Genomic DNA, 57671 nt, shown 5'->3' on the forward strand with positions numbered 1-57671 from the left:
TAGGTCATCAACCTTCGGTTGGTGACAGGAAACTGGAGGCACACTGAAGTGTGCGTAGGTCATCAACCTTCGGTTGGTGACAGGAAAAAGGAGAGAGAATGATGAACATTTTAGTATGTGTGAAGCAGGTCCCGGACACGACAGAAATTAAAATAGATCCGGTGACCAATACACTGATACGGGCGGGCGTCCCTTCCATCGTCAATCCATTTGATGGGTATGCGCTGGAGGCCGCGGCACGGGTGAAGGACAAAGATCCCGATACGCGTATTGTGGCCGTATCCATGGGACCTGAACAGGCTAAAGCGGCTTTAAAGGAATGCCTTTCCATTGCTGCGGATAAAGCTTATCTAGTTTCGGGGCGCAGGTTCGGCGGATCGGATACGCTGGCCACAAGCTATATATTGAGCCGGGCCGTTAGAAAGATAGAGGAGTTGGAAGGAATCCAGTTTGATGCTATTTTCTGCGGAAAGCAAGCGATTGACGGGGATACGGCTCAAGTGGGACCTGAGATGGCAGAACATCTCGGCTATCCGCAGGTTACCTGTGGCCTCGAATGCCGGGTCACAAACGAAGGACTGGAGGTCATTCGGGAAGGTGAAAACTATAATACGAGAGTGGCTGTCAGCCTGCCATGTGTGGTGACCTTTACAAAACCTTCCTGGGATCCCCGCTATCCGTCCATCAAGCGCAGGATGGCTGCTAACCGGGCGGATATTCCGGTGCTTTGCGAGAATGATTTTCCTGATATGGATGACGGCCGCATCGGCTTAAAGGGGTCCCCCACACATGTTAAGAGAACCTTTGTGCCGCAGAGGAAGACCGGCGGCATAAAACTGGAAGGGGAACCGGGCGCTGACCTGGCAAAGAAACTGTATAAAGCGCTGAATAACGCTGCAGTCATTTAAAGAGGGAGAACGATAATGGAAGCAAAGACAAAAGACTTATGGGTATATATGGAGACGGAGGAAAACGGGACCGCGAAAAATGTGGGGATTGAACTCCTGACGCCTGCAAAGGATATGGCCGCAAAACAGGGCGGCACGCTGACCGCAGTTGTGATCGGCAGCCATGTGGATGCCGCAGTTAAAACTGCTGAAGCATATGGAGCAGAGAGGGTCATTGTGGTAGAGGGAGATGAGTATGCACAGTATTCCACCGACGCATACTGCCACGCAATGTGCACTCTGATTGAAAAATATGGGCCGTCCAGCCTGTTGATCGGCGCGACGAATGACGGGCGTGACCTGGCACCCCGCATCGCCTGCAGGCTTAAGACCGGGCTGACCGCCGACTGTACCGCGCTGGATATCGATGAGGAGAGCGGAAACGTCGCGTGGACACGCCCGGCCTTCGGAGGAAATCTGATGGCGACAATCCTTTGCCCGGATCACCGGCCTCAGATTGGAACCATCCGTCCGGGTGTCTTTAAAAAGGGAGATCCCGCCGATGGCAGGGCAAAGGTCATCCGTGAAGAGATACATATGGATAAAAAAGATATTCGAACCCGCATCGTGGAACTGATCAGAGAGATGGAAAGCGATAAGGTCGATCTGGAAGGCGCGGAGATTATCGTATCCGGAGGAAGAGGTGTTGGAGGACCGAATGGCTTTGGTCCGGTTAAGGAGCTGGCAAAAGCTCTTGGAGCGTCCGTGGGAGCATCCAGAGCCGCAGTGGATGCAGGATGGATCTCGCACAGCCATCAGGTTGGACAGACCGGAAAGACGGTTGCTCCCAGGCTGTATATCGCCTGCGGTATATCCGGTGCCATCCAGCATCTGGCAGGCATGAGCGGTTCCGGTGTGATAGTTGCAATTAACAAAGATCCCGATGCGCCGATTTTTGGGGCGGCCGATTACGGAGTGGTTGGAGATCTGTTTGAAGTGCTGCCGGTTTTGACACAGGAGGTTATGAAGGCGCGCTCATGAGTTTGAACGGCGGTGATTAAGTATGAAGCGCTCGATAAAAAATCTGGGAAAACAATACCGTTTTATGCTTGTGACCTACATCATTCTGATGTCGGTCACAATTCTGCTGTCCACGTTTGGATATGTTTACGCATATTTTGCAATCAGGAACGGACTGGATAACAATTTTCAGGCGTTGCTGCGTGAACAGCAGCTTTCATACGATAAAGAATGGCTGCGGGCGCAGGCCAGCGCAAGATATATAGGCTCCAATACGAAAGCCAGAGAGCTCATGACTCTAAAGCACTGGCAGGCGGCGGACCGGATTGGGGCGGTTTCCCTGATATCCGAAATCGCCTCCCTTCAGTATGGATACGAGTGGTTTGAGACTGCTGGCATGTATATGCATGCCAGTAATTCACTGGTAACGGATAAATCGAGGTATGAAGCGCCAATCGTCGATCTCTTCTGCCGGAATTACGGCATAACTGTGGATGATTTTACGGCATGTGCATCCAATGTGGACGGTTATTTTTTTACTGAGGCAAATGACAGGGAGTATATTTTCTTTTACTACAACGTTTACAGCAAGGATTATAAGACCGTGCTGGGAACGGCATTCTGTGTGCTCTCATGGAATCGGATTACACAGGATGGCAATGTGTTTCTTAAGCAGGAAAACGGAGGCGTGATCGGAGGCGCCGACATCCCTGCGTTTGAGGAGGCTTTTTATGAACTGCCTTCCGGAGGCAGCAAGGAGCTTAAAATCGACGGTACGCGGTATATCGTCTCCTGCTTAAAGTCGGATTATCTGGACGCTGCATACTGCCTGTACGCGCCTAAGAGCAGATACTTCTATGAGATCAATCTGCTGCGATACCTGATTATCGCCGAGATCATCGGCAGCATGATCATTGGAGTTCTGCTGGCGCATGTGTTTTCCAAAAAAACAGCTCTTCCCATTGAAAAAATGCGTAGTCTGCTTAAAATACAGCAGGATGGACTGCAGGATAAATCGCTGGGCAGGCTGTATAAGAATCTGGAGAATTCATTGCAGACGCTTACAGACAATCATGAAATGCTTCAGAGGGAACTGCGCAGTAAGAGCCTGGCTCTGGAGAAGTTCGCATTGTCCTCCATTCTGCGCGGCTCATCCCAAAATGGCTGGGTTGAGGATTATATTCCGGAGCTGATGCTAAGGCTGCCGGTTCAGAGTTACTTTGTGGTTCTGTTCTCATTTCATGGGACAGGCACCCTGTTTGCCGGCCAGGAAGGCGAAGAATGGGAACTGTTTCTCTTTGCGGTAAAAAATATACTCAATGAAGTGATGCTAGGCTGCACATATGAAGCAGACCCAGACCACGGAGAATCCCATGGCCTCATAATTGAACTGCCGGATACTGTGGCCTGTGTAGTGGACAGCGGTTATATTGAGGACGGAGGTCCTTCACTTTCGGACCGAACTTCCCAATGTACTTCTTTTTTTGAGCAGGCGTTAAAGATCCGGACCTATGCTGCAATAAGCGGTATCCATCACCGGCCGGACGAATTGCATGCGGCCTATGAAGAGGCTATGGCTGCGCTCACCTGCAGTTCCTTTTGGGGCAACAGTTTAGGCAGTGTGCTGATCTATGACGATGATCAGGAAGAGGACGCGGGGCTTTCGGGAAAAACAAAACTGCTGTTTGATAAGGCACAGTTTTTGTCAAAACAGCTGATTGCGCATCAGTATGAGCTGGCGAGCCGGACTCTGGATGAGATACTGGACCAGTGCTTTTACCCCCATATAAAATTCATGGTGCTCAACCGATATCAGGGAGCAACCCTCATTTGCCTGCTCGTGAGCAAGATGCTCGAGAGCGGTGTGCCGCTGGAGGAGGTCCTGCCGTATATCGGGGCGGACGGCGGAGATCCTTTGGGACATATCAATTCCATGGAAGAAATCAGCCGGAAACTCCACGATATAATAAAAAGCATGGCAGGATCCTATGAAAGCCGACAGGAGAGTTACGAGATACCCGAATGGTTTCTGCGGGCGGAAAAATATATTGACGATCATTATTGTGACCCCTTGCTGAATGTGGCTGCCATAGGTGATTTTCTGAACGTGACACCGGCATATATTGGGAAATGCTTTAAAAACTTCAGAGGATTAAGCATATTGGATCATATCCACCGGCTTAGAATTGAAAAAAGCAAGGAACTGATGCTGCAGGGGGTTACCGTCAGCGAAAGCGCGCGGCTGACCGGATATCCGGACTCTAAGAGCTTTATCCGGGCGTTTCGGCGCTATGAAGGAATTACGCCGGGCCAGTTTAAGGGGACAGCGGCCGCGTATCCGGAGGATTTTCCTAAAATCGCCCCCAAAATTTAAGTTTTGAGAATTTATTTCTGCGTATTCGGCGGTTATACTTGAGCTTACCAACAGAAAAATTCAGGGAACAGGAGGAAAGAAAGGGATATGAAAAACAGGATATTAAGGAAAATGTTGTGCCTGGTGTTAACAGCAGCGATGATGGTTTCTGTCATGGCCGGCTGCGGACAGAAAGAGAGCGGGGAAAGCACAGGTAAAACATCAGGGAGCGGGGAAACGGCTAAAACACAGGAGAGTTCTTCTGGCGCCGATGAAACTGGTAAGCTCACGTTTCCGCTTGAAAAGAAGGTTACGCTTACTCTCTGGGCGGGCAGTTTAAGCCAGTATCTGACAAACCTGGTAACCGACTACAATGACACAGATTTTTTTCAAGAGCTTGAGAGACGCACGAATGTCCATATTGAGTTTGACACGATTTCTTCCGCAACGACCGCTTCGGAGGCGTTTAATCTGATGATTTCATCCGGAGATCTGCCGGATATGATCATGGGAGCGGGGCTCTATACGGCTGGTATGGATGCTGCGGTGGAGGACGGTTACTATCTGGATCTCACACCGTATCTCGATACATATTTGTCTAATTTTAATTCGCTGCGCACTGCGGATGAGGATGTTCTTCTTGACAGCATCACGGATGTGGGGAGAGTTGTAAGAGTGCAGAATATTTCACAGACCCAGCAGCCTCTGTTTATGGGCCTGATGATCAGAAAAGACTGGCTGGATAAGGACGGACTGGATATTCCCAAAACGTTGGAAGACTGGGAGGCGGTACTGACAGCATTTAAGGAAAACCATGGAGCATATGCGCCTTTTGCTCTGACACCTTATTATGACATGTTCCTCTATGGTTTTAATGCGACTACCGGTTTTATGGTCAGAGACGGGAAAGTGATCTACAGCCCCACTTCGGAGAATATGAAGGAAGCGCTGACCGTGTATTCCGACTGGTATAAAAAGGGATTGATCGATCCTGACTTTATGGCCAGGGAGACAGGATATGCGGGGGACACTTCCATGATTGTTACGGGCCAGAGCGGTGTGTTTAACTCTTATTATACACTTATGGATTACTATTATCAGTCGTCCACGGATCCGGATATGGAGCTGGTGGCTGTCAATCCGCCTGTCTGCGCGAGCGGAGAGGAATCCAGACTGGCGACGCCGATTCCGAAGCTTGCCGGCGACGGTGTGGCAATTTCGACACAGTGTGAAAATCCGGATATTGCGATGATGTGGCTGGACTATCTCTTCAGCGAGGAAGGAGCTCTGCTGGCTAACTACGGCATAGAAGGAGATACCTTCGAGTATGTGGACGGAAAACCGCAGTTTACTGAAAAGATCACAAATAATCCGGATGGCCTGTCCATGAATCAGGCAATGTCCATGTATACCTGTCCGCCCGCAGTGCTTGCAAAATCCTACAGCTCAGAGCGGGAGCTGGCAGGAGTTTCCGAGGAGTCACTCGCTATGTGTGATGTCTGGAGCTTAGTTCCTTCCGATTATTTTTATCCTTTTACTGCGATTATGACAAGCGATGAGAATAATGAGTTTGCTGCGATGTATTCAGATATCAGCACCTATGTTACCTCAGAAATTGCTTCCTTTATTTCCGGAGAGAAGGATATCAGCACAGAATGGGATGAGTATGTATCCACCATTGAAGGCCTCGGAATTGAGCGCTGTGTGGAATTGAAGCAGAACGCCTATGACAGATACCTGTCACGCGGGACAGAGTAAAAACAGGCTGTGTGATCCGCCGGCAGGCGGATCACACATTTTTAAAACTTTTGGAGGTGTCTATGAGCAGCGGCGCTTTGAGGGCAAAACGAAAGAAAAAATATACGGCCGAGGCGATTGTGAAGGATTTTAAAAAACATAAAGTCGCTTACGCCATGGCGGTACCGGGTCTGATTATGGTGCTGCTGTTTAATTATATGCCGATTTTCGGACTGGGATTGGCGTTTGTGAATTATAAGCCCAACCTGGGAATCTTCGGCAGCAAATTTGTAGGGCTGAAGTATTTTAAGGAATTTTTCTCATCCATGTATTTTGTGAGAACCGTGGGAAATACGCTGATTTTAAGCCTGCTTCAGATCGTATTTGTATTCTTTGGGACCATCCTGTTTGCGCTTTTGGTGAATGAACTTAAGAATCAGAAGTTTAAGAGGATGGTGCAGACGGTTACCTATCTCCCCAATTTCATCTCTATGGTGGTGGTGGCAGGTATTATTGTCAATTTCTGCACCAGCAAAGGGGTGCTGGCACAGCTGGTCAGCATATTTACGGGGGAGAGTAAGAATCTGTTAAGCGTCTCCTCTTACTGGAGACCGCTGTATATAGCGTCAGATCTGTGGCAGGGGCTTGGCACCGGCGCCATCGTATATCTGGCGGCGCTGGCGGGAATTGACCAGACATTATATGAAGCAGCGGTGATTGACGGCGCGGGCAGATGGAAACAGACGCTGCATGTGACACTTCCGGGAATCCTTCCTACGATTATCATCATGCTGATCTTAAAAATCGGTTCCATCATGTCCGTGGGTTATGAGAAGACCATCCTTCTGTACAATCCGCAGATATATGAGACGGCGGACATCATCTCCAGCTTTGTTTACCGCAAAGGTCTGGTAGAGGCCAATTATGGATTCAGTACAGCAGTCAGCCTGTTCAATTCTGTCATTAACACTGTATTGCTGATTACTGCAAATGCGATCAGCAGAAAGGCGACAGACAACAGTCTGTTCTAAAAGAGGGATGGGAGGTATTTGAAATGGTAGAAAGCGGTAAAAAACCGGCCCGTATGGTTTTCCGAATCGTCAATACGCTGTTTATGATTGCGATCATGGTGATCTGCCTGCTTCCGGTGTGGCATGTGCTGTGCGCTTCTTTCAGCGACGGAAGCTATGTGATGCAGCAGAGCGGACTGATCTGGAGGGTCCACGGATTTAACCTGGAGGGGTACAAGCTGGTGCTTCAGAACAAATCCATCGTAACAGGATATCTGAATACCCTGTTCTATGTGGCGGTTTCCGTAGGCTTCGGGCTTCTGATCACATTGATGACGGCCTATACGGTTTCGCGGAAGAATGCGCTCTGGAGAAATGTGATCATGGTTATCCTTACGGTCACCATGCTGATCAACGGAGGCCTTATCTCCAGCTATCTGGTCAACACGCAGCTTTTAGGACTGTTTAACAGCAGACTGGCAATCATCCTGCCGGGATGTTTCTCAGCATTTAATGTCATACTTCTGCGCACGGCAATGTTGGGAGTCCCGGATAGTCTGGAGGAATCCGCGATGATTGACGGTGCGGGTAGCATGACGATTTTATTTAAAATAATACTGCCGCTCATCTCACCGACGATTGCCACGGTCGTGCTGTTTAGTGTTGTGGCGAACTGGAATTCATGGTTTCCCGCATCGATTTATCTGCGGGACCGGGCCCTGTTCCCTCTGCAGCTGGTATTAAAGGAGATCCTGATGTCAGATAATGTGACGTCCGGAACTGTTCTTGATTCCGCGAATGTGGACAGCTCCCTGCTGATCTATAAGGAACTGATTAAGTACTGTGTCATCATTGTTTCATCCCTGCCGATATGGGTGATGTATCCGTTTCTGCAGAAATATTTCGAAAAGGGAATGATGGTTGGCGCCATCAAGGGGTAAAGCGTGCGTAGGTCATCAACCTGCGGTTGGTGACAAAAGAGGAAGCACGCTGAAGCGTGCGCAGGTCATCAACCTGTGGTTGGTGACATAAAAGGGAGGCGGTAAAATGTCCATTGGAATCGTTGAGACGAAATACGGAAAGCTTAGAGGAGAAGAGGCCCGGGAGAAAAGATATGAGGGGATTACATATTTCAAAGGTGTTCCATACGCAGCGCCGCCCGTGGGAAATCTGCGCTGGAGACCGCCAGAGGATCCGGTCTGCTGGGAGGGGGTGAGAGAGTGCACCCAATATGCGCGGCGCTGCCCTCAGCCTATCTTATCCGCCATTAATTTTGAGCCGTTTCAGTCTGATTTCTACTATCAGAGCAGACCGGAAATGAGTGAGGACTGTCTGTATCTGAATATAGCCACAGGAGCGGCCAGCGCACAGGAGAGGCGCCCTGTCTTTATGTGGTTTCACGGAGGCGGACTCTCCTTTGGCGAATCCGGAGAGGTGGAGTTTGATCCTGGCGAGCTGGCGCGTAAAGGCGTGGTAGTGGTGTCCGTGGGGCAGCGGTTGAATATATTTGGCTTTTTAACATTGCCCTGTCTGTGGGAAGAACAGGGAGAGAATGGCTGTAACTTCGGGCTGATGGATGAGGTGAAGGCACTGGACTGGGTTTATGAGAATATCGCAGCCTTTGGCGGGGACCCAGAAAACATCACGATCGGCGGTCAGTCCGGCGGAACTATAAAAACAGGCGCGCTTGCCGCTTCTCCAGCCCAGAAAGGGCGCGTAAAGAGGGTGATTCAACAGAGCATGCTCTGCTGGATCACCAGCTTTCCTACCAGGGAGGAGGAAGCGGAGAAGGCACAGAAGTATCTGGAATCTATCGGCATTGACCCCGGTTTGCCGGTGGAAAAACTGCGTAAACTGCCTTACAGCGCCTTGCTTAGAAAAAGCCAGGTGGTGGGCAGCGATAACGGACCGCGTCTGCCGGGCAGTATTGTGTATGATAAGGCCCTGGTGCCGTTTGCAGATATGAGAGAGAGCGTGGAAAAATACGCTTCACAGTGCGATTATCTGACCGGAATCAATTATGGGGAATGCCGTATGTGGGGGTTTGAACCCGGGGGTGGCGGTCCAATTCTCACAAGCGCCAAAGAGGTATATCAGACGGCGAAACAGCTGCTTGGCGGACTTTATGACAAGTATGATTTTGAACATCTGATTCAGGTAACAGATGAGAATGCGGATCATATATCCCGCCGTCTGGCTGCAGAAGGGCTGACCTCGAAGATGGGTTTTCGCGGTGTTATGCTGGACCGCTGTTTTGGCATGCTGCGGGCGGAGAAGCAGAATAAGGGCAGGAACTTCTGCTACCTGTTTTCACATATCACACCTGATCGTCCGGAGGATAAGGGAACCCCCCGGGATGCCAAACGCCTGCTTTCATGGCACTCCAGCGAGCTGTGGTATACCTTCGCTTCTCTAAGGCCTGGGGTTCCGCCCTGCAGGCCCTGGACGGAAGCTGATTTTGTACTGGCGGATCAGATATCCTCTTACTGGGCTAATTTTATTAAAACAGGAGACCCCAATGGGGAGGGCCTTCCTGTGTGGCCTTCCAGCGGTGACGATTTTGGCTGGATGGAGCTGGCGGATACACCTAAGGGACACCGGGGAATCCGCACAAAGCGGGAAGCGATGCTTTATGATCACGTCGTGAAGCTTTTTGACCTTCCAATGCCATATCCGATGACAGAGATCGAGAGTGGGACAATCAGGGGCTGCTACAATGAGGATAAGAGTGTCAGCATTTTTAAAGGCATTCCCTATGCGACCAGTCCGACGGGAAAGCTGCGATTTACAGCCCCGCAGCCGGCAGAACACTGGGACGGAATCCTGCCCTGCGAGAAATGGGGATACAGCGCCGTCCAGAATGAACAGCGGCCTTTTTTTTGCTGGTCGGAAGAATTTATGATCGAGGATTCGGAGAGGAATGAAGACTGTCTGAACCTTAATGTATGGACAGGAAACGACGGCGGTGATAATAAGAAGGTGCTTGTTTATATCCACGGCGGGGGATTTACCAGCGGCGGCGCATCCTGTGAGGTGTATGACGGGGAATATTTGGCACAGCAGGGTATCGTGTATGTAAGCCTCAATTACCGCCTGGGGGCATTGGGATTTCTGGCGCACCCGGCTCTGAGTGCGGAGGCGGATAGCAAAACATCCGGCAATTATGGCATTCTGGATCAAATTGCAGCCTTGAAATGGGTGCGGCGCAATATTAAACAGTTCGGAGGCGATCCGGAGTGCGTGACCATTATGGGGCAGTCCGCGGGCGCAGCGTCGGTGGATGCGCTGATCGGGTCGCCGCTTGCAGCGGGTCTGTTTCACCGTGCGGTATCCTTAAGCCTCACCTCGGTCATCTATGCTTTTCCGAGCGGGGAAACGGCTGAAAGAATTGGAATCAAAGAATTTGGCGATAGGACAGCAGAACAGCTTAGGGAAATTCCGGCAGAGGAGCTGATCGGCAGACCGGTTCCCAACCTGACGGTGGACGGTTATGTGATAAAGGACGGCTATGCGGATGCGATCAGAAAAAAAGAGGCGAATCCTGTGGATTTGATGGTCGGTCTGACACTGGGGGACGGCGCACTGTTTAATCTGATGCAGATGAATGCGCGCATTGGTGAAGAGTATGAAGAATTTGTCCGGCAGACATTTGGACCGCTGGCGGATGAATGCCTTGCGTTATATCCGCCGGGAGAGAGTCCAAATGCCGCAGGGATGCAGCTGCAGAAAGATTTTCTGATGGCAGTTTTAAATCAGGTAGCGGTTCTGCGGCAAAACAGCGGATACGGCCGCACGTATACCTGTCTGTTTACGCATTCGATGCCTGGAAAGGCCGATTATGGAGCCTTCCACACAGCGGATGTGCCGTATTTTACACACAGGTTATCCGCCAGGAGAGAGGGGTACTGGAAAGAAGAGGATGTACGCTTGGCAGACCGTATGGCGGGATACCTGGTTAACTTTGTGAAAACAGGCGATCCCAACGGCAGTAATCTGACGGAATGGAAAGCTAACCGGGGAGATTTTGAGGTGATGGAGCTGGAGGAGAACGGAGGTATGATCACGGTTAGCCGGGAAAAACAGCAGCTGTTTAGAGAATATCTGGATACGCTTCAGATCAATCCGGCAGTGAATCTTGAGGCGTGACTGAAAGGCGGACTGCGATGAGGTATATACAAAAATATGCAGGCAGCGTTTTGATCTGCTTAAGTGTAATGCTGATCTCCTTCTCGAATACCCTCTCCTCCCCTCTTTTGACAGAAATTGCGGCGGACATGGGGACGGATGTGGCGCTGGCAGGTTATTTGCCTACAATTACCACACTATTTATGGGCATCTCCGTAATGGCTTCCACCGTCGTCATGGAAAAGATGGGGCTGCGGTATGCAATGACTATCGCCATGCTGCTTGTAACTGCCGGCAACGGTTTTGGTTTTTGCGCCAACAGTTTCCTGGGGCTGCTGGCTGGCCGTGCATTGGTGGGGATCGGCATGGGAATCGCAGGAACCGGTTTTTCCACGGTTGCATGTGATGTATTCCGAGGAAAGGCCCAGTCCGCTTTTGTGACGATTTATACGCTGGGAAACACGCTGGCCACATATGTTTGCTTTGCGGCGGCCATTCCGCTATACAAACTGATGGCGCGGTCCTGGCGTGCCTGCTATCTGCTTGCGGCAATCGCGGCGGCTGTGCTTACATTGGCCTGGTTTATAATTGTCAGGAACAGTGAGGGAGGATGTCCGCCTGCCGAATTACAAAAGAAGCAGAGGGGATTAAGAAAGGCTATGGGCGACAGGGATGTGTGGGTGCTGACGGTATATCACAGCCTTGCGATTCTGTGCACAAATATAATAACCAATTATCTGCCGTCCTATCTTCAGATTGTCCGCGGCTTTGAAGCAGGCGAGGCATCGTCCTGGTCAGGCATTATTTCCCTGGCGGGCATGATAGGAACCGCTGTGGGAGGCGCAGCTTCAACGGCGCTTGGACGTAGAAAACCGGTGATTATTGTGAGTACCCTGCTTTCTTTGATCTCTATGGTCGGCCTGCTTTTGTGGAGACAGCCGGCTGCCATTGTAATGGGGATCGCAGTCTTTGGATTTTGTACCAGATGCAGAATTCCGGCAACAACTTCAGTGTCTACGGAGCTGCGCAAGTTTGATACAGCATTTGCGTCTGGGGCTTATGCGCTGATGTATGGCGTGGGGAGTGTTATCGGCATAGCGGCACCGCCGGCACTTTCTGCTGCCACCAGGGCTGTGGGTATGGAAACGGCCATGCTGTGCTTTGCCGGATTTCTGGCAGCTGCCGCAGTAATATCGATATTTGTAAAGGAAACCGGCCCATGTACTTCATCACTGTAAATAGATCATCAAATAATATGAGGAAGCACACTGAAGTGTGCGCAGGTCATCAACCTTTGGTTGGTGACATAGGAGGAATACAGTTATGGCAATAAAAACACCGCTTATCTGTGAGATTGCGCCGGATACGTACGCGATCAATGAATTTGGAACTGCGGCCATGTATCTGCTGGTAGGAAAGGAACGCGCTCTGCTGATCGATACAGGCTGCGGCATCTGTGATCTGAAAGCTGTTGTGGATTCATTGACGGATAAACCGCTTACAGTGGCTGCCACTCATGGACATATGGATCATGTAGGCGGAATGGGATGCTTTAAAGAGATGTACATCAATGAAAAAGATTGGGAGATGACAAAATCCGTGGCGGGAAAAGCGGACGAGATAAAAAGCTATGCGGACAGCTTTGGAAAATCAGGCGGATATGAAATTTATGATTATTCCCCCGATCGGATTTCGGAAAACATCGCTGTGCCGAAGCTTCTTCCCTTAAGGGAAGGACAGCGCTTTGAGCTGGGTGAGCGTGCTGTGGAGGTCTTTGAAATCCCCGGCCATACTCCTGGCGGATGTTCGTTTCTGGACGAGAAAAACCGGATTATTTTCAGCGGTGACTGCTGCAATATAAATCTGCTGGCGCCGGAGTGCAGCGTGACAGCCACACTGAAAGCCATTGAAAAATTTAAATCTCTGTCCGGTCGGTTTGACCAGAACTTTAACGGCCATGCAGGGTTTGGCGCTTGTCCTAATTGCTTAAGCCAGCCCAAATCGGTGCCGGATGATTTGATCCATATCTGCCATGATATTCTGGAGCATAAAGGAACTCCTTTCCAATTCGAATTCCTCGGTTATCCGCTGACCCAGATGAAATATGGCAATGCAAAGCTTTCCTATGATCCTGACAGGCTGGGAGACTGATCCCAGCGTTTGCTTGACAGGATGTATATTTTAGGATAAAATAAAATATACTTTATATTATCCTAAATGAAAAGAAGGAATAACCATGCAATATGTAGATCGCACATTGGAACGTAAATTTCTGCACATGAGCGGCTTTTTCAAAGCCGTGCTTGTAACAGGTGCCCGGCAGGTCGGTAAGACGACCATGCTTAAACATCTGGCCGAAGGCCAGGCGCGAACCTATGTGAGCCTTGACGACTCAATGGTGAGAACGTTGGCGCAGACGGATCCGGTGTTGTTTTTTCAAACCTACCAGCCGCCGATCATCATTGACGAGGTGCAGAAGGCGCCACAGCTCTTTGAGCAAATCAAAATCATGTGCGATGCCAGCGAGGAAACGGGACGTTTCTGGCTGACAGGCTCCCAGCAGTATAGCATGATGAAAAACATCCGCGAAACCTTGGCGGGCAGGATCGGTATTTTGGAGCTGTACGGCCTGTCAAAGAATGAGATCGAGGGTATTACCTTTCCAAACGAGCTTGATTTTTCTCTGCCCTGCTTGATAGAGCGGCAAAAGCTGGCTGCCAGAAATAATATTGTGGATGTGTTTGAACACATCTGGCGCGGCGGTATGCCGCAGGTGCTATCGGCGGACGCAGAGCTTAGGCAGGAATACTACAATTCCTATGTGGACACCTACCTTATGCGGGATGTGGCCGACGTTGGCGGTATCACCGATACTGTGCGTTTCCGAAAATTCCTGAACGCCTGCGCCGCACTGGTGGCCGAGCAAGTAAACTACAAAACGCTGGCGGATGCCGCGGATATTGCCCAGCCCACGGCAAAAGAGTGGGTGCGGGTGCTGCAGGGGCTGGGCATTATCTATTTGTTACAGCCCTTTGCGAACAACGAGCTGAAGCGCCTGACCAAAACGCCCAAATTGTATTTCTGCGATACTGGCCTGTGCGCCCATCTCTCCATGTGGCTGACGCGTGATACCTTGATGAACGGCGCGGCCAGCGGGCATTACTTTGAAAATTATGTGGTGCTGGAACTGCTTAAAAACTATGCCTACGCAAAGGCCAAAGCCAATTTGACATACTACCGGGACTCGAACGCAAAGGAAATCGATATTTTTGTGGAGGAAAACAATCTAATCCACCCTCTGGAGGTCAAGAAATCCGCAAATCCGGACCGGCGCGAAGTGAAGAAATACGAGCTGCTTGATAAAGCGTCCCTGGCAAGGGGAAGCGGCGGTATTGTCTGTATGTGCGAGGAAGTCATTCCAATTGACAGTAAAAACAGCTTCATCCCCTGCAATCTGATCTGACGGGGGAGATTCAAACCAAACCAGAAAAGCGCCGGCTGCCGGCGCTTTTTTCTATATAACAAAAGGCGGTCATCCGGCTCCTCTGCCTCCGCTATAGGCGCTCTCAAATTACAGCAAAACTGCACTTGAAAAAAAGCAAGATTGTCCTGTAATGATCTGCTTATTCTGATATAAAGAATAGTAAGCGCTATAAGTTATTCATCATAAAAAAATTTGGAGGTAAGTGAAATGACAAAGTTTAAATTTTCAGTTGGACCGTGGAACGTACATTCAGGAGCTGATTCATATGGGCCCGCCACAAGAGAGGAAATTCCGTCTGAGGAGAAGTACAAACGCTTTGCCCAAATGGGATTTTCTGCCGTGCAGTTTCATGACGATGACGCAGTTCCGAATATCAATGATTACACCGAAGAAGAAATCAAAGCAAAGGCCCGTGAGCTGAAAAAAACGCTGGATAAATACGGACTGAAGGCGGAGTTTGTGGCGCCCAGACTCTGGATGGATCCGCACACGGCAGACGGCGGCTTTATGAGCACATCCGCAGAGGACAGAGAATATGCGATGTGGAGAGCGTACCGCTCCATTGATATTGCCAATGAGCTGGGGTGTGACATGATTGTCCTTTGGCTGGCGAGAGAGGGCACGCTGTGTGCGGAAAGCAAATCCCCGGTATGGGCAACAAAGATGCTGATTGAGGCGATCAATAAGATGCTGGCCTATGATCCGAAGATCCGTGTATGCATCGAGCCTAAGCCCAATGAACCCATAGACAGAAGCATATGCGGCACCATGGGACATGTGATGGCGATCTCTGCAGCAACGGCCGATCCTTCCCGTGTCGGCGGAAATCTGGAAAGCGCCCACGCGATTCTTGCAGGGCTGGATCCCGCCCACGAGATCGGTTTTGCGATGGCCATGGGCAAATTGATGACCGTACATCTCAATGACCAGAACGGAATCAAATATGACCAGGATAAATCCTTCGGCGTTGAAAACCTACGGGCAGCCTTCAACCAGGTAAAGGTGCTCAAGGAAAACGGGTACGGCGATCACGGCGAATATGTGGGACTCGATGTAAAGGCCATGAGGACTACCAAGGACGAAGACGGATATAAGCATCTGGAAAACAGCCTGAAGATATTTAAAGCTCTGGAAGAAAAGGTGGATAAGTTCGACTATGAATATCAGAAGAAATGCGTAGAGAACAGAGACTTTGAAGCTTTGGAAATGTATGTGATGAATCTTCTTATGGGAGTTGAGTAATGTGAGCAAAAAAATAATTGCGGCCGGTCATATCTGCCTGGATATAACGCCGGTCTTTCCTGAAAACCGGACGGATGCGGTCGGAGATCTGCTAAGGCCTGGCAAGCTGATTCAGACAGAGGGCGCAGATGTGCATACAGGCGGTTCTGTGGCTAACACAGGTTTGGCGATGAAGCTTCTCGGAGCGGATGTCACGCTGATGGGGAAAATAGGAAATGATGAGTTTGGCGGCATGGTACTCAATATCTTATCACGGTACGGCGCACAGGACGGCATGCTTGTTACAGAGGGTGAGTCAACCTCTTATTCCGTTATACTGGCGATCCCCGGAAACGACCGCATCTTCCTGCATAATCCGGGCGCGAATAACACCTTCTGTTCCGGAGATATCCCGCTGCAGGCGCTTGAGGAAGCGGCGCTGTTCCATTTTGGATATCCTCCGTTAATGAGAAATATGTATGAGCATGAAGGCAAAGAACTGTTTCGCATCTTAAAGCGCGCCAAAGAAGCGGGCGCCGCCACTTCACTGGATATGGCGGCTGTGGACCCGGCCACACCGGCAGGAATGGCGGACTGGGAAGAGATACTGGAAATGATTATGCCTTATGTGGATTTCTTTGCGCCCAGTGCGGAAGAACTCTGCTTCATGCTGGATAAAGAGAGATTCGAAGACTGGCAGAAGAGAGCCGGGGACAGGGATATCACAGAGATACTGGATATTGAGAAGGATATCCGCCCGTTGGCTGAACAGTGTATGAATTTTGGCGCTAAGGTACTGCTGATCAAATGCGGCGCTAAGGGAATGTATTACCGCACGGCGGACAGGATAGCCCTGCTGGATGTGGGAAAGAAAGCGGAACTGGATATCCTGGGCTGGTCCGGCAAAGAAGGCTTTGAGAAAAGCTACGTGCCGGAAAGGGTGCTGTCCGGAACAGGCGCGGGAGATACCAGCATCGCAGCATTTCTAACTGCGATGCTGGAAGGGTATACGCTGGAGGAATCCATGCACCTTGCCGCTGCGACCGGCGCTTCCTGTGTGGCCGCCTACGATGCGCTAAGCGGCCTTAAGAGTTTTGAGGTGCTGCAGAAAAAGATTGGCGCGGGATGGGCCAAACGAGATGAAACAGGAGTATAAATTATGCTTGTAAATATGAATGAAGTGCTGCTTCCGGCACGTAAAAACAAATATGCAGTCGGCCTTTTTAATGCGGTCAATCTGGAACTGGCCAGGGGAATTATAAATGCGGCGGAGAGCACCCAGTCTCCGGTTATTATGGGCACCGCGGAGGTGCTGCTGCCCTACGGTCCGCTGGAAGAGGTGTCCTACTATCTGATACCGATGGCAAAAAAAGCAAATGTGCCGGTGGTGGTACATCTGGACCACGGACTAAAGAAAGAGACCTGTTTAAAGGCGCTGGAGCTGGGATTCTCCTCAATCATGTATGACTGCTCCACGGACTCATATGACGAGAATGTCAGGAAAGTGAAGGAGATGGCGGACCTCGCCCATTCATACGGAGCCACCATTGAAGGAGAACTTGGCCATGTGGGAGACAACGAAGGTTCGGCGGAGGGAGATTCCAGATTGGCAGACCCTTCCCAATATTACACAGACCCGAAGATGGCGAAGGACTTCGTGGATAAAACAGGGGTGGACGCGCTGGCCATCGCTGTAGGCACGGCGCACGGAGCCTATAAGCTGCCTCCCAAGCTGGATTTTGAAAGAATCCGTACGATCGCAAAAACCGTGGATGTCCCACTGGTGCTTCACGGCGGCTCCGGGCTTACGGATACGGATTTCAAGCGGGCGATTAACGAGGGAATCAGCAAGGTAAATATTTTTATCGATATTAACATTGCGGCCGTAGAAGCCGAATTCAGAAAGTTCAGCGATATGAACAAAGGCATCATCGACCTGATACCGGCGGCAGTGGAAGCCGTCAAACAGGAGACCGTAAAAAAGATGAAATTATTTTCCAGCGATGGGAAAGCGGCAGATGCAATGCGGATCCGCAATGCTGCGGGCGGTATCGATGTGGAACAGCTGGTTAAACTCGTCGCGCTGGAAGTGCAGAAGCTGACCGGGAGAGATTAGTACAGTGCTGACACGCTTACTATCTCAGCTTTAATAAAAGTTCCGGATTAAGTCCGGCAGGCTATAGGAGCATATCCCAGGGAATATGCGTGAAGGTAACTCCAGCCTGCCGGATATAAACATCCAGCAGATTTTTACTGGCTGATTGCGAAAGAAAGGTCTGTGTGCTTAACAGGGAGCGCTGCATATCGGGGAGCGTCTTTTGTGCGATGCCCAATCGGTAGTCCTTAGCCGTACAGCCATAGTGTTTAAGGAATGCCTGATTCATGTATTTGACATCCGAAAAGCCGCTTTCCAGACTGACCGACAGCAGGTTATGATCCGTCACAAGCAACAGCTGTCTTGCTTTTTCACAGCGCACGGCCGACAGATATGCCTGGAATGTCTGTCCGAAATTATCATGAAAAAAGTGGGACAGGTAAGGGATGGACAGGCTCTCCTCTTCGGCAATGTCCGACAGAAGCAGCTTTTCCGTATAATGCTGATCTATAAAAGCAGTAATTCGCGCGACGCGCCGGCTCTTTTGATATTGAGCGGCGCGTTTTTCATCTGAGACATGCTCATATGGAAAATGAAGCAGGAGCTGGTACAGGAATAAATTTAAAAGCCCCATACAGCACAGTTCAAAGCCTTCCCCTCCAGAGAAATAGTGCTGTGCCATAGTGACTGCAAGTGAAAAGCAGAGCGCCTGCTTATCCTCTGTAAAGTACTGATTGCCGGAATGAAACAAAAAATCCATGTCTTTCATCTGCGGAAAATAGGAAAGACAAAATTTGGGACTCAGCTGTATGGCCAGAATCAGGGCGGAATCTCTGGAGTAAAGCTCATGTACAGCATAGGAATTGATGATATAAAAATCCCCCGTGGCTACGGTGAGGGTCTGCCTTTGCGAGGTGACGCTGATCTCTCCGTCCAGGACATAGCAGATCTCCAGATCGCTGTGGATATGAGGGCTGCGGTAAACGAGGCTCACCAGAAATATCTTCAGATTTCCTATATTTGAATGCTGTATGTGTTCGAATTCGTTGTTCATGCTGTTCTCCTGTTTTCTGTTTCAGCTATCCGCCGGCGGAAGTAACGCGGCGATTATCTCCTGATAACAGTATGACAAAAAGTCGGAAAAAAAGCAACCGCTGTTGTTCACAGTTACCGTAAAGTTCCCGCGCAAGACAGGGTGGGGGATATTCCTCATTGGGACCCGCTCTCGCTCCGTGGAGTCTTGCGCTGCTTTATTGGCAGCCGTGAATAGTAGTAAGCTTTCATGCATGTATGATTATATTTGTTGATTTTATACATATGAAATGCTATATTTATAGTAAATATAAAGACAGTAATCATATTGATATGACAATAAGCAATTAGGGTGAAAATTGAGAGTACTGATTTGATGCAGGAGAAGCATGCGGATGTGCGCACGGTTCATCGGCTGACGGTATGGAAAGGGGGAACATGTATGTATAAAAAGCGATTGCTGGTATTATTGCTGCTTGTATTTGCTCTTATTGGCTGCAAAGAGCAGAAAAACGTATCCGGGGAGCCGGCCTTAGACAGCTATGACAGAAGCTGGAAAAATGTTTATATGAACGGCGCTTTTATCATTGGATCCGATGTTGTGTATACCGGTTCTTTAACAGATCACCGCATTTATTATCTGGAAAAAGATATGAATCAATGGAGGCCGCTCTGTGCAAAGCCGGAATGCAGTCATAATACGGAAGACTGCAATGCATATCTGACTACCGCGGGCATCTATTGGGATGAGGGATATATTTATTATTATATGGGTGATGCTTTATGGAGAATGAAGCCGGACGGATCCGAGCATGAGAAAATAAAGCGGATCAGCCTGCCGGACGGAGTGAGTTCGACGTATCTTATTTATCGGGGATATATCTACTTCCAGCTGCGTGAAACTACAGACGGAGGAAAGAGCTGGAAGCAGGAGATTAAGCGTGTCCCGCTGGAAGGTAATGACACTGAGCTTACAGATGTATTCGGCAATCCGGGAGAGGATCAGGTGCAGTACACAGATCTGCGGTGCTGGGATGACCGGATAACAGCGATCGGCATTCATGGGGAGCAGCAGTCGCTGTATATGCAGGATCTGACCACCGGTAAACAGCGGATGATTGCAGAGAACTGGCCCCCGGATAAAATCGCCGGATACACAATCGACGGAGATCTGCTGCGGTATTTCGATCTGGAGGAGGGATTCTGTACCGTCGGTCTAAGTACCGGAAAGCGTGAGGTGCTTCGCAGTCCGGTTGAGAGAAAAGAAGCGGGCAGCGTTTACTATGATGAAGATTTTATCTATTTGTGCAATACAAATCCCATATTGGATAAGATGGATTTGGTGGATGAAGCCTGCCGGGGTATTTTATTCTATGACCTTGACGGAAATGAAGTGGATTTCCTCAGTATGGACGGTCTGGATATGTGGCTGCTGTATGCGTTCAGCACACCGGAAAGGGTCTACTTGTCTGATTACAGCAAGATGATGGAACTCAATACCTTTTATTATATTGATAAGGCGGAAATCGGCACAGGAAACATGCAGCTAAAGAGCCTGGATCATTGATGCAGCGCCGGAGTCTGCTGCCGTATAGCGGCAGCCTGCAGATAAAAGGAGGTTATCCGTGCGGCTGGAAGTGAAAGAACTGACAAAAATGTATGGACCAAAGGCAGGGCTTGATTCCTTCAGCGCCGTTTTTGACGAAGGAATCTATGGGATCCTGGGTCCGAACGGTGCGGGGAAGAGCACATTTATGTCACTGCTGACCGATAATATCAGGCGGGATTCCGGCTGTATACTGGTGGATGGCGTGGAATGCCTTAAGATGGGAAAGGAGTACCGCCGCCTGCTTGGGTACATGCCGCAGCAGCAGGGGCTGTATGACAGGATGACCGGCCGCATGTTCCTGCGCTATATGGCGGAGCTTAAGGGGCTGCCCCGAAAGGAGTCCCTGCCTGTGGAGGAAGAGCTGCTGGAGCGGCTCAATCTGGCGGATGCGGCGGATAAGAAGCTGGGCGGATATTCCGGAGGAATGAAGCAGCGCATCCTGCTGGCACAGGCAATGCTGGGCAATCCGAAGATACTGATACTGGATGAGCCCACATCCGGCTTAGATCCCATGGAGCGTGTGCGGCTGCGGGAACTGCTTGGCTCACTGAGAAGGGAAAAGATTATCCTATACTCCACGCATGTGATCAGTGATATAGAAGAAATCGCGGAAAAGGTGGTTCTTTTGTACAAGGGGAAAAAGATATTGGAAAGCGGCGTACAGGCGCTCCTGGAGGAAAATGACGGCATGACGCTGGAACATATCTGCGTTACATATTTTGAACAGAGCTTATGATGCCGGGCGCAAATATCTGCTGCCGGACGGCGGAAACGAAAAGAGGATTGCGCAAAGCAATTGCTTCGGGGGGATAACATTTGAATGAGATAAAAAGAGTCCTGTTTAACCGGGCACTCATTCTGTCATTCCTTCTGCTGGCAGCGGTCAATCTGTCAGTCTATGTGAAGGAGCAGAAGAGCAGCATGCCTGCCGGTTTTAAGCAGTACCGTCAGGAACAGGAAAGGCTTATGGCGCAGCTGGATCACTGTGATTTGGATACGGCGCTTCGTTATGCGGAAGAATGGCAGCAGGAACAGCAGAGCTTGTCCGCAGCGCTGTTTATCAGGGAATGGGCGGTTGAAAATGAGACTGTTTATGAAAGAACGCTGGAGGATCTGAAAAACCAGTACCCGAAACTTGAGGAGCAGATGGGTGAGCTGGAAGCTGTGGAGGAGTCCGGCGGGGATTATCCAAGCATGGCAGCAGGCATTCGGCTGCGCAGCCTGCTGTTAACGGATCTGTATGAGCAGCTGAAATATATCGGATCATATGGGGATTTCCTGGAGCAGATATCGGCAAATGCCGGAGAGCTGTCCGCATCCCGCCTGTTTTCAGACCCGGACAGCTTTGCATATAAGAATATTATCCGCACGGAGCAGGACTTTTCCGCGATGCGGGGACGGGAGCTGATGCCGGGCAATAACCGGGCGTTTCTTTCTGTAATGGCGGATCAGTGGACCCTGATTCTGCAGATCCTGTTCATGCTTGCGGCGGCAATTGCCATGACAGAAGACAGAAAGGACGGCCTGTGGCAGATCATACACGCTTCACCGAAAGGACGGTGGAATCTGGCCGCGAAGCGGGCGCTGCTGATGTTCGTTCTGGCGGGCGCGGGCACTGCGGCCCTGTATGGCGGTAAACTGCTCCTCGCATTTTATCTGTACGGCGTCGGTGACATCGGCAGACTGATACAGTCGATACCGGAATTTCAGTATTTTCCGGTACCCATGACAATCCTTCAGTTTATCGGCTGGTCGGTGCTGCTGCAGATACTGTGCGCCTTTTTATCCGGCATGTTGTTTCTGACCGTGCTCTCCGCTGTCCGGACAGTACAGATCGCGGCGGCCCTCATAGGCATTGGACTGTCTGCGGAATATATCTTATATACACAGATATCCGCGAATAATATTCTGGTATGGCTTAAGACATTGAATGTTTTTTCATTGCTGGACTGGCGGGCGGGATGCCTGAAGTATTTGAATTTCAACTGTTTTGGCCATGTCTGCTCTTTGAGAAAGACGGTCTATGTTCTTCTGACAGTATGTACTCTCATCACTCTGGCAGCCTGCTGGTGGGTATATGAGAAGCATAAAATCCGCAGAAACAAAGAGAGGTTTCACAGTCTTCGCCAGGCCCTGCGCAGAATCCCCCATCTGCCTTTCTGCGGATCGCTGTACGGCATTGAATGGTATAAAGCGCTGGTTATGAACCGGGGAATTTGGGTGTTCCTGCTGTTTGGCGCGGCCCTGTGGATGTTTTTTCCTCTGCAGAGACAGTGGCAGGACGGCAGATCCTATCGGATTTCGCAGCTGTATAAAGAATGGGAAGGGCCTTTAAGCGAAGAGAAATATGTGCGTATGCTATCCTCTTATGAAGATGCGCAGGAAAATCTGGCAGGAGAGAATGAGGGAATTGGGATGCCGGATTTTTTAAAACAGCAGGCCGACGCGGATGAGCGGCAGGCCTGGAATACCGTTCTGCTTCGCGCCGGGCAGCTCTTGTCTGAAGCGCAGGAAAGAGGAGAAGAGCTGTGTCTGATCAACCCATTTGCCTATGAACGGCTTTACGGAGCAAATCAAAAGTCTTACCGCGAAGCCAAATCGCTGCTGCAGTGCATCGCTTTGATACTGATCCTTCCTTCGCTCTTTACGGCGGACAGCCATATGAAAGCGCTGATAACCGCGGCAGCCAGAGGGCGCGGCTGCCTGCGCCGGCATAAGGCTGTGATCGCTGCAATCATCGCGGCGCTTGTATGGGCGGCAGCCAACGGGCTGGAGCTGTGGCAGGTTATGTACGGTTACGGAGGCCTGCCGCAAACCGGCGCTCCTGCCGCAAGCCTCGCGCTGTTTGCCGGATATCCGAAGGGCTGGACGGTCCGTGCAGCTCTGTGTTTGATCTATGCCGGCCGGCTGGCGGCGCTGGAGATAACGGCGGCCATTATATTGTGCATATCCGCCGCTTCCCGTCAAACGGTCCGCGCCGTGCTGGTATCGGCGCTGCTTTTGCTGCTGCCCGCTGCGCTTTATCTGCTAGGCGCGCAGGAATTCGGCAGGATCAGCCCGGTGGTCTGGGCTGCGGAAATTGGATTATAGATTGATCAGCTGATCCTTTTGAAATCCGAGCTGTAAGAGCAGCTCTCTGGTAAACTCCAATACGGTAAAAAGCAACTCTGAGAGCAGTCGGGCAAAACTCACGGCATCCATACGGTGAAGGCTTTCCAGCATCCTTTCGGCATAGGACAGATAAGCGTCAAAGCTGCCGGGCTTTTGAAAGATGAGGTGCAGCACATGTCCCCATAAAAGAAGCTGATACAGCTGCTGATATACCTCACGGACAAAGGCGGAGGCACTGTTATCGCCTATAAAGCGGAAGCATGCCTTTCCCAGCAGATACACTCTTCCGTTTTCCATAAGCTCCTTTACCTGACCGGAGAGCTTATGGAAACCGCTCTCGCCCATCGCCGTAAGCGTATGTTTGGCTGTGCTTTCAGCGGTCAGAGCGGCGATCTGAAGGGCCTGTAAGAATACAATCAGGCTCTTGCGCAGCTGGGGATGTGAGAAATCGGGAGTGGCAGTATGATCGGAAGACACTTTTGTGCCTATCCCGTTTAAGGTTTCCGTAACATGCATGCTGCTTAACAGTTCAAGAGTACGGCGCATTGTGATGGATGAGACCCCGTATTCCAGCGCCAGGGCCTGACAGGAAGGCAGAAATTCGTCCGGTCTATAGATCTGCCTGTCGATTCTGCCCATAATCTCCGCTGCCAGTGTATAGCAGACCTGCGGATGTTCCCGATAGATCTGCCATTGAAACGGGATTTGTTCCGGCAGCGGGACATTTCCATAGGCATCCTGCAGACGAAGGAAAAACTGCTGCATGACCTCTGTGCTAAACGCCTGCATTTCCGTTACGGCCTTTTCTGATTCTCCGCCTTCCGTTAGCTTTAACATGCGTTTGATATGATTGCCTGCCTGTTCATCCGTGCATTCAAAGCTGGCGGACTGATCCAGAAAGGGTATGTGCAGGTACCGGGCGACCTCCCAGAACAGATTTAACACCAGTGCATTATTGAGCGTCTGCATCGCTTCTGAATACAGGCATATAATCTGCCTGGCGGCATGTCCCTGCACCTTTTTCAGCCGTGACCGGATGCGCCGGATGGAATCTGCGTTCTGCCTGCTAAAATAAAACCGTGCGATGGGATTGAAGATAAGGCCGGAGGTTTGCCAGATATCATCCAGCCCTTTTTTACGGGAAAGATAATTATATACGGACAGCTGCACTGTCTGGCTGTCGTGCTCATAGATGACCACGGAGGCTTTTCGCTCCGTGGTTTCTATATATCCGTTTTCCCGTATCTTTTGAAGAACCGCCCGTGCGGTAAGCGCGCTGACCTGAAACTGCGTGCAGATACAGCCGACCGAAGGGAGCCGGTCGCCGTATCTGTAATATCCGGTCAGAATCCGGGAGACAAAATAATCATATATAATATCCGTCATCCTGTTATTTTGCATATCGGTTCCCCCCTCTCTTGGTATCGCAGCATCCGCGGTAATTCACAGACGAAAGTATGATAAGAGAATAGCAGAATAAATGCGAAAGGTCAATGGAAGCGTTTTTACGTTATTCTCATTTATAAATGGAAGACAATAAACGTCCGGAAATGATAGTGAACTTTGTCTAAAATGACAACAATACCGGTCTCCTGCATGTTATCTTATTGTTAGATCGATGTATTGCTGCAATTGCTGCAGCATGACATTTAGTGTGGGAGGAGGTTATATGGTTAAATTTAAAACAGTGAAACTGACGGACGTAGTAACGAGAATCATCGGCATAAACGGAGAGCAGATGTATCTGGTTGAAGGCAGAGAAAAGGCAGCGCTGATTGATACGGGGAGCGGCGCCGGTGATCTGAAAGCCTGTGTGGAAGCTCTGACGTCACATCCGATTTTGGTTTTGATCACCCACGGTCATGTTGACCACGCGATGGGAGCGCCGCAGTTTGAGGAAGTCTATATGAGCGTGCTAGACCGCGATATATACTGCGACAGCTCCGGACTGGAGGTAAGGAAAAATTATTTGTCCGAGTCGCTGCAGTTTGCCGATGTGGAAGAAAGCGACTACATACCTGTTACTGCACCGGATGGCTTTCATGATCTGATAGACGGAGACCTTTTTGATCTGGGTGGCATTACGGTCGAGGCCATAGCCTGTGCCGGCCATTCCCCCGGTTCCATGATGTTTCTGATTCAGGAAGAGCGTGCGCTGGTTACTGGGGATGCATGTGCGTACTTTACAATGCTCCAGGGAGATTCCTGCCTGGGCCTCTCCTCCTATGAAAGCAGCCTTATAGCGGCGGACGAGCGGACAAAAGGCCGGTATGACCGCGTGTATATGTCACATGGAAGGTTTGATGCGCCGGTCACTCTGATTGATGAGGTGATTGAAGTCTGTGAGCTGGTTAAGAGCGGGAAAGATGATAAAGTCGCATTCTGTTTTCACGGAACAAACGGCCTTGTTGCGAAAGCCTACGGCGATAACGGGGTGTCCGCTTATGCCAGGCTGGACGGTAAGACCGGTAATGTGATTTATAATCCTGATAAGATCTGGGAGTAGAGCTTTGTGTTTAAAAATAATTGAAAGAAGGGAAAGTTAGAGATGAAAAAGATGATCGCGTTTTTACTGACAGCTATACTGCTGATCGGCACACTGGCAGGCTGCAGCACAAAAGCCCCTGCCGCCGGAAAGGAAGAAGGTTCTCCCGAAGAATCCGGATCCGAAAATACGGGTGATGGAACGGAACATGGCTATAAAACCGTAAAGGTTGGCATCAGCGGAGTGGTAGAGACCTTGAATCCGTTAACGATATTTACCACCGGTACCTGGGCCACTCTGCCGGCTTATTATGAGCGCCTGGCGGCGTTGGATGAAGATATGAAGACATTTTCCGGACAGCTGGCCAAAGAATGGACGCGGGTGGACGATCTGACCTATGATGTCGAGATTTATGACTATATCCATGACTGGAACGGCAATCCCATTACCGCGGATGACATCATATTCTGCTACGAAAAAGCGATCGAATTAAGCTTGAGCGGCTATCTGACCAGCATTGATTCGATTGAGAAGATTGACGATTACAATATCAGATTCAACCTAAAAACCAATTATATCATGACAATTGAAAATATACTTAATGCTATTGATATTGTTTCGCAGAAGGAGTATGAAGCAAGCGCGGACCAGATGGCACACGAGTGTGTAGGAACCGGCAGATACAAAGTTGTGGAATTTGCGCCCAGCTCATCCCTGAAGCTAAAGAAAAATGAGAATTACTGGCAGACGGAAGAACTGACCCATTACCGCAGCACCGGTGAAGCGGATGAAATTGAGATCATAACAATTCTGGAAGATGCTCAAATGGCGGTGGCTCTGGAGACCGGCACGATTGATGTTGCCAAGATACCTGTGGCATCCGCAAAACGTTTTGTTGACAACCCGGATTACGATTCCTTCACAGCATCAAGCACTGCCTATTACTATCTGTCATTTAATGTCTCGCCGGACAGCATGTTCTACCAGAACAAGGCGCTCCGCCAAGCGGTCTGCTACGCGATTGATGTGGATGAGATCATAGCCGGAGCCTATGACGGCGCTGCCGGACCGATGAAATCCATCGCGCTGCCGACTCTGCCCGGCTATGTGGATAAATGGCAGGAAGAGGATTATTATAGCGCAGATGTGGAAAAAGCACAGGAACTGCTGGCTGATGCCGGTTATAAGCCCGGTGATCTGACTATCCGGCTGCTGATTCTTCAGAATGATGTTAACAAAGCATGGGCCACGATTATCCAGGCACAGCTGGCCAAGATCGGTATCAATGTTGAGATTGATGCTAAGGACAGCGCACTGTGGTTTTCACAGGGACAGAGCGGCGATTATGACATTGTAGGCTGGAATATTACATTGCCGCATATGGCTCTGAATTTTGCCTATGGCGTAGGCAGCACAAATTTCTATACTCCGGAGACTCAGCCTGCATACACGGAAGTGCTGGAAGACAACGAGCTTCAGAAGCTTCTTGACGCCTGTCTCGATCCGGCGCTCTGCAGCGATGAAACAATGGATGGCGCGCATCAGCGCATTAAGGAGCAGGCATACGTCTATGCGCTGGCTTACCCGCAGCAATACTCCTTTGCCCGAAAGGAACTTCATCTGGAGGAACCCGGTTATGCCACAAACTATATACTGGTTCCCAATACATTTAAGTATGCGGATTAAGAACTGACAGACAATGAGCAGGCGCAGGGACCGTCGTGGTTTCGGCCGTCCCTGTCCTGCTTCTTCAAACAATAAACGGAGCAGGTGATTAAGTGTTAAGATATACGATTAAACGACTTTTGTGGATGATTCCCATTGTGTTGGGTGTCAGTCTGATAGTTTTTACCATTCTGTATTTTATGCCGGGTGATCCGGTTACTATGATTGCCGGAGCCTCTGCCACAGATACGGAGAGAGAGGCTCTGCGGGCATCCCTCGGGCTGGATAAATCATATTTGGGCCAGCTGGGTACTTTTTTGGGAGATACATTCCTGCATTTTGATCTGGGAAATTCATACATAACAAAGCTGGATGTCGCAGCCGAACTGATCTACAGGCTTCCCAGAACGCTGCTGCTTACGGTGATGTGCACCGTTTTATCCCTGGTAATCGGTGTGCCCATCGGTATTACTGCAGCCACGCATCAGAATGGATTTGTAGATCATTTGGTGATGTTCGGTGCGCTTCTGGGTGTTTCAATCCCAAGCTTCTGGCTGTCACTGCTGCTTGTGCTGCTGTTTTCGGTGAAGCTGGACTGGCTGCCGGCCATGGGAATCGGAAGTATACGGCACTATATACTTCCGGCCATTGCCGGATCACTGGGCGGCATCGCGATGCAGGCAAGACAGACGCGTTCCAGTATGCTTGAGATCATCCGGTCTGATTTTATCACCACGGCGAGGGCCAAAGGTGTCAAGGAAAATATGGTTATTTATAAACATGCTCTGCGTAACGCGTTGATTCCGATTGTAACTCTTACCGGCACGCAGTTTGGTGTCATGCTGGGCGGCACAATGATACTGGAAACCATTTTCGGCATTCCGGGTGTCGGAACTTATATCATCACCAACGGGATCGGCGGACGGGATCTTCCGATTATCCGTGGCGGCGCGGTATTTCTGGCGATCGCCTTCAGCTTCTGCATGCTGTTAGTGGATCTGGTCTATGCTGCAGTGGACCCCAGAATAAAGGCGCAGTTTGTCACCAGGAGGGCGAAGAAATGAGCGTTAAAAAGAGTGTTAAAAGAAAAGACGGCTCATTCAGGCGCGTGATGCGCCAGCTGTTGAAAAATAAAGCCGCTACGGCCGGCATCATCATATTTATTGCGGAAATCATTTTGGCGGTTCTGGCGCCGCTGGTAGCCCCTTACGATCCCAATGAGATGGATATCATTCATAAGCTGCAGGGACCGTCAATACAGCATTTGATGGGCACGGATGACCTGGGCCGCGATCTTTTCTCGCGCGTGCTTTACGGAGCGCGTTATTCCCTGGGTATGGGAATCTGCGCCACAGCCCTCGGCTCTCTGGCCGGCATGATTATCGGTTCGGTCTGTGGATATTTTGGAGGAAAGGTCGACTATCTGGTTATGCGTTTCCTGGATATCGTCCAGGCGATTCCCGGCACGCTGCTCGTCATCGTGGTAGCGGCGGTACTGGGCACCGGATTTATTGAAACCGTCGTAGCGCTTTCTATCAGCGGCATCGCCGGCGCGGCCAGACTGCTTAGGGCGTCTATGCTGAATGTGCGCCAGCTGGAATACATAGAGGCTTCCCATTCCATCAATTGCAGCAAGATGAGAATTATACTGCACCATTTGCTGCCCAATTCATTCTCCCCAATGATTGTTTCCATGACCATGGGCATTGCCAGCACGATCGTTGCCGCGGCGGCATTAAGCTTTGTGGGACTTGGTGTTCAGCCTCCCACGCCTGAGTGGGGATCGATCTTAAACACAGGCAGAAACTTCATGCGTGAGCATGCTTACTATATGCTGGCGCCCGGCCTCGCCATCATGGTAACGGTGCTGTCGCTGAATATGTTCGGTGACGGTTTGCGGGATGCGCTCGATCCCAAGCTCAAAAACTGACGGAGGATGATTGTATGGAAAACCCAAAAAGCTTTTTCGAAATAAACGATCTGGTGGTAGAATATTATGCGGATGGTGAAGTTGTTCATGCGGTCAACGGGGTGTCCTTAAGACTGCGGCCCGGTCAGAGCCTCGGCCTTGTCGGTGAGACCGGAGCCGGTAAAACAACGATTGCAAAATCTGTACTGCGTATTCTGCCGGATCGCGGTGCACGGATCTGCAGCGGCGGTATTAAGCTGAACGGTACGGATCTGCTGTCTCTTAGTGAACATGATATGAGAAAGATCCGCGGCAATGATATTGCAATGATCTTTCAGGACCCTATGACGGCGTTGAATCCTGTCCAGCGGGTGGGCGACCAGATCGCCGAGGTGGTGAAGATCCATTCCGAATGCAGCAGTTTAGAGGCTGAGGAGAAGGCGAAGGAAATGCTGGAGATGGTCGGAATTCCGGCGGACAGATACAAAGAGTATCCGCATCAGTTTTCGGGAGGCATGAAACAGCGGGTAGTGATCGCGATTGCGCTGGCCTGCAATCCACATCTGCTGCTGGCGGATGAACCTACGACTGCTCTGGATGTGACCATTCAGGCGCAGGTGCTGGATATGATCGAGGATCTGAAGAGAAAATATAATACAGCGATGATTATGATTACCCATGATCTTGGGATCGTGGCCACCGTATGCGATGAAGTCGCAATCATTTATGCCGGTGAGATCGTGGAATACGGTACGAAGGAGGAAATCTTTGAACATCCGTCGCACCCCTATACGGTCGGTCTGTTTGACGCCATTCCCAATATGAATGAGGATGAAGAATGGCTGCATCCCATCGAAGGCATGCCACCGGATCCGACGAATCTGCCGGCAGGCTGTGCGTTTGGACCGCGCTGCCCGCGCGCCACAGCAGAATGCAGAGAAAAAAAGATCGGCCTTAACAGGACGGAGGACGGCCATGTATGCCGGTGCATTCATATTAATAAGACAGCACAGGGGGGAGAGGTATGACTCCGATTATCGAAATTAAAAATCTGAAAAAATATTTTGCCACCCCGCGTGGGATGCTGCATGCGGTGGACGATGTAACGCTCTCCATTCAGAAAGGGAAGACTCTTGGCGTGGTGGGGGAATCAGGCTGCGGCAAGTCCACTTTGGGAAGGACGATCATTCATCTCTTGGAGAGCACCGGAGGGCAGATCCTGTTTAATGGCGGGGATATCACGAAGCTGAATAACAAAGAACTGCGCAGAGTGCGTGAAAGCATGCAGATCATCTTCCAGGATCCGTATTCCTCCCTGGATCCCAGAAAAACAGTGGAAGAGACAATTCGGGAACCGCTGGTCGTTTCAAAAAAATATAAAAAGCAGCAGATCGATGAGCAGATTGAACAGCTGATGGCGCTGGTCGGCATTGATGCCAGGCTGCGAAACTCATTTCCCCATGAGCTGGACGGGGGGAGAAGACAGAGAGTCGGAATAGCAAGGGCGCTTGCTATCAACCCGCAGTTTATTGTCTGTGACGAACCCGTATCAGCGCTGGATGTCTCGATACAGGCCCAGGTGCTAAATCTGCTGAAGGAACTGCAGATGAAGCGAAATCTGACATATATGTTTGTCACACATGACCTCTCCGTTGTGCGGCATATTTCTGATGATATATGCGTGATGTATCTGGGGCAGGTCGTGGAACTTTCCCCGGCAAAAGAGCTTTTTAAAAACCCGGTACATCCCTATACCAAAGCGCTGCTTTCTGCAATCCCATCCGTGGATATCCATAATAAAATGAAACGTGAGATATTAAAGGGCGAAATCACATCGCCCATAGATCCCAAGCCGGGCTGCCGTTTTGCCGCAAGATGCAGATATGCGACAGAAGCCTGCAGCAACCGCCAGGAGCTAAAGGAAATAAGCCCTGGACATTTCGTATCCTGCTGCTTGGTGAAATAAGCCGGTGTACGGGCTGCAATTGACAGTTAAAGGAGGAGGAAACAATGCTGATTAAGGTGAAAAACGGGCTGCTGCGCGGCGAAGAGCGGGAAGGTATAGCGGCGTTTAAAGGTATCCCCTATGCAAAGGCTCCAATTGGTGAGCTGCGCTTTAAAGCACCGCAGCCTGCAAAAAGCTGGTATGGTGTCAGAGATGCAACGGAGTTTGGGCCTGCGTCCGTTCAGCCGCAGATGCCGGCCGGCGGTTTTAAAGCTATTGAGGAACCGATTAGCGAGGACTGTCTCTATCTCAACGTGTGGTGTCCGCAGTACGCCATCAGGGAGGGGCAGAGCCTGCCGGTGATGGTGGTGATTCATGGCGGCGGATTTCAGGCATTTTCAGGAGCTTATGATATTCTCCAGGGATGGGAACTGGCGAAGAAGGACATTGTTGTGGTGACGATCAACTACCGTCTGGGCGCTATGGGATTTTTGGCACATCCTGAACTTAGTGCGGAGGATCCTCATCACGTATCCGGCAATTATGCAATACTGGATCAGATCGCCGCGCTGCGATGGGTAAGGGACAATATTGCCGCTTTTGGAGGTGATCCGGAAAAGGTGACGGTTTCAGGAGAATCCGCCGGAGCCTTCTCTGTAAGCGTTCTGTGCATGTCACCGCTGGCCCGGGGGCTTTTTTGCAGAGCGACCGCTCAGAGCGGAGGATTTTTTGATAAACGGACTGTCATGTATCAGACTGTGACCTTAAAAGAGGCCGAAAAATTTGGAAAAGAACTCTTTCAGGGGAAGAGCCTTGCAGAACTGCGGCAGATGCCGGCACAGGAACTGCTGGCATTGACTGCTTCTTCTGCCATGCAGCGGATGATACCTGTCCGGGACGGTTACATATTCCCGGAGGATCCTTATGAGGTGTATAAAGGGAAGAACTTCAGCGATGTTCCCCTCCTGATTGGCAGTAACTGTGACGATGGGGTACAGTTTACTTCATGTTCCGGCAAAGCCGCTGAGCTTACGGCGGCCGCAGCGGGCTTGACAGGTCCGGACAGGATTCAGGAATTTTGCCGTATATATCCTGTCGGGAACAGTGAGGAGACGGTGCGCTCCCAGATACAGTTTACAAGCGATTCCGGATTTGGCCACAACATGTATGTATGGGCTCATCTCCAGGAAAAGTACGGAAAATCTCAAGTGTATCTGTACTATTACTGCCATGTGCCTCCGGAAACCGATCTGGGTGCGTATCATTCCAGCGAACTGCCTTATTTGTTCCGAAATCTGAAATACAGGCAGAAGGCGTGGACAGAAAAAGACTATGAACTGCAGGATATATATTCAGAATATCTGCTGAACTTTGTGAAGTACGGTGATCCCAATGGAAAGCACGTTCCGGAATGGAAACCGTTCAGCACGGATACGGAACAGATCATGGTGCTGGATGATGCGCCCCATATGGCGAAAAACCCGACGCTTGCAGCAATGCGTTTCTGGGATGCGGTTTTTGAGTAGAAAAGGGACCTGTGAAATTTCACAGGTCCCTTTATAAACATTTATGAATTCACCCGGATCAGATGTCCGTCGTTTGTATCCCTTGCGAGACTCGTTTTCCGGAATGATGGCGATCAGTCCCCTTTTCCACCAGTATTGAAATGCAGCATCGCTTCCTTCATCTGGATTTTCTGCCATGCATTCCTGATACCTGCAAATAGTGCGAAAGGTATTGCTTTTTTCATAGGCTTCTGCATCAAATTCAGAATTTGCCATCATTTTGATAATTTTCAAGGCATATGCTGCACTGTTATCCATAAAACCACTCCTTCATAATTTAATTTGCTGTAGCCGGTTAGGTTTATTGTAGCAGATGTGTCTGCGACTTGGTTATCAAATCTGATAAAATTCCCTGTCATTTACGGACAGTAAACAGACTTATTCCGCATTGCATTCTCTATTAATATCTGTTACAATAAACTGATAATAAAATGATCAAGGTGATGGGGGGAACATAAATGGCGGATCAGACTGAAATGAATGCTATGAAGCCGCTGACAGGTACTTCAGCTGCGGATTACGAATACAACACCCTGATGCGGCTATTAGGCGTAAGCGTGAGCAAGCATCTGCTGGATGAACATTTTACTGTGGTGTGGGCCAATGATTTTTACTATCAGCTCATCGGCTGGCCGAAGGAAGAATATGAAGAGATGTTTCATAACCGCCCGGATCTGTATTACAAAGAAGATCAGGAGGAGTGGAGACAGCTTACCGAGACGGTAACGGATGCGGTTGCAAAAAAAAAGAGCGGTTATAAAATGATTTCACGGATCCGGCGTAAAAACGGAGAATTTATCTGGGTACAGTTTTCCACGCAGTTTGCAGAAGAGTATATAGACGGATATCAGGTTGCTTATACGGTGTTTACTAATATTGATGATCTGATGCGGATGCAAAGAGAACAGTCTGTGACCTATGAAAGTCTGCCAGGATTTGTGGCTAAATACCGGATTGATCGGGACCTCAATATGGTGCTGCTGGAATCTAACGCCCGATTCCTGGATTATTTCGGGGGAGAGCCGGTGCGCGGAGAGAATCCGCTTTATAAAAAGAATATAAAGGATAACTGGGATGTTATAAGCGATCAGAAAGAAATGATGCTGGCCGGGGAGCCTCTTCATTTTGTCATGCGGGTACAGAGTCGGCAGGACAAAATTATGTGGCTGCAGGTGAACGCTACCTGCGTGGAGTGGCAGAATAAATGTCCTGTATATCTGGCGATTTTTATCGATATCACCGATGTTACGGAATTGCGTGAGATACAGAAAAAATTGAAAAAAGCTTTGGCTGCCGAAGAGCACGCAAATAAGGCGAAATCTGATTTTCTATCCAGAATGAGCCATGATATCCGCACTCCAATGAACGCGATTTTGGAGATGACCACTATTGCAGGCGCACATATAGACGATCCGGAACGGGTTGCCGACTGCCTTGGGAAGATTACGGTTTCCTCTAAGCTGCTTTTGAGCCTGATCAATGAAGTTCTGGATATGTCCAAGATCGAGAGCGGCCGCATTGTGCTGTCGGAGGAAGAGGTGAATCTGGCAGAGCTGGTGCATGGTGTGGTCACTATGGTGCAGCCTCAGATCCACAGTAAGAATCTTGTTTTTAAAACTTATATCAGTGACCTCATTCATGAGACGGTGGTCAGCGATATGCAGCGCCTGCAGCAGCTGCTTATGAATCTGTTGACCAACGCTGTCAAGTATACCCATGAGGAGGGGAGTGTACTGCTGGAAATCAGCGAGAACATCAGTGAACGTCCCGGTATGGCACATTATAAGTTTATTGTATCGGATACAGGCATTGGCATGAGGCCGGACTTTTTGGACCGTATCTTTCAGCCCTTCGAGAGGGCGGATGATGAGGAAATACAGTCGGTGCAGGGAACCGGATTGGGTCTGTCCATCTGTAAAAGTATCACGGAGCTGATGAATGGGACTCTGGAAGTGGAAAGTGAGTACGGGAAAGGAAGCCGGTTTACGGCAACCGTATATCTGAAGGTGCATGAGGATGTGCCGGATGACAGCAAATTGGCCGGACTGTCGGTGCTGGTGGTGGATGATGATGAGGTTATCTGCCGCAATACCTGTGACCGTCTGGAAAGCCTGGGCATACATACGGAATGGGTGACGGACGGAGCGGCAGCGGTTAAAATGGTGACGGATTCCCATGAGTCTGGACAGGATTATTTTGCTGTTATTATTGACTACAAAATGCCCAAAATGGACGGTATCACAGTGACACGTCTGATCCGTGACCGAATGGGCGATTCGCTTCCAATCATTATGATTTCGGCATATGATCTTTCAGAACACATCGATGCAGCCAAGCAGGCGGGTGCCAATGGATTTATCACAAAGCCTCTGTTCCGTTCCCGCCTGATATATAAGCTGAAGCAGTTTGTCGAAGGTGCTGTTAAGGAGGAACGCAGGTTCCCGTTCCTGGCAGACTGCTGCTATGAGGGCAGGCGGATTCTCCTGGTGGAGGACAATGAGCTGAATCAGGAGATTGCGGTAGAGATTCTTAGGGACATGGGCATTCACGTGGAAACAGCGGATAACGGAAAAGCAGCTCTGGATATGGTGACAGGTTCTGAAATCGGTTATTATGATTTGGTTTTTATGGATATGCAGATGCCGGTTATGGACGGATGTACGGCGGCAAGAAAAATACGCGCCTTAAAGAGGCGCGATGTGGGAACGCTGCCAATCATCGCTATGACCGCCAATGCTTTCGAGGATGACCGGAAGAAAACAAAAGACGCGGGGATGAACGGGCATCTGGAAAAACCGCTGGATATGGAGCGGCTGCAGCAGGTACTGGAAAAATGGCTGGGGACGGAATCAGCAGGGAGTTTACAGTCCTAAGATGCGGTAGAAACAGGGGATCAATATCCACTTTTCCTATATTCTGAGACCGTCATATGATAATACGCCTTAAATGCCTGGAAAAAACTTCCGGGCGAGGAATAGCCGGTCAGATCGGCGATTTCTTCCGTAGTGTAAATGCCTTTGTCCAGACAGGAGACGGCCGCGGCCATGCGCGCACCCGTGCGCAGCTGGAGAAAGGTTTTTCCATAATTGACTTTCAGGAAACGCTGCATCTGCCTGGGGCTTAGTCCGGCGATTTTGCTAATCTGTTCCAGCGTAATATCCCTGTAGTGATACAGAAAAGCGCTTTCTATATCCAGTTCACTTGGAGGATGCATAAGGGGCCTGATGATATGGGCACTGTCTATGTTACGGGCGGCCAGAACCACATATTCACATAGAAGCGCATGCATGGAAGTCTCATGCCCGCACCGGTCCCCGGAGAGCTCCTCGCGGATCATTTCTATGATTTTAGAAAGATTCTGCTTATCGGTGCCGATCCAGAAGGGGTTCTGCAGGTAGATGGAGGTGATCTCGCACCGGGCGGCATCCGGCAGCGGTTCCAGACTGAAATAGAGACAGTCCTCCAGCATCGGGTCCTGTTCATCGGGAATCTGGCCGTGCTCCACGTTCGGTCCGGTCAGAAACAGACTGCCTGGTTCCAGCGGGTAGGTCCGCCCGTCCGCAGTTAATATTCCTTTACCCTTTGAAATATAGTGGATCTCATAGCTGCGGTGGCTGTGCCTGTGCAGCGGTATATGCTCCATGATATATCCGTGTGTGCACATCGTGATGTGATAGACACTGGATTCTATGCTAAGACGGTAGTCCAGCTTATTTTCTTTATCCATAATGTTTGTCACCTCTGTAAATAGATCATAGCAGGATTTCCTGGGGATATTGTCCGCTTCGCAGACGGAAATCAGCGCGCTATAATGTCTAACGACATTATACCATACAACAACAATAAAATGCGACATACGGTCATAAAATACGTCGTCTGGCCAGATCGCATTTTTTTGTTGTTTCCATTATGATAGGTACAGATACGGTAACACAGACAGCTGCAGATTGACTGGGCAGCATAATTTTGTCATAACGAGGAGGAATAAAATGAGCAGGAATCGTCTGGAAATGATTTATCCGTCCACATGGTGGCATGATTTATGGAGAGAGGGTCTTGTGACGGGTAACGGATACACCGGGGCCAATCTCTACGGAGGGGCTAAAAAAGAAATCCTGCAGCTGGGAAGGCATGATTTCTGGTATGACGGGAGTGAGGAAACTCTGCCGGATGTGAAGGAAGCGTTTGTGCGCCTCCGTGAGAAGATGGATCGAAAAGAGTACAGGGAAGCCAGCTGGGAAGTTGTCAATGCGCTCAATGAGAAAAACTACGGTTCCAGGCTGGAATCCCATATGCCGGCCGCCAGGATCGTGGTGGAGCAGAAAGCTGTGGAAGGCTTTGCCGCCTATCACCGCAGCCTGGATATGGAAAAGGCTCTTGCATCGGCCCAATGGACCGATGGGGGCATACGCATGTCGCGGGAGGTATTTGTATCCCGCATAACGGACATGGCAGTATACCGAATCAAAGCGGAGAATGCGAAAGGCTTGGAGGATAAGCTGGAAGTTCTGATCTCCCTGGAGCCCTATCAGAATGAGGGAGAGGTGCCCACCGAAGCCGTCAAAAAGATTTGGGAGAGCGCTGGGAAAGAGGCCGTTTTTGAAGATCCGCATACAGTCTTCCTGTATTTGAACGAGGAAACAAAAGACAGCCATCAGAAGGACATGGAGTTCGGCGCTGTGGCCAAAGTCGTCTTTGTAAACGGGCAGGCAGAAATGCTGGGGGAAAGACTCAAACTGTCGGGGGCGGATGAAATTATAATAGAAGTGATGCTGTATGTGAATGAAGCCAGGGACCTGGCATGGAAGCGGCTGCATGATGAGCTGGCGGCACAGACACAGCCTTTTGACGCGCTTCTGAATGAGAGCGCACAGGAGCATATGCGACTGTATCACAGCGCTGAGCTGGAACTCTCCGGCGCGGACCTGGGACGGAGCAATGAAGAGCTTTTAATGGAGGCTTATCAGGGAAAACAGTCCAAAGAGATGATTGAAAAACTGTGGAATTTCGGGCGGTATCTGTTCATCTGCGGCACCGGCCCGGATGCCAACCCGTTCCCGTTATACGGCCTGTGGGCCGGAAGATACCGCCCGCAGTGGTGCCATAATATGGCCAACGAAAACCTGCAGATGATATACTGGCACAGCCTCTGCGGCAATCTGGCGGAATATCAGAAGGCCATTTTCCGATACATGAACGACAGGATGGAAGCATTCCGCTTTAATGCCAGGCAGCTCTTCGGCATAGACGGAATCTATATGACGGCCGGAACGACGCCCGGCGTGGCATCGCCCACCCAGGTGGTGCCGGTCATCATGAACTGGGTGGGGGCGGCAGGCTGGATCGCCGCGCATTACTATGATTATTTTACATATACGAAGGACTGGGATTATCTGGAAAGTGAGCTGCTGCCCTATATGATAGGCGTGGCGGATTTCTATGAGCAGTTCATCTGTTTTACCGAAACTTCAGACGGAGCGGAGAGGATACGCATCTATCCTAGTGTATCTCCGGAAAACACGCCGCAGAATTTTATGCCTCCGGAAGGCGTACAGATGGCGCACCCGATGCCGACCACGGTTAATTCCACAATTGACCTGTCCATAGTCAAAGAATTCTTCTCCAATATGAAGAAGATTGCGGACGAGATGGAACGCTGCGGACGCCGAAGTCCGTTCGATGAAGCGCGCATTCAGAGATGGAACCGCATACTGGATGCCATTCCGGAATTTAAGGTGAACGAAAAGGGCGCTGTAAAGGAATGGCAGGAGGATGAGTTTGAGGACCGCTATGACCACAGGCATCTGTCCCATATCTATCCGGTATTTCCGGGGAAGGAGATCTATCCCAAGAGAAATCCCGAATGGACAGAGGCATATGAGAAGGCCGTAAAGCTTAGGGAGATTGATGCCCAGACAGGCTGGTCCATGACCCACATGGCGGGCATTTATGCCAGATTCCGCGACGGAAAGGCGGCCATGAACTGCCTGGATAATCTGGCGAAAAGCTGCCTCACCAATAATTTCTTCACGCTGCACAATGACTGGAGGGGGATGAATATCTCGCTGACCATGGATCCGGCTCCCGTGCAGATGGACGCAAATCTGGGGTATGTAAACGCGGTTCAGGAGATGCTTATGTATGCGGCCCCCGGTTATCTGGCGCTGCTGCCGGCGCTGGAAGAGAGGCTGTATGCGGGCAGAGTTAAAAACTTCCGTTATGAGGACGGCTATGTGGATATGAAATGGGATGTGGATAAGGGCGAGTTTACAGCGGTGCTGCGCCCGATCCGCCCCCACAAAGTGCAAATCGCGCTGCCGGATTTTGCAGCAGCCGCGAGCTGTCAGGGCATTGATGAAACATGTGTGGTAAAAACGGATGCACAGGTGCTGGAAGTTACACTGGATCACACCGAACTTATAATTGTGGCAGGCCGGGAAAGAGCGGATTAAGAATATGGAATGGAAGAGAGAGAACCACTGGGAGAATCAGCATGTGCTGCACATCAACCGGATGCCGCCCCACGCGCATCTGATCACATGTGACAGCGAAGAAACAGCGAGAAAGAGGGATTATGCCTCGGACTCCTATTACAGATCTTTAAACGGAACATGGGATTTCTGCTATTTTGAATCGGTCTGGGATATTCCGGATCAAATAGGGCTGGACGCCCGAAGCGTCTGCCGGGACCGGGTGGCGGTGCCGGGATGCTGGCAGACATCGGGTTATGACAAACCGCTGTACGTAAACAGGGATATGCCGATCCCGCTGAATCCGCCGTATGTGCCGGATGACAATCCGGCCGGGGTGTATTACAGGGAATTTCAGATACCGGATGAATGGCGGGAGCGCCAGACCAGCATCACCTTTGACGGTGTGGATGCCGCTTTTTATCTGTGGATAAACGGAAAGTTCGTCGGGTACAGCCAGGGCAGCCATATGCCTTCGGAATTTGACATAAGCGGTTATGTCCGTCCCGGAAACAACTCCGTGACGGTGTGCAATCTGAAATGGTGCGACGGCTCTTACCTGGAGTGCCAGGATAAATGGAGGCTTAGCGGCATATTCAGGGATGTGTATCTGATGTCCAGACCGAGGAAATACATCGAGGATGTGCATGTGCGGTATGAATGGGGAGACGGCCTTCAAGAGGCGATTCTTCATGTGGAAGGGATACTTAGGGACTGCGGAAGCGGCGGGGACAGCTCTGTGATCAGGGCAAAGCTGATGCGGCAGGACAAAGAGATATTCAGAGAAGAGACCGTAACGGCAGGGCAGAGGTTTGTATTTGAAAAGACGGTATCCTCTCCCGCGCTGTGGTCGCACGAAACGCCCGAACTGTACGATCTGTTTATCAGCGTAAATGAAACGGAACAGATCCTGTGCATCCCGGTCGGATTCCGCAAAATCGAAATCCGGGACCGGCAGCTGCTTTTAAACGGCCGGCCGATTAAGATTTACGGAGTGAACCGGCATGATTTCAATCCGGACACAGGTTACTATGTCACGAAGGAAGATATGGTACGGGATATCGTGACCATGAAACGGCATAACATCAATGCAGTCCGCACATCGCACTATCCCAATGCGCCGGAATTTCTCTGCCTGTGCAGCGAATACGGGCTGCTGGTGATGGATGAGGCGGATCTGGAAACGCACAGCTTCCAGGTCGTGGGGGAATACGGCCGGCTCAGCGGCGACCCTGACTGGGAAGAAGCGTATCTGGACAGGGCGGCGCGCATGGTGCAGAGGGATAAGAACTTCCCCTGTGTGATTTTCTGGTCGCTGGGCAACGAAAGCGGCTTTGGATGCAATCATCAGGCGATGAGCAGGTATATAAAAGAGGTGGATCCGTCAAGGCCCGTCCACTATCTCCATGCGCTGGAGGATTCTTGCGTGGATGTGATCAGCAGAATGTATTCGGATTTTGATTTTGTGGAGGAACAGGCGCACATGGAGGAGCCGAGGCCGTTTCTGCTGAATGAATACGGCCATAGCATGGGCAACAGCATGGGGAGCCTGAACCGCTATATTGGGCTGTTTGATACCCATAAAAGGCTGATCGGCGGCTTTATCTGGGAATTTTGTGAGCAGGGAATCCGCATGCGGGGCGGGGATGGGAAGGAATGGTTCTGCTACGGCGGCGATTTCGGAGATGAACCCAATAACGGACAGTTCTGCATCGACGGAATGGTAGACCCTGACCGCAATCCGCGCCCCGGCCTGCTGGAATTTAAAAAGCTGGTGCAGCCGGTGAAGGTCCGTGCGGGAAACCTTAAAAATCAGGAAGTGGTCATACAAAACACATACCGTTTCCTACGTTTGAACCATCTGTACGCCGTGTGGGAGCTCTATGAAGACGGGAGGCTGGCGGAGAGCGGTAAGCTGCTCCTTCCCGAACTCGCTCCCATGGAGGAAAAAACGGTCAGGATCCCATATCACTGTCCGGAAAAAGCCGGCTGCGAGTACATTGTGGAGTGCAGTTTCCGGTTAAAAGAAGCCGCTTCCTGGTCCGAAGTCGGGTTTGAAATCGCCTATGAGCAGATCCCGCTGCCAAAGAAGGGCACAAACGAACTACCTGCAAAACAGCAGAAAGGACTCATTTCACCGCCCAGGCTCCGCTATGAAGGAAAAAATGCCATAATTGAGGGAGAGAATTACGTAACGGTATTTACAGCCCGGACGGGCAGATGTATTTCTTATAAATGGAAAGGCAGGGAGCTGATCGCCCAGGGGCCACATTTTCAGGCATGGAGGGCACCGACCGATAACGACCTGTCGCCCGTCAACAGGGACGGAATCGAGCGCGAGTGGGTGGACTTCGGACTGGATGCCCTATGCGAGCAGGTGATGTCGGCGGATTTTGAGGAAACGCAGGATAATATAGAGATCCGGGTGAACGCTGTCCATGGAAAGCATAGCCTGTATCCCTGCTATCAGACCCTGCTTCTCTATCGGATTGACGGCGGAGGAGCGATGGATATCACACTCAAGGTGACGCCGCTGAAAGAAAATATGCATCCGCCCCGCCTGGGCCTGACGCTGACGCTTGCAGCCGGGCTGGATGTGATGAAATGGTATGGAAGAGGGCCGCACCAGACCTACAGCGACATCATGGAAAGTGGCAGGGTCAGGATCTATGAATCGACGGTGGATGCGGAATTTGTTCCCTATGTAAGGCCCCAGGAAAACGGCAATAAAACGGAAGTGCGTTGGATGAGCCTGATGGATCGCGGCGGGACAGGATTCTTAGCAAAGGCCCATCCGCTCATGGAAGCGGGCGCGATGCATTACTCCCTGGAAAATCTGACCTCTGCCGGGCATACCTGCGAGCTGCAGCACATGGAGGAAACGGTATGGAATCTGGACTATAAGCAGTGCGGCATCGGAAACGGAGCCTGCGGTCCCAGAACTCTGCCGGAATATCTGGTGCCCTGTGAGACGGTTGAATTTAAGGTGACGCTTCTGCCTGTGGACGGAAATGAGGATATCAGATGAATAAAAGATCCCCTGACAGGGCTGATACACAAAATGAGGATATCAGCCCCATCAGGGGATCTTTTTCGCTGAAACTATTACGTTCTGCCCCCGTCGAAATAAACAGGATTGGACACCGCACGCACCCGTTCCCTGCCAAATATCCTCCGAACGACGATCAGATATGCGAACCGCCATTCACCCACCGGCACACAAAGCTCTGCGGCCCCGTTCTTCCATGCGCCTGTTTCCGCCGCAATGCCCCGGTCGGTCACGAGACGCAGGCGCATGCCCTTGTGCCCGCGCTCGGCGCGGCAGCGCAGCATGGGGACATCCCCATGGGACACGGTCTGCCCGAAGATCACATCCTGTTTTGGCAGAGAGAGCTTTACGCCCCGGACAGAAGAGGTCACGTAGCTGTGTCCGTGCCGCAGCGCGTCGAGGATATCGGCGGCGGATGGGGATTGTGCATATACGCAGGTGACCGGTCTCGCAAACCTCACCGGGCTTAAGTCCCGGTGATAATCGCTGCCGCCCACTGCGGGAATCCGCCGTCCGTCGGAAAGCAGGCCGTGCCACCAGCGGATTGCGTCGGTGTTTACCTTCCTCATCGGTCCGTTCCATATCTCCGCCATCTCAAACTGGCTTACATCCTTCCAAAGATAGGGGCAGAGAGGGCATTTCGGATGATTCACCGATATAACGGCGCCGTTATCCCTCACCTGCTTAAGAAGCTGCTGCATCTCCTGTTCGCTGTTTGCCACAAAGGAGTTGTCAAACGGCGCGGGCACTCCGAAAAAGTTCATATGTCCTTTGTAATGTGTCCATTCCACCGCCGGTATGAAGGTCAGCCCCGAGATTTTTGGAAGGCTGAAATTCTCGCTGTAGTTATTGTGGTCTGAGACCGCGATGAAATCCAGGCCGGTTTTCTGTGCCTTTTTTGCCAGCGTATAGACATCTTTGCGCCCGTCCGACGCGGTGGAGTGCATATGCAGATCTCCGGTCAGCCAGCGGGCCTGCCGGGGGGTGAAGCGGATTTCATACCGCACCTTTAGCGGAGGAGTCAGTATCCTGTAAGCGCCGATCAGGATGTGCCAGGTGCCGGGGGAAAGCTTTGTCATCCGGTAGCCGGGCGTGGCCTCATAGCACCCGATGCTCACAGAACTTCTCGCGCTTCCTGACCATCCGAGAAATTGCCCTTTTTCGTCCATAAGGCCAAGGTCCACCACGTTGTTACCCCTTTTTTTATCACGCAGATAGCTGTAAGAGACAGTCAGAAGCTCCATGCCGGGAGGCATTTCAAAGGGGATGGCATAATATTGCCCTTCCCGATCTTTTTCGATGACATGTTCAATGATCTGTGTTACAGGACTGTTCTTTTCCATAACTTCACCGCCAATCAAATTTTGTTACAAAACAAAAGCGCATATCTTCTTCAAACCACTGCTTAAAGTTGGTTCCCCACCGGTTGTTGAACAGGTTGAACCAGAAACCCTCACCGCAGTCCGGGCATGAATCGTCCGTCTGATACAGGCTGCGTCCCCCGACGGATACCAGCGGGGCGTCCATAGGATATATGGCTGCCGCACCGTCTTTCGATGTTCCCCGCAGAGCTTCGCAGCAGTGCATCCGCCGCGCACCGCCGGATACGACCTGATCCGGACAGATCTGCCGCCCCAGCTTTTGAAGCGTCCAATGCCGGCAGCCCGGCAGAGGGTTCATATAAAGCCACAGCGCCTCAGGGCTTCTTATGGCGTCCTTATCCTGCCAGTACAGCGTGGTGACGATTTGGTCCGGTTCAAATACATGCCGGATAAAGATGCGGCGCGGACAACCGTACAGTCTGACCGCTTCCTCATTGCCAAGCATACATACCGTCAGGCTGTTTTCTCCGCATTCGGCGGTTACCGGCTCCGCGTAAAAGCAGGCGTCCCGGATGCCGGACTCATACTCCAGCCCTGGTTTGCCAAAATCAAATTCCGCCCAGTGCCGGTTCTGTTCCATATCCCTGCCATAGGTCTCCAAACAGGTTTGTACCGTTTCGGCGCTGAAGGTCTCATATGCGAACATTCCGAGGCAGAGCGTGCGGCGGATTCCACTTTCCCGGTGTTCCAGACAGGTGATCTGGCCGTATTTGCCGAGATGCACGCGCCAGCCGCCGATGTCCGCCGTGAATCCTTCTGTGATCCTGACGGAAGAGCTCTGGCGATGCGGGAAATGCGGAGGCTTCCAGGACAGGGCGAGGCGCGCTTTGGCGGCCAGTTCCGGAGGGAGGGCGCAGATGGCGTCTTCGATATACTTGCGCTGTTCGTCATGGGACTGTTCGAACAGGCGGTAGGAGGACTGGCAGTTATCGCTGCCGCGATAACGGATTAATTCCGGCATCAGCTGATCCGCCAGCGCCTGTTCACGGGGGCCTGCGGCCAGCAGGCGGTAGGAGGTGATATCCCGGGCTCTCGCGCCTGCGAAGGCTTCTTTATTCCAGTGAGTGAAATCCAGCAGATATTTCTTGGTGTCCATTCCCCAGGTGTGTTCCGCAGTTAAGAGCAGCGGCAGCATAAAGTTCCCGTACCAGGATTCGCCTCCGGTTATCCGACCGCCCTCAAGCCATCGGGATTTCAAGGCCAGAAGCCTGCGCAGGGCGGAAACCTTAAGCGGGTCGCTTCCCACGCCGTGTATCCAGGTATCTCCGATTTCCTGATCCAAAACCGGCAGAGTCTCCCTTACGGAGCGGATTGCCCGGGCGAAATCGTCAAGGGTGCCGGCTTCAATGCGGGCGTTAGGATATTTCGCGGCAAGGCGTTTATATTCCTGCTCCAGCAAATCTTCATCCGGCGGCCCCATATTATCCTGCGAATGAAAAAATTCCAGCGCCGTACCATTGTCCAGTACGGCCGCCTCCCCATAATCGGCGGCGTAGCTGACCGCGATCTCATGTTCCTGAAAGCGCCAGCGAAACAGCGGGGGCACATTGGGAACCCGGGAACTGGCATTGACGCCTATATGCAGATATTCTATGCCGTGCTTTGCAAGCAGCGGCACCATGGCGGCGGTATGACCGGGCACATCGGTCATCTTGGCGGCTAGGGTGTGAACGTCAAAACGCCGGTCCAGATCCTGCCCGATTAAGAGGCCGTATTCCATTAAATCAGCATCCATCAGCTCGGTATGGGTGGTGCAGGGCAGGCCGTGCCAGCGGACATAGCCTAGGCGCGCCGCCTCTTCAAAAAGTGTCCGTTCCTTTGGGGCTGCAGTGCGAAGATAATGCATGGGCAGAAAAGAGCCGACTGTCCAGACGAAGCGTTTCTTACTGGGCGTATTCACGCGGAGGGCCAGCTGCACCGCCGATGGGATAAAGCTTTTGCAGTAACGATCCAGCACTTCCTCTGCCAGAGCCGTGAATCCGATATCCAGATGTGTTTTAAATACAACAATGACCTGTTTTACCAATTTATTTTCCATCATCGTCCGTCACTTTACAAGAGAAGAAAAATCGCGCCAGGAGATCAGCGTAAAACCCAGTTTTTGAGCCAGCTGTGTCAGATCTCCGCTTTTTAGGTATTCGTATTCCCAGACCCTTTTCTGCCACTCCGCGTTTCGTTTGAGCATTTCTTCATCCGGCAGCGCCGGGTGCAGAAAGACTTCCGTGACCCCGCCGCCGCATCCGGATAGCTGTGTTTCGTAGTAGGCTTTCAGGCTGCTGTAATGATCAATCCGGGCCACCGGATGGGGTTCGGAGTAAAAATCGTCCGGCAGGGATACTCCGTACAGACCGGCGCAGCCGCAGACCGCCCTGTGGGCGATTCGCAGGGCAGCGCCGGGACGTTTTTCAAACTGCCGTTCCATAAAGCGGCCGTTTCGTCCGAAACGGAAGGGCAGACGGTATTTGCGGCAGAGGCGAAATGCATTCAGAAAGAACAGGCGCCCGTTTATGCCGTACAAAGTGCCGCCGTGGCTGTCCGCGTGATCCGGCGTGCAGCCGCAGGAAACCAGAAAGCGGTACTGTGCGTCAAGTTCCGCGCTGACATCACGGCTGTCCGCCCTCTTTACGGCCTGCGTGCCATAAGCCAGCAGGCCGTCCTCAAGCAGGCTGCGGGATTTGTCCGCACCTGCTTGAGGGGGCCATCTGTCCGAACCTCCCCATTCCGAATGCAGCGTCCAGTGTACGCCCACAGACCATCCGTGCTGCGCCGCCATCCGGCAGGCCTCCCCTGCCTTTGATGCGGGTGCCAGTATGCCGGCCGAGGTGATGTGCTCCGAAGAAAACAGCTCGGCAATCGCATCGTTTGTGCTGCTGTTTAAGCCGAAATCGTCCGCGCTGACGATCAGATACCGGCCGTTCATAGAGCGCCGTCCGCCCTGCCGGGTTTTGTTCCGTCACCGTCCAGCTCCGGAAATTTTAAGAAACGGGAGCATAACACGCTTAGTATCATTGCACAGAAAGGGAAGATGACCAGCAGGAACCTGGCGGCCTGTGCCGGATGCGGTCCGGGCACATCCCCGCTTTCAAACCCGTAGAGAGAACCTACTAAGAGGAATGCGAGGCTGGTGAACAGGCCGCTTAAACGGTTCATGAATCCCATCGCGCTGGCATAGGTGCCTTCACGTTTCAGTCCGTGTATGCGGCAGTCCTCATCCATGATGCGGGCTCCTACCAGATCCATGGTGGTGATCACGCCTGCAAAGCCGATGCCCACCGCCACACAGCCGCAGATCGCGCTGACTAAACCGGAGGCGAAATACAGCGGAATAAAGGACAGGCCCATGAAGATCAAGGCGGTCCGCCATACCGGCATCAGCGTAAATTTTTTAACCAGATGCGCCCATATGGCCACGCAGCCCATGGCCAGCAGAAGCACCACGCCCAGAAGCACCGTGTTGGCGATGCCGCTAAGCCCCAGCGTGTACTGTACATAGAAGGGAACCGCCGCCATGACAAGGGCCATCGCCGCGCTGTAAAACGCGTTGGTGAGGCCGTAGATCCAAAATTTGGGGTTGGTGAGCATATCCTTCAGGGTATTAAGGAGACGCGGTTTTTCCACGCTGGCATCGGCCGCAGGCTCATGGCATCCCAGCGCCATAAACAGGATGACAGCGCCGGCCAGGAGTCCGTAGATGAGAGCGGTCGTTCCGTAACCCAGCTTGTCGGTGACAACAGGGGTGAGAGCGATGCTGATCACCATCGCAACCAGCTGAAAGGCCTGCCGGAGAGCGTTTGTTTTAGCCCGTTCGGTGTCGGTTTTGAACATCTCGGGAAAGAGAGCGGCATAATTGGCATTGATCAGGGAATCCAGTGTGCCTGTCAGTATGTACATGAGCAGCATGTATGCAAAGACGCTGCCGGGCCCGATAAAGGAGGGAACATTGAAAAATCCGATGAACGAAAGCACCAGCAGCGGAGTTCCAATCACCAGCCACAGACGCCGGCGCCCCCAGCGTGTGCGTGTGCGGTCGGAAAGAAAGCCGTATACCGGATTATCGATAGCATCGACAAAGGTGTAGATGAAGAGTACCAGTGCGAGCTGTGAGGTGGTGACACCCCGGCCCATCACATAGAAAGCGGCGGCATAGGTTTTAAACATATTGATGGGGATGGATGTGCCGAACATGCCGACCGCATAGCGCAGAGAACTGGTTTTCCTGTCAGACATAATAGACCTCCTGTGTTTTGTATTGATTTCATATTAACATATTAAATATATATAGTAAATAATGTTTTAAATTTTACAGCGTGAATAATCGGCCGCATGATTTCGAAAACAGTGGATACAGCTGTGTATACATGCCATTCTGCACGCGGCTTAACCGACAGCTGCAAATAATAAAAAACATGTTTTATTAAAACGGCCGTAAAATGATGTTGAAAAAAACATGTTTTATGATAACATATAATATATAAAGGATTCACCGATTTAAAAAACGGACCGGGCCGGGGCAGCCGGACGGATATTGTGGCGGAAATGAGGGGTATGGCATGTCTAAAACCGATTTTTTATACCGGAAAGTATACGATGGAATTTTAATGGTGATTCAGCAGCAGCATCTCCTGCCGGGGCAGAAGCTGCCTTGTGCCGCATCGCTGATGGAGGAATACGGTGTGAGCCGCATAACGGTGGATAAAGCGCTGGCTTTGCTGGTGCAGGAGGGATATCTTAAGCGGGTTCCCGGACAGGGCAGCTTTGTGGAAGACAAGACATCCGCTCCGGTTCCGTCTAAGCCCAATGGACTGAAGGTAATCGGAGTAGTCCTGGAACATGTATCGACGCCCTTTGGACTGGATATGATGTACCGTCTGGAGCTTAGCGCCGCTGAAAACGGATACAGAACCCTGGTGAGGTTCTCCCTGGGAGACCGGAAGAAGGAGACGGAGGAGATCGAATTTCTGTTGAGTCTGGGAATCGAAGGGCTCATTATCATGCCATGCCACGGAAAACATTATAATCCGTCCCTGCTGAAATTATATCTGGAAGGTTTTCCTGTTGTCATGGTGGATAAAAATATGCAGGGGATCAAGCTCCCATCTGTGCGCACGGATAATGCGGCGGCAGTCCGGCTCATGGTGGAGACATTGGCAAAACAGGGCAGCCGGTGTATCGCGCTGCTGACATCGGATGATGCCAATGCGGTTTCAGTCAGGGAACGCCGCAGGGGATTTATTGACGGCATTGATGCCGCCGGTGTTACGGAGGCCGGCATATTTCCGCTTCCTTTAAAGAATACGCGGGAAGAGCTGCTTTCCAGCGACCCGCCGGCCGAAGTGGTGGAAGACATCCGCCGATCCCTGGAAATCTGCGGGAGCGAAGCGGACGCGGTGATATGCGCGGAGTACAGCATCCTCCCTCCGCTTCTTCGCGTATTGGAGGAAAATTGCATCATGCCGGATCGGGATCTGCGCATCGCGGTGGTCGATGAGGACTATCTTGCGCCGGAGGGGTACCGTTTCCTTCATGTGAAGCAGGATGAGGCGGCCATCGCCGGGAAGGCGGTCGAGCTGCTTATGATGCGGATCCAGAAAAAAACGGTGAATAAAGAAGACTTTCTGATCCCGGCGGTGCTTAAACTGCAGAAGAGCAGGAGATGAAGCAGAAAATTTTCTCCTTGTTGCGGTACGGTTGTGAAAAGTATATAATTAAAAAAGGATGATATTGACCCGGTAACAGCGTATAAAAAATTGGGCGGAGGTACAGAATGAAAGATCGTATCTTACTGCAGACCAACCTTTGGGTCTGTCTGGTTATTATCGTAGGCTTTCTGATGACTGCGCTGCTGGGTTATCAGGCCAACTACAGTGCCTCAATAGAGAGTATTGAGCAGGTGTCCTCACTTACCTCCGAGGGGATATACTATAAGATTAATTCTATATTTTCTAAGCCTGTGAATGTATCCTTGACCATGGCAAACGACAGTCTGTTAAGGGATTTTCTCGCTAAGGAGGGCAGCCATCTGGATGATCCGGAGTATGTTGCCACGCTCCAGGAATACCTGAAGGGGTATCAGACGAAATACGGGTATGATTCGGTATTTCTGGTTTCGTCGGCTACGGCCAGATATTATAATTTCAATGGGCTGGACCGCGTGCTGATTAAGGGTGATCCGGAGAATGTATGGTACTATGATGGACTGCTCTGTTCCGATGAAGAGTACAGCATGAATGTGGATAACGATGAAGTGGTGGGAGCGGAAAATGCGATCACCGTTTTTGTGAACTGTAAAATCCATGGGGAAAATGAAACGCTGTTAGGTGTTGTGGGAGTCGGCGTGCGGATTGATTCCCTCCAGCAGATACTGCAGGATTATCAGGATAAATTCGGCATGAACGCCTGTTTGATTGATGATACGGGGATGATCGAGGTCTCCACGGAACATACGGGATATGAGCAGGTCAACCTGTTTGAGACGGACACCATTGAGCATGACAACAGACAGCAGATACTGGGCTGGAAGGAAGAAGGCAGCGCACACAGCTTTTGGAATACAGACGGAAGCGGCCATAAACAGGACTATATCATCACCCGTTACCTTCCGGAACTTCAGTGGCATCTGGTTGTGGAACGGGATACCGATGCGCTGGTCAATGAACTCTACAGACAGCTGGCGCTTTCGGTAGCTGTAATCGTGGTAATCCTTGCCCTCATACTGTTTCTGATCACCCATGTAATACGGCGTTTCAATACGCAGATCGTACAGCTGACGCAGTCTGTTGAGCGGGAGCGGCAGTCGGTATTTGAGAAAGCGACGGAACAGCTCTTTGAAAATATTTATGAGCTGGATATTACAAATAACCGGCCGGCGAACGATGTCACCGCAGCCTATTTTGAGAGCATTGGCGCCCCTTCGGGATCTACGTATGATAATGCGCTTCGCATTGTAGCGAAAAAACAGATTAAGGAAGAATTCCGTCAGGAATATCTGGATACGTTCCTTCCGGAAAAGGTGATGCAGGCCTACGGGCAGGGCAGGGAAAGCCTGTGCTGCGAAGTTATGATCACCAGGGACGGCACCCATTACTACTGGATGCGAATTACTGCGCGGCTTGTGAGATGGGAAACGGATCAGACGGTCCATATGCTTGTCTACCGCCAGAACATTGATGCGGAAAAACAGCAGGAACAAAAGATGCAGCAGCTGGCACAAATGGATGAGATGACCGGGTTGCTGACTAAGACTGCAACCAAGCGCCGGATCGACCAGGTATTGAAGGAGTATCCGGAAGAGCGCTATGCATTCTTTATCTTTGATATTGATAAATTCAAACAAGCCAATGACCTGTACGGCCATGCCTTCGGAGATTCGGTCATCCAGGCGTTTACAAAGACCATACGGGAAAATTTCCGCCGCACCGATATCCTCGGGCGGATCGGCGGCGATGAATTTGTGGCATTTTTGCGAATAGAAGACTCTGGATGGGCAGAGAGCAAGGCATTTAACCTCTGTCAGGCGCTGAACCGTATGCATACCTGGTCCGATAGAAGCTGGCATGTATCGGCCAGCATCGGTGTGGCTTTTGCGCCAAAGGACGGCAAAGATTTCGATTCGCTTTACCGGAATGCGGACGCTGCGCTTTATGAGACGAAGGAACGCAGCCGGGGCGGTTACACACTGTATCATGAGGATCCTGCCAAGGGGAGCACACAAGGGTAGTCAATATTTTATAAGGGATGGCAGTGAAATTAAAATATACACAGATATGAGGAGGAAACTATGGGTTTTTTTGAGGAACAGAACGGCAGGCTTATTTTTAGAGAAAACGGAGAGACCGTACAGGTAGAGGCCTGGGGGACGGACAGCCTGCGCGTCCGCAGCAGGATATTAAGTGATATTGAGGAAGGAAACGCCGCTCTGCTTAAGCAGCCGGCCGGCCAGGTACAGATACAGATGGATGAGTGGAGCGCAGAGATCACTAACGGAAACATCAAAGCGCTCCTTGAGGTGCAGCCCTGGGGAAAAGCGCTTCAGATGTCCTTTTACAATCAGAAGGGGGAACTGCTTCTTAGAGAGATCTCCAACGGCGGCTCCCTGGTGAGAAAAGCGCGCTATTACCGGAACAGGCCGGGCGGCAGCTTTTATCTGAAAGCAACTTTTGAGTCAAATCCGAAGGAAAAGATATTCGGCATGGGGCAGTATCAGCAGGAACGCATGGATTTAAAGGGCTGCAATCTGGAGCTGGCGCACCGCAATTCCCAGGCCAGCATCCCCTTCTATGTTTCAAGCCTCGGCTACGGATTTCTCTGGAATAACGCGGCCATCGGGGAAGTGCATTTCGGATTGAATACCACAGAGTGGGTCGCTCAGTCCACAAAGCAGCTGGATTACTGGATCACGGCCGGTGACACGCCTGCTAAGATTGAAGAGCATTATGCGGATGCGACGGGCAAGGCGCCCATGATGCCGGAATTCGGTCTGGGCTTCTGGCAGTGCAAGCTTCGTTATTACAATCAGCAGCAGGTCGTGGATATTGCTTCCGAATATAAAAGGCGCGGCATCCCCTTAGACGTGCTGGTCATCGATTATTATCACTGGAAGAGATGCGGCGATTACCGTTTTGACGAGGAGTACTTCCCGAATCCGAAGGAGATGGTGCAGCAATTGCACGATATGGGGATAGAGACCATGGTATCCGTCTGGCCGCAGGTGGACTGGCGCAGTGAGAACTATGAAGAAATGAAGCAGCAGGGCCTTCTGGTAAAGAGCAACGCGGGCATTGATGTCCAGATGCTCTTTCATGGGAACAATGTATTCATGGATCCCACTAATCCGCGGACCAGGAAATATGTCTGGGATAAGTGCAGGAAGAATTACGCGGACCTCGGCATTCATACCTTCTGGCTGGATGAGGCGGAGCCGGAATTCGGGACCTATGAATATGACAATTACAGGTACCATGCGGGGCCGGTGGAGGAAATCGGAAATATTTACCCCAGAGAATACGCCCGCATGTTTTACGAAGGCCAGAAGGAGATGGGGCAGGAGCATATCGTCAATCTGATCCGCTGCGCCTGGGCCGGCAGCCAGAGATACGGAGCGCTGGTCTGGTCCGGCGACATCATGTCGACCTATGAGGATTTCCGCAAGCAGATCTGTGCGGGCATACATATGGGACTGTGCGGCATCCCCTGGTGGACCACCGATATAGGCGGTTTCCACGGCGGATATACAGAAAAGCCGGAGTTTCGGGAAATGCTGGTCCGCTGGTTCCAGTTCGGAACCTTCTGCCCGGTCATGAGGCTTCACGGCTGCAGGCAGCCCGCACAGCAGATCATCAATAAGGCCGGAGAGGTGCGGGAGCAGACCGGAGCGGATAATGAGATTTGGAGCTTTGGGGAAGAAGCCTATCCGATTTTAAAGAAATTTATCGCCATCCGGGAGCTGATGCGGGATTATACGAGAGGTTTGATGAAGGAGGCCCATGAGAAAGGAGCGCCGGTCATCAGAGCGCTGTTCTACGAGTTCCCCGAGGATCCGGCCAGCTGGGATGCCCAATATGAGTACCTCTTCGGACCTGACCTTTTAATCGCGCCGGTCTGCTGGGAACATGCCGGAAGCAGAAAGGTATACCTGCCGGCCGGGGCAGACTGGATACATGCCGGTACGGGAGAAGCCTATGCCGGCGGACAGGAATATGAGGTGGAGGCGCCTCTGGAAACCCTGCCGGTGTTCCTTCGTGACGGGAACCAGAGCTATCTGATCGGGGAAATATAAAACGGTTAAGCGTTGATCGATTTGTTCAGCGGTGAAGTGCTGGGCAGGCGGGAAACGCAATAAGCATGTTAGGAATAAATGCCTGCAAGTCCGGTTAGAACCTGCAGGCATTTATAAATTTTTAGTGATTTTTTAATACCAGCACCCAGTCATTATGACCGGAAAAACGTGTGACAGGCTCCACGGTAACCGCCTCTTTTCCGGTCATATCCCCAAAATAGCTGTAAACGCCGCTCACAGGATCCAGCCAGTAAGCATATAGCCGTTTTCCTGCATAACCGGTGAGGTCAAGGGTAAATTCCTTTCCCAGGTAATCGTAGCAGAAAATGAAATCTTCACCCGCAAACACTGAGATCCGTTCATACATTTTTCCCTGTCCGGACAGCAAAAGCTCTTCTGCGGGACGGCCCTCCGTGAAATCCACGCTGGTCATCAAATCCTTCAGATGCTTCATGTGGCAGGAACCTTCGTGATGGATGGACTCCCGCCAGGTTTCCTTCACGCCGTATTTCCCGGGTTGTTCTCCGGTATAGAACTGCTGGATCGCGTTATCCCCATAGGTATGGCCGGCAGCTCCCTGAAATACGGACCAGTAGGCGTATCGGCGCACATCCCAAGCCTGCCAGTATGGCTGGCTTGGATCATGAAGGCCCTGGAGGATCTGCTCGTAGGACGGCTCGCCGTCCAGCGTAGGCTTAACCGGCACGCATCGCAGATCCCTGTCTACATATTTCCAGTTATCCTCCCCAAAGAACTCCTCCTTTGCAGAATTGTCATCCCATCTGCCCAAAGCGGGCTGGTCATAGCGCCGGTGCCCGGACTGGAACATATTGATATCCAGCCACTCATCCTGCTGAAACCACATGGAAGAAGCCGTTCTCCCGAAGGGATGGTACGCAATCAGCTTATCCGGCATTTTTTCCTTGAGAAGACGTCCAAATTCCCGGTAGAAATCCAGGCCGTCGGTTCCAAGGATATCGCCGCCCAGGATCCAGATGATGTTGGGCCGGTCCTTATATCTCTGATACAGAAAATCCGCATATTGGGCGGCGCTGCCGGTATTCAGCATGCCATATTTTACGATACTTCCCCAGGAAGGCAGCAGCCCCATATAGATCCCCAGTTCTTCCGCTATGCTTATAACTTCATCGCAGTGTTTCCAGAACTTTGCGCTCGTCACATCGCAGTTTACCGTGGTGAGACTGTTGGCCTCTTCCCCCGGCAGGCTGTTAATCAGGACTGCCTGGATCACATTGAACCCCTTATCCGCTCTGTTTTTCAGATAGATCCGTGCGTCTTCCCCACTGCTTTGCTGAAGCAGCAGCCAGGCCGTGTCACCCAGCCAGAAAAAGGGAGTATCCCCGTTTTTCAGGTATTTTCTGTTTTCACTGACGCGAAGTGCTCCGCGCTCCCAATATTTCATAATATGTATATACCTCCTGAATCGAATTATGGTACGTTGTCTCAAAGTCTAACCACGGGAATCTGAAATGTCAAGTGTTTGAAAAAAATCAAAACTTTTATAGTTTTTTTGAATTGTATAAATATGAAATATCGCTTAAAATGAAAACAACGATCATGTGCGAGCAGGACGGAAATGAAGCGATAAGGCCGGAGAGAGAGTTTCTGGCGGCAGTGAGATCCGAAAAGGCTCCGGAGGGATAACAGTCCGGGCACAGGTGGATGGAATGGAAGGAGAAGCGGAATGTCATTTGAGAGCATGTCAGTGGAAAATATGAAAAAATATATGGGTACCAACCCGAGACCGACAGATTTTGACCGATACTGGGAGGAATCCCTGGAGGAGATTGCAGCGTGGGATCCCAGCCCCCGGCTGGTGCCGGCGGCTTTTCGGGCGGCCGGGGCCGAATGTTTTGACCTCTATTACAGCGGAGCGGATGGCGCGCAGATACATGCCAAGTATCTGCGGCCTGCCGGACGAAAAGGTAAGATTCCGGTGATCTATATGTTTCACGGATATTCGGGGAATTCTGGGGATTGGTGGGATAAGCTGGCCTGGATCTCCCAGGGATTTGCAGTGGCGGTCATGGACTGCCGGGGACAGGCCGGCCTATCGGAGGACAGAGGAAATGTAAACTGCACCACATATCACGGACATATTATCCGCGGGCTGCTTGAAGGGTCGAAAGCGCTGCTGTTTCGGCAGATTTTCATGGATACCGCTCTGTTAGTGAAGGCTGTAAAGAACTTCCCGGAGACAGACAGCGCCAGAATGGCGGTCCACGGCGGTTCCCAGGGGGGCGGACTGTCCCTGGTATGTGCGGCGCTGGTGCCGGAAATCCGGTGTGCGGCCGTGTTGTATCCGTTCCTGTGTGATTACCGGAGAGTCTGGGAGCTGAACTGCCGGGGAAGCGCTTATGAAGGGCTTGAATACTTCTTCCGTGCGTACGACCCCAGGCATGAACAGGAAGAGGAATATTTTACCCGGCTGGGTTACATCGACGTGCAATATCTCGTACCGAGAATACGGGCAAAGGTGCTCTGGGGCATGGGACTTAAGGATGAGGCATGCCCGGCATCCACGCAGTTTGCCGCATATAACCGTTTGAAGACAGAAAAACAGCTCATGCTGTATCCCGATTTCGGCCATGAGGGGCTTCCTGGATTTATTGACGAGTGTGTGATGTTTCTTTCATCGAATCTGTGAGTACAGATCCGATGAGCCATGCACCTGTCCTCCCATATCCTCATATACGATTTTAGCAAGCTCCGGCGTGGTATTGTAGCCGCTGTCCATGATAGAGCACAGCCAGCGATCCGTCACCGCGGTCTTAGGCCTGAATTCATCAGAGGACAGATAGCGGATCATGGAATTGTACAGGCTGACCGTGCCGGGTTCGTTATTGTGCATATTCAGAGCGCACACGAGAAGCCCTCCCTTTCCCACCGCCAGTTCAAAAATGCCGGCCTGTCTGCGGATCAGCTTATAGCTGCTGACCACCTCCAGGATCGGGTCAAACGGTATATCCAGATTGTTAAATACAACCGCCTCACCGCCCTCCAGCATGCTGTAGAACTGCCAGTCGCAGAAGCCTTCCTGCGGGAACTGCCTGGTCAGAGGGTGGTCATAAATGACGGTGGCACAGTTGCCGTCCACGCGTCCGCCGGTCATGAGCTGGAAGGTGGTCAAAAGGGCGGGAAAAGGTCCGCTTCCAAGGAGCAGGATGCGCCCGCCTTCGGACATGTATGAAAGCGATTCCCGATCCAGCCGGTCCGTCACACGGATGCCGGAAAATTCCTCTTTTTTTGTCCCGTTTGGATACACCCAGTAATCCCAATGATTCGTGAGTTCAGTATATTCACCGGATAAACGCACGCGCAGCTTCAGATGAGCACCTCTTCCTCCGACGGCAGGGGCCACGGCATGTACGGTGCCCAAAGGAGTTACGCTGCCGTTTGGGACATCCCGCACCTCCCACCCCCCTCTGGCGCAGATCCGACGGTTTTCATCCTCCAGATACCAGGATAAAAGACCGCGTTTTATAGGATTTGGACCGTAGAGTGAAACGAAGATGTCCGCCGAAAAGGCTTCTCCTGTCTGCAGATTCCTGTGAGGGGTGCAGTTTGTAAGAAGCACGCTTTCCCCGTTATATGAAATGACATCTTCAGGGGCAAATCCCGGCTTGGGTTCATAAAATTCGTTGAACATGCCTACCGCATATCCTGTTCGGTGCCAGTGGCAGTCGATGCCGCCCAGATAGTCATAGCCGGATACAGAGCT

General features: G+C 51.1%; 39 protein-coding genes (1 of these 39 only partly in view). 30 read left to right on the top strand and 9 right to left on the bottom strand.

Going from position 1 to position 57671, the window contains the following annotated elements; all coding sequences use genetic code 11:
* The first annotated feature begins 101 nt into the window (after positions 1-101).
* The 13 genes from DWZ56_RS16205 to DWZ56_RS16265 all read left to right on the top strand — a co-directional run bounded on the left by DWZ56_RS16205 (position 102) and on the right by DWZ56_RS16265 (position 17953).
* The gene (locus DWZ56_RS16205; protein ID WP_118557647.1) at positions 102-908 is read left to right on the top strand and encodes an electron transfer flavoprotein subunit beta/FixA family protein; all 807 of its coding nucleotides are present in this window, start codon (positions 102-104) and stop codon (positions 906-908) included.
* Between the two features lie 15 nt (positions 909-923).
* The gene (locus DWZ56_RS16210) at positions 924-1928 is read left to right on the top strand and encodes an electron transfer flavoprotein subunit alpha/FixB family protein (RefSeq protein WP_118557648.1); all 1005 of its coding nucleotides are present in this window, start codon (positions 924-926) and stop codon (positions 1926-1928) included.
* A gap of 22 nt (positions 1929-1950) precedes the next feature.
* On the top strand, positions 1951-4281 hold the full coding sequence (locus tag DWZ56_RS16215; RefSeq protein WP_118557649.1) for a helix-turn-helix transcriptional regulator: 2331 nt from the start codon (positions 1951-1953) through the stop codon (positions 4279-4281).
* A gap of 87 nt (positions 4282-4368) precedes the next feature.
* Positions 4369-6018 (top strand): extracellular solute-binding protein, encoded by a 1650-nt coding sequence (locus tag DWZ56_RS16220; protein WP_118557650.1) that lies wholly within the window; start codon positions 4369-4371, stop codon positions 6016-6018.
* A 62-nt stretch (positions 6019-6080) separates the two neighbouring features.
* The gene (locus DWZ56_RS16225) at positions 6081-7028 is read left to right on the top strand and encodes an ABC transporter permease (protein WP_118557651.1); all 948 of its coding nucleotides are present in this window, start codon (positions 6081-6083) and stop codon (positions 7026-7028) included.
* Between the two features lie 23 nt (positions 7029-7051).
* Positions 7052-7948 (top strand): carbohydrate ABC transporter permease, encoded by an 897-nt coding sequence (locus DWZ56_RS16230; RefSeq protein ID WP_199679614.1) that lies wholly within the window; start codon positions 7052-7054, stop codon positions 7946-7948.
* A gap of 106 nt (positions 7949-8054) precedes the next feature.
* Entirely contained in the window at positions 8055-11153 is a 3099-nt protein-coding gene (locus tag DWZ56_RS16235) for a carboxylesterase/lipase family protein (protein ID WP_118557652.1), read from the top strand.
* A 17-nt stretch (positions 11154-11170) separates the two neighbouring features.
* Positions 11171-12370 (top strand): MFS transporter, encoded by a 1200-nt coding sequence (locus tag DWZ56_RS16240; RefSeq protein WP_118557653.1) that lies wholly within the window; start codon positions 11171-11173, stop codon positions 12368-12370.
* Between the two features lie 85 nt (positions 12371-12455).
* Positions 12456-13283, top strand: a complete 828-nt coding sequence (locus DWZ56_RS16245; RefSeq protein ID WP_118557654.1) for an MBL fold metallo-hydrolase — start codon at positions 12456-12458, stop codon at positions 13281-13283.
* A gap of 85 nt (positions 13284-13368) precedes the next feature.
* Positions 13369-14595, top strand: a complete 1227-nt coding sequence (locus tag DWZ56_RS16250) for an ATP-binding protein (protein WP_118557655.1) — start codon at positions 13369-13371, stop codon at positions 14593-14595.
* A 228-nt stretch (positions 14596-14823) separates the two neighbouring features.
* Positions 14824-15858, top strand: a complete 1035-nt coding sequence (locus DWZ56_RS16255) for a TIM barrel protein (protein ID WP_118557656.1) — start codon at positions 14824-14826, stop codon at positions 15856-15858.
* Positions 15851-16993, top strand: coding sequence for a carbohydrate kinase family protein (locus DWZ56_RS16260; protein WP_176926992.1), 1143 nt, complete (start codon positions 15851-15853; stop codon positions 16991-16993). The genes DWZ56_RS16255 and DWZ56_RS16260 overlap by 8 nt, the downstream gene beginning before the upstream one ends.
* A 3-nt stretch (positions 16994-16996) precedes the next feature.
* A complete protein-coding gene (locus tag DWZ56_RS16265; protein WP_118557658.1) occupies positions 16997-17953 on the top strand; it encodes a class II fructose-bisphosphate aldolase in 957 nt (318 codons plus the stop codon).
* Positions 17954-18014: 61 nt separating this feature from the next.
* On the opposite strand, the gene DWZ56_RS16270 is transcribed toward DWZ56_RS16265, so the two are convergent.
* Positions 18015-18986 (bottom strand): AraC family transcriptional regulator, encoded by a 972-nt coding sequence (locus tag DWZ56_RS16270; protein WP_118557659.1) that lies wholly within the window; start codon positions 18984-18986, stop codon positions 18015-18017.
* Between the two features lie 420 nt (positions 18987-19406).
* On the opposite strand from DWZ56_RS16270, the gene DWZ56_RS16275 reads away from it, so the two are divergent.
* The 3 genes from DWZ56_RS16275 to DWZ56_RS16285 all read left to right on the top strand — a co-directional run bounded on the left by DWZ56_RS16275 (position 19407) and on the right by DWZ56_RS16285 (position 23663).
* The gene (locus DWZ56_RS16275; RefSeq protein ID WP_147369436.1) at positions 19407-20531 is read left to right on the top strand and encodes a hypothetical protein; all 1125 of its coding nucleotides are present in this window, start codon (positions 19407-19409) and stop codon (positions 20529-20531) included.
* Between the two features lie 58 nt (positions 20532-20589).
* Entirely contained in the window at positions 20590-21309 is a 720-nt protein-coding gene (locus tag DWZ56_RS16280; RefSeq protein ID WP_118557661.1) for an ATP-binding cassette domain-containing protein, read from the top strand.
* Between the two features lie 80 nt (positions 21310-21389).
* Positions 21390-23663, top strand: coding sequence for a hypothetical protein (locus DWZ56_RS16285; protein WP_118557662.1), 2274 nt, complete (start codon positions 21390-21392; stop codon positions 23661-23663).
* Here the strand turns inward: DWZ56_RS16285 and DWZ56_RS16290 are convergent.
* Positions 23658-25085, bottom strand: coding sequence for a GntR family transcriptional regulator (locus DWZ56_RS16290; protein WP_118557663.1), 1428 nt, complete (start codon positions 25083-25085; stop codon positions 23658-23660). The genes DWZ56_RS16285 and DWZ56_RS16290 overlap by 6 nt on opposite strands.
* Positions 25086-25353: 268 nt before the next feature.
* Here DWZ56_RS16290 and DWZ56_RS16295 point away from each other — a divergent pair, with 268 nt between their 5' ends.
* From DWZ56_RS16295 to DWZ56_RS16330, 8 genes are all read left to right on the top strand, one after another.
* Positions 25354-26190 (top strand): MBL fold metallo-hydrolase, encoded by an 837-nt coding sequence (locus tag DWZ56_RS16295; RefSeq protein WP_158584632.1) that lies wholly within the window; start codon positions 25354-25356, stop codon positions 26188-26190.
* A gap of 42 nt (positions 26191-26232) precedes the next feature.
* Complete coding sequence (locus DWZ56_RS16300) at positions 26233-27855, top strand: ABC transporter substrate-binding protein (protein ID WP_118557665.1); 1623 nt, start codon at positions 26233-26235, stop codon at positions 27853-27855.
* 92 nt (positions 27856-27947) lie between these two features.
* A complete protein-coding gene (locus tag DWZ56_RS16305) occupies positions 27948-28898 on the top strand; it encodes an ABC transporter permease (protein ID WP_118557666.1) in 951 nt (316 codons plus the stop codon).
* On the top strand, positions 28895-29764 hold the full coding sequence (locus tag DWZ56_RS16310) for an ABC transporter permease (RefSeq protein ID WP_243095324.1): 870 nt from the start codon (positions 28895-28897) through the stop codon (positions 29762-29764). The genes DWZ56_RS16305 and DWZ56_RS16310 overlap by 4 nt, the downstream gene beginning before the upstream one ends.
* 14 nt (positions 29765-29778) lie before the next feature.
* Positions 29779-30771 carry an ABC transporter ATP-binding protein gene (locus tag DWZ56_RS16315; protein WP_118557667.1) on the top strand — a complete coding sequence of 331 codons (993 nt, stop codon included), beginning with the start codon at positions 29779-29781 and terminating at the stop codon, positions 30769-30771.
* Positions 30768-31709, top strand: a complete 942-nt coding sequence (locus tag DWZ56_RS16320; protein WP_118557668.1) for an ABC transporter ATP-binding protein — start codon at positions 30768-30770, stop codon at positions 31707-31709. The genes DWZ56_RS16315 and DWZ56_RS16320 overlap by 4 nt, the downstream gene beginning before the upstream one ends.
* Before the next feature lie 44 nt (positions 31710-31753).
* Entirely contained in the window at positions 31754-33214 is a 1461-nt protein-coding gene (locus tag DWZ56_RS16325; RefSeq protein WP_118557669.1) for a carboxylesterase/lipase family protein, read from the top strand.
* A 497-nt stretch (positions 33215-33711) separates the two neighbouring features.
* Positions 33712-36126: a PAS domain-containing hybrid sensor histidine kinase/response regulator gene (locus tag DWZ56_RS16330; protein WP_118557670.1), complete on the top strand. Its 2415-nt coding sequence runs from the start codon at positions 33712-33714 to the stop codon at positions 36124-36126.
* Between the two features lie 20 nt (positions 36127-36146).
* On the opposite strand, the gene DWZ56_RS16335 is transcribed toward DWZ56_RS16330, so the two are convergent.
* Positions 36147-36980, bottom strand: coding sequence for a helix-turn-helix transcriptional regulator (locus DWZ56_RS16335; RefSeq protein WP_158584633.1), 834 nt, complete (start codon positions 36978-36980; stop codon positions 36147-36149).
* Between the two features lie 262 nt (positions 36981-37242).
* Between DWZ56_RS16335 and DWZ56_RS16340 the strand changes: the two genes are divergently transcribed.
* Complete coding sequence (locus DWZ56_RS16340; RefSeq protein ID WP_118557672.1) at positions 37243-39705, top strand: glycosyl hydrolase family 95 catalytic domain-containing protein; 2463 nt, start codon at positions 37243-37245, stop codon at positions 39703-39705.
* A 4-nt stretch (positions 39706-39709) separates the two neighbouring features.
* Positions 39710-42751 (top strand): glycoside hydrolase family 2 TIM barrel-domain containing protein, encoded by a 3042-nt coding sequence (locus tag DWZ56_RS16345; RefSeq protein WP_147369437.1) that lies wholly within the window; start codon positions 39710-39712, stop codon positions 42749-42751.
* Positions 42752-42828: 77 nt separating this feature from the next.
* Here the strand turns inward: DWZ56_RS16345 and DWZ56_RS16350 are convergent, their stop codons facing one another.
* From DWZ56_RS16350 to DWZ56_RS16365, 4 genes are read right to left on the bottom strand one after another with little or no spacing between them, the layout of a single operon-like run.
* The gene (locus tag DWZ56_RS16350; RefSeq protein ID WP_118557674.1) at positions 42829-44115 is read right to left on the bottom strand and encodes a CehA/McbA family metallohydrolase; all 1287 of its coding nucleotides are present in this window, start codon (positions 44113-44115) and stop codon (positions 42829-42831) included.
* A 4-nt stretch (positions 44116-44119) separates the two neighbouring features.
* A complete protein-coding gene (locus DWZ56_RS16355) occupies positions 44120-46195 on the bottom strand; it encodes a DUF5054 domain-containing protein (RefSeq protein ID WP_118557675.1) in 2076 nt (691 codons plus the stop codon).
* Between the two features lie 6 nt (positions 46196-46201).
* A complete protein-coding gene (locus DWZ56_RS16360) occupies positions 46202-47074 on the bottom strand; it encodes a ChbG/HpnK family deacetylase (protein ID WP_118557676.1) in 873 nt (290 codons plus the stop codon).
* Positions 47071-48381: an MFS transporter gene (locus tag DWZ56_RS16365; RefSeq protein ID WP_118557677.1), complete on the bottom strand. Its 1311-nt coding sequence runs from the start codon at positions 48379-48381 to the stop codon at positions 47071-47073. Before DWZ56_RS16365 ends, DWZ56_RS16360 begins: the two co-directional genes overlap by 4 nt.
* Before the next feature lie 323 nt (positions 48382-48704).
* Here DWZ56_RS16365 and DWZ56_RS16370 point away from each other — a divergent pair, with 323 nt between their 5' ends.
* The 3 genes from DWZ56_RS16370 (at position 48705) to DWZ56_RS16380 (ending at position 53929) form a co-directional block, all read left to right on the top strand.
* A complete protein-coding gene (locus DWZ56_RS16370; RefSeq protein ID WP_118557678.1) occupies positions 48705-49811 on the top strand; it encodes a GntR family transcriptional regulator in 1107 nt (368 codons plus the stop codon).
* 107 nt (positions 49812-49918) lie between these two features.
* Positions 49919-51871, top strand: coding sequence for a sensor domain-containing diguanylate cyclase (locus tag DWZ56_RS16375; protein ID WP_118557679.1), 1953 nt, complete (start codon positions 49919-49921; stop codon positions 51869-51871).
* Positions 51872-51931: 60 nt separating this feature from the next.
* Positions 51932-53929 carry a glycoside hydrolase family 31 protein gene (locus DWZ56_RS16380; RefSeq protein WP_118557680.1) on the top strand — a complete coding sequence of 666 codons (1998 nt, stop codon included), beginning with the start codon at positions 51932-51934 and terminating at the stop codon, positions 53927-53929.
* 121 nt (positions 53930-54050) lie between these two features.
* Here the strand turns inward: DWZ56_RS16380 and DWZ56_RS16385 are convergent, their stop codons facing one another.
* Positions 54051-55352 carry a glycoside hydrolase family 140 protein gene (locus tag DWZ56_RS16385; protein WP_118557681.1) on the bottom strand — a complete coding sequence of 434 codons (1302 nt, stop codon included), beginning with the start codon at positions 55350-55352 and terminating at the stop codon, positions 54051-54053.
* Between the two features lie 282 nt (positions 55353-55634).
* On the opposite strand from DWZ56_RS16385, the gene DWZ56_RS16390 reads away from it, so the two are divergent.
* A complete protein-coding gene (locus DWZ56_RS16390) occupies positions 55635-56597 on the top strand; it encodes an acetylxylan esterase (protein ID WP_118557682.1) in 963 nt (320 codons plus the stop codon).
* Here DWZ56_RS16390 and DWZ56_RS16395 read toward each other — a convergent pair.
* Positions 56583-57671, bottom strand: partial view of a sugar-binding domain-containing protein gene (locus tag DWZ56_RS16395; protein WP_118557683.1) — the 3' end only. It continues 1752 nt past the right edge of the window; the window shows 1089 of its 2841 coding nt (coding positions 1753-2841); its start codon lies beyond the right edge, outside the window; the stop codon is at positions 56583-56585. The genes DWZ56_RS16390 and DWZ56_RS16395 overlap by 15 nt on opposite strands.

This window comes from Lachnotalea sp. AF33-28, from assembly GCF_003477885.1.
GTDB lineage: Bacteria > Bacillota > Clostridia > Lachnospirales > Lachnospiraceae > AF33-28.

Bases quoted from the DNA above. Each gene is read 5' to 3' on its own strand.
- DWZ56_RS16205 (WP_118557647.1), top strand. From the start codon at position 102: ATGAACATTTTAGTATGTGTGAAGCAGGTCCCGGACACGACAGAAATT.
- DWZ56_RS16210 (WP_118557648.1), top strand. From the start codon at position 924: ATGGAAGCAAAGACAAAAGACTTATGGGTATATATGGAGACGGAGGAA.
- DWZ56_RS16215 (WP_118557649.1), top strand. From the start codon at position 1,951: ATGAAGCGCTCGATAAAAAATCTGGGAAAACAATACCGTTTTATGCTT.
- DWZ56_RS16220 (WP_118557650.1), top strand. From the start codon at position 4,369: ATGAAAAACAGGATATTAAGGAAAATGTTGTGCCTGGTGTTAACAGCA.
- DWZ56_RS16225 (WP_118557651.1), top strand. From the start codon at position 6,081: ATGAGCAGCGGCGCTTTGAGGGCAAAACGAAAGAAAAAATATACGGCC.
- DWZ56_RS16230 (WP_199679614.1), top strand. From the start codon at position 7,052: ATGGTAGAAAGCGGTAAAAAACCGGCCCGTATGGTTTTCCGAATCGTC.
- DWZ56_RS16235 (WP_118557652.1), top strand. From the start codon at position 8,055: ATGTCCATTGGAATCGTTGAGACGAAATACGGAAAGCTTAGAGGAGAA.
- DWZ56_RS16240 (WP_118557653.1), top strand. From the start codon at position 11,171: ATGAGGTATATACAAAAATATGCAGGCAGCGTTTTGATCTGCTTAAGT.
- DWZ56_RS16245 (WP_118557654.1), top strand. From the start codon at position 12,456: ATGGCAATAAAAACACCGCTTATCTGTGAGATTGCGCCGGATACGTAC.
- DWZ56_RS16250 (WP_118557655.1), top strand. From the start codon at position 13,369: ATGCAATATGTAGATCGCACATTGGAACGTAAATTTCTGCACATGAGC.
- DWZ56_RS16255 (WP_118557656.1), top strand. From the start codon at position 14,824: ATGACAAAGTTTAAATTTTCAGTTGGACCGTGGAACGTACATTCAGGA.
- DWZ56_RS16265 (WP_118557658.1), top strand. From the start codon at position 16,997: ATGCTTGTAAATATGAATGAAGTGCTGCTTCCGGCACGTAAAAACAAA.
- DWZ56_RS16270 (WP_118557659.1), bottom strand. From the start codon at position 18,986: ATGAACAACGAATTCGAACACATACAGCATTCAAATATAGGAAATCTG.
- DWZ56_RS16275 (WP_147369436.1), top strand. From the start codon at position 19,407: ATGTATAAAAAGCGATTGCTGGTATTATTGCTGCTTGTATTTGCTCTT.
- DWZ56_RS16290 (WP_118557663.1), bottom strand. From the start codon at position 25,085: ATGCAAAATAACAGGATGACGGATATTATATATGATTATTTTGTCTCC.
- DWZ56_RS16295 (WP_158584632.1), top strand. From the start codon at position 25,354: ATGGTTAAATTTAAAACAGTGAAACTGACGGACGTAGTAACGAGAATC.
- DWZ56_RS16300 (WP_118557665.1), top strand. From the start codon at position 26,233: ATGAAAAAGATGATCGCGTTTTTACTGACAGCTATACTGCTGATCGGC.
- DWZ56_RS16310 (WP_243095324.1), top strand. From the start codon at position 28,895: ATGAGCGTTAAAAAGAGTGTTAAAAGAAAAGACGGCTCATTCAGGCGC.
- DWZ56_RS16315 (WP_118557667.1), top strand. From the start codon at position 29,779: ATGGAAAACCCAAAAAGCTTTTTCGAAATAAACGATCTGGTGGTAGAA.
- DWZ56_RS16320 (WP_118557668.1), top strand. From the start codon at position 30,768: ATGACTCCGATTATCGAAATTAAAAATCTGAAAAAATATTTTGCCACC.
- DWZ56_RS16325 (WP_118557669.1), top strand. From the start codon at position 31,754: ATGCTGATTAAGGTGAAAAACGGGCTGCTGCGCGGCGAAGAGCGGGAA.
- DWZ56_RS16330 (WP_118557670.1), top strand. From the start codon at position 33,712: ATGGCGGATCAGACTGAAATGAATGCTATGAAGCCGCTGACAGGTACT.
- DWZ56_RS16335 (WP_158584633.1), bottom strand. From the start codon at position 36,980: ATGGATAAAGAAAATAAGCTGGACTACCGTCTTAGCATAGAATCCAGT.
- DWZ56_RS16340 (WP_118557672.1), top strand. From the start codon at position 37,243: ATGAGCAGGAATCGTCTGGAAATGATTTATCCGTCCACATGGTGGCAT.
- DWZ56_RS16345 (WP_147369437.1), top strand. From the start codon at position 39,710: ATGGAATGGAAGAGAGAGAACCACTGGGAGAATCAGCATGTGCTGCAC.
- DWZ56_RS16350 (WP_118557674.1), bottom strand. From the start codon at position 44,115: ATGGAAAAGAACAGTCCTGTAACACAGATCATTGAACATGTCATCGAA.
- DWZ56_RS16355 (WP_118557675.1), bottom strand. From the start codon at position 46,195: ATGATGGAAAATAAATTGGTAAAACAGGTCATTGTTGTATTTAAAACA.
- DWZ56_RS16360 (WP_118557676.1), bottom strand. From the start codon at position 47,074: ATGAACGGCCGGTATCTGATCGTCAGCGCGGACGATTTCGGCTTAAAC.
- DWZ56_RS16365 (WP_118557677.1), bottom strand. From the start codon at position 48,381: ATGTCTGACAGGAAAACCAGTTCTCTGCGCTATGCGGTCGGCATGTTC.
- DWZ56_RS16370 (WP_118557678.1), top strand. From the start codon at position 48,705: ATGTCTAAAACCGATTTTTTATACCGGAAAGTATACGATGGAATTTTA.
- DWZ56_RS16375 (WP_118557679.1), top strand. From the start codon at position 49,919: ATGAAAGATCGTATCTTACTGCAGACCAACCTTTGGGTCTGTCTGGTT.
- DWZ56_RS16380 (WP_118557680.1), top strand. From the start codon at position 51,932: ATGGGTTTTTTTGAGGAACAGAACGGCAGGCTTATTTTTAGAGAAAAC.
- DWZ56_RS16385 (WP_118557681.1), bottom strand. From the start codon at position 55,352: ATGAAATATTGGGAGCGCGGAGCACTTCGCGTCAGTGAAAACAGAAAA.
- DWZ56_RS16390 (WP_118557682.1), top strand. From the start codon at position 55,635: ATGTCATTTGAGAGCATGTCAGTGGAAAATATGAAAAAATATATGGGT.